Annotated in this window: 33 protein-coding genes and 2 pseudogenes; 22 read left to right on the forward strand and 13 right to left on the reverse strand. The window is 46.2% G+C overall.

Annotated elements, in window-relative coordinates:
• The first annotated feature begins 720 nt into the window (after positions 1-720).
• Positions 721-891, forward strand: coding sequence for a hypothetical protein (locus BSAG_RS25225; protein WP_008643590.1), 171 nt, complete (start codon positions 721-723; stop codon positions 889-891).
• 195 nt (positions 892-1,086) lie between these two features.
• Positions 1,087-5,052 (forward strand): hybrid sensor histidine kinase/response regulator transcription factor, encoded by a 3,966-nt coding sequence (locus tag BSAG_RS15550; protein WP_008771512.1) that lies wholly within the window; start codon positions 1,087-1,089, stop codon positions 5,050-5,052.
• A 97-nt stretch (positions 5,053-5,149) separates the two neighbouring features.
• Here BSAG_RS15550 and BSAG_RS25555 read toward each other — a convergent pair whose 3' ends face one another.
• Positions 5,150-5,323: a hypothetical protein gene (locus BSAG_RS25555; protein WP_004308133.1), complete on the reverse strand. Its 174-nt coding sequence runs from the start codon at positions 5,321-5,323 to the stop codon at positions 5,150-5,152.
• 69 nt (positions 5,324-5,392) lie between these two features.
• Here BSAG_RS25555 and BSAG_RS25560 point away from each other — a divergent pair, with 69 nt between their 5' ends.
• Positions 5,393-5,530: a hypothetical protein gene (locus BSAG_RS25560; RefSeq protein WP_158567747.1), complete on the forward strand. Its 138-nt coding sequence runs from the start codon at positions 5,393-5,395 to the stop codon at positions 5,528-5,530.
• Between the two features lie 91 nt (positions 5,531-5,621).
• Here the strand turns inward: BSAG_RS25560 and BSAG_RS15545 are convergent, their stop codons facing one another.
• Positions 5,622-6,101, reverse strand: coding sequence for a DUF1566 domain-containing protein (locus BSAG_RS15545; protein WP_224262685.1), 480 nt, complete (start codon positions 6,099-6,101; stop codon positions 5,622-5,624).
• A gap of 14 nt (positions 6,102-6,115) precedes the next feature.
• Positions 6,116-6,379, reverse strand: a complete 264-nt coding sequence (locus BSAG_RS25565) for a fimbrillin family protein (RefSeq protein WP_225483525.1) — start codon at positions 6,377-6,379, stop codon at positions 6,116-6,118.
• Positions 6,380-6,401: 22 nt separating this feature from the next.
• On the opposite strand from BSAG_RS25565, the gene BSAG_RS25570 reads away from it, so the two are divergent.
• Complete coding sequence (locus BSAG_RS25570; RefSeq protein ID WP_232286470.1) at positions 6,402-6,653, forward strand: hypothetical protein; 252 nt, start codon at positions 6,402-6,404, stop codon at positions 6,651-6,653.
• On the opposite strand, the gene BSAG_RS0222995 is transcribed toward BSAG_RS25570, so the two are convergent.
• From BSAG_RS0222995 to BSAG_RS15515, 9 genes are all read right to left on the reverse strand, one after another.
• Positions 6,650-7,930 carry a fimbrillin family protein gene (locus tag BSAG_RS0222995; protein WP_004312653.1) on the reverse strand — a complete coding sequence of 427 codons (1,281 nt, stop codon included), beginning with the start codon at positions 7,928-7,930 and terminating at the stop codon, positions 6,650-6,652. The genes BSAG_RS25570 and BSAG_RS0222995 overlap by 4 nt on opposite strands.
• Before the next feature lie 336 nt (positions 7,931-8,266).
• On the reverse strand, positions 8,267-8,557 hold the full coding sequence (locus BSAG_RS0223000; protein ID WP_008771115.1) for a helix-turn-helix domain-containing protein: 291 nt from the start codon (positions 8,555-8,557) through the stop codon (positions 8,267-8,269).
• Positions 8,558-8,677: 120 nt separating this feature from the next.
• Positions 8,678-8,875: a reverse transcriptase domain-containing protein gene (locus tag BSAG_RS0223005; RefSeq protein ID WP_008775183.1), complete on the reverse strand. Its 198-nt coding sequence runs from the start codon at positions 8,873-8,875 to the stop codon at positions 8,678-8,680.
• Positions 8,853-9,203 (reverse strand): reverse transcriptase N-terminal domain-containing protein, encoded by a 351-nt coding sequence (locus BSAG_RS0223010; protein WP_004308130.1) that lies wholly within the window; start codon positions 9,201-9,203, stop codon positions 8,853-8,855. The genes BSAG_RS0223005 and BSAG_RS0223010 overlap by 23 nt, the downstream gene beginning before the upstream one ends.
• Before the next feature lie 971 nt (positions 9,204-10,174).
• A complete protein-coding gene (locus BSAG_RS15535) occupies positions 10,175-10,936 on the reverse strand; it encodes a glycerophosphodiester phosphodiesterase family protein (protein ID WP_004308129.1) in 762 nt (253 codons plus the stop codon).
• A gap of 43 nt (positions 10,937-10,979) precedes the next feature.
• Positions 10,980-12,872: a RagB/SusD family nutrient uptake outer membrane protein gene (locus tag BSAG_RS15530; protein WP_004312654.1), complete on the reverse strand. Its 1,893-nt coding sequence runs from the start codon at positions 12,870-12,872 to the stop codon at positions 10,980-10,982.
• 18 nt (positions 12,873-12,890) lie between these two features.
• On the reverse strand, positions 12,891-16,049 hold the full coding sequence (locus tag BSAG_RS15525) for a SusC/RagA family TonB-linked outer membrane protein (protein WP_004312655.1): 3,159 nt from the start codon (positions 16,047-16,049) through the stop codon (positions 12,891-12,893).
• Positions 16,050-16,440: 391 nt separating this feature from the next.
• On the reverse strand, positions 16,441-20,409 hold the full coding sequence (locus tag BSAG_RS15520) for a two-component regulator propeller domain-containing protein (protein ID WP_008020225.1): 3,969 nt from the start codon (positions 20,407-20,409) through the stop codon (positions 16,441-16,443).
• 72 nt (positions 20,410-20,481) lie between these two features.
• Positions 20,482-22,530: a hypothetical protein gene (locus BSAG_RS15515; protein ID WP_004318649.1), complete on the reverse strand. Its 2,049-nt coding sequence runs from the start codon at positions 22,528-22,530 to the stop codon at positions 20,482-20,484.
• A gap of 230 nt (positions 22,531-22,760) precedes the next feature.
• Between BSAG_RS15515 and BSAG_RS15510 the strand changes: the two genes are divergently transcribed.
• Positions 22,761-23,003, forward strand: a complete 243-nt coding sequence (locus BSAG_RS15510; protein ID WP_004318648.1) for a transposase — start codon at positions 22,761-22,763, stop codon at positions 23,001-23,003.
• A 156-nt stretch (positions 23,004-23,159) separates the two neighbouring features.
• Here BSAG_RS15510 and BSAG_RS15505 read toward each other — a convergent pair whose 3' ends face one another.
• A complete protein-coding gene (locus tag BSAG_RS15505; RefSeq protein ID WP_004312658.1) occupies positions 23,160-24,287 on the reverse strand; it encodes an AraC family transcriptional regulator in 1,128 nt (375 codons plus the stop codon).
• Positions 24,288-24,464: 177 nt separating this feature from the next.
• On the opposite strand from BSAG_RS15505, the gene BSAG_RS15500 reads away from it, so the two are divergent.
• The 17 genes and pseudogenes from BSAG_RS15500 to BSAG_RS25925 form a co-directional block, all read left to right on the forward strand.
• On the forward strand, positions 24,465-25,751 hold the full coding sequence (locus tag BSAG_RS15500; protein WP_004312659.1) for an IS1380-like element ISBfi1 family transposase: 1,287 nt from the start codon (positions 24,465-24,467) through the stop codon (positions 25,749-25,751).
• A 770-nt stretch (positions 25,752-26,521) separates the two neighbouring features.
• Entirely contained in the window at positions 26,522-26,701 is a 180-nt protein-coding gene (locus BSAG_RS0223020; protein WP_008771119.1) for a hypothetical protein, read from the forward strand.
• Between the two features lie 181 nt (positions 26,702-26,882).
• On the forward strand, positions 26,883-27,338 hold the full coding sequence (locus tag BSAG_RS15495; RefSeq protein ID WP_005680129.1) for a ferritin-like domain-containing protein: 456 nt from the start codon (positions 26,883-26,885) through the stop codon (positions 27,336-27,338).
• An 80-nt stretch (positions 27,339-27,418) separates the two neighbouring features.
• Positions 27,419-28,066, forward strand: a complete 648-nt coding sequence (locus BSAG_RS15490) for a MarC family protein (RefSeq protein ID WP_004308119.1) — start codon at positions 27,419-27,421, stop codon at positions 28,064-28,066.
• A gap of 46 nt (positions 28,067-28,112) precedes the next feature.
• Positions 28,113-28,595 (forward strand): ferritin, encoded by a 483-nt coding sequence (locus BSAG_RS15485; protein WP_004308118.1) that lies wholly within the window; start codon positions 28,113-28,115, stop codon positions 28,593-28,595.
• A gap of 23 nt (positions 28,596-28,618) precedes the next feature.
• Positions 28,619-29,671: a class I fructose-bisphosphate aldolase gene (locus BSAG_RS15480; protein ID WP_004308117.1), complete on the forward strand. Its 1,053-nt coding sequence runs from the start codon at positions 28,619-28,621 to the stop codon at positions 29,669-29,671.
• Positions 29,672-29,683: 12 nt separating this feature from the next.
• Complete coding sequence (gpmA, locus tag BSAG_RS15475; RefSeq protein WP_004308116.1) at positions 29,684-30,433, forward strand: 2,3-diphosphoglycerate-dependent phosphoglycerate mutase; 750 nt, start codon at positions 29,684-29,686, stop codon at positions 30,431-30,433.
• 76 nt (positions 30,434-30,509) lie between these two features.
• Positions 30,510-30,938: an Hsp20/alpha crystallin family protein gene (locus tag BSAG_RS15470; RefSeq protein WP_004308115.1), complete on the forward strand. Its 429-nt coding sequence runs from the start codon at positions 30,510-30,512 to the stop codon at positions 30,936-30,938.
• Positions 30,939-31,038: 100 nt separating this feature from the next.
• Positions 31,039-31,536, forward strand: a complete 498-nt coding sequence (locus tag BSAG_RS15465; protein ID WP_004308114.1) for an RNA polymerase sigma factor — start codon at positions 31,039-31,041, stop codon at positions 31,534-31,536.
• Between the two features lie 22 nt (positions 31,537-31,558).
• Entirely contained in the window at positions 31,559-32,545 is a 987-nt protein-coding gene (pfkA, locus tag BSAG_RS15460; RefSeq protein WP_004308113.1) for a 6-phosphofructokinase, read from the forward strand.
• A 12-nt stretch (positions 32,546-32,557) separates the two neighbouring features.
• Positions 32,558-34,333, forward strand: coding sequence for a cation:proton antiporter (locus BSAG_RS15455; RefSeq protein WP_004308112.1), 1,776 nt, complete (start codon positions 32,558-32,560; stop codon positions 34,331-34,333).
• Between the two features lie 6 nt (positions 34,334-34,339).
• Positions 34,340-36,898, forward strand: coding sequence for an alpha-glucan family phosphorylase (glgP, locus tag BSAG_RS15450; RefSeq protein WP_004313433.1), 2,559 nt, complete (start codon positions 34,340-34,342; stop codon positions 36,896-36,898).
• A gap of 6 nt (positions 36,899-36,904) precedes the next feature.
• A complete protein-coding gene (locus BSAG_RS15445; RefSeq protein ID WP_004308109.1) occupies positions 36,905-37,723 on the forward strand; it encodes an arginase family protein in 819 nt (272 codons plus the stop codon).
• A gap of 54 nt (positions 37,724-37,777) precedes the next feature.
• Positions 37,778-38,314 (forward strand): annotated as a pseudogene (locus BSAG_RS0223025) (methylglyoxal synthase).
• Positions 38,315-38,548: 234 nt separating this feature from the next.
• A complete protein-coding gene (locus BSAG_RS15440) occupies positions 38,549-40,954 on the forward strand; it encodes an ATP-binding protein (RefSeq protein ID WP_008997432.1) in 2,406 nt (801 codons plus the stop codon).
• Positions 40,932-41,357 (forward strand): annotated as a pseudogene (locus tag BSAG_RS15435) (response regulator); the annotation flags it as partial. The gene BSAG_RS15440 and the pseudogene BSAG_RS15435, both read left to right, overlap by 23 nt.
• Before the next feature lie 134 nt (positions 41,358-41,491).
• Positions 41,492-41,609: ISAs1 family transposase (locus BSAG_RS25925; RefSeq protein WP_008997434.1), on the forward strand; the 118-nt coding region annotated here is incomplete at its 3' end.

The following is a 41,609-nucleotide window of genomic DNA, read 5'->3' on the forward strand; positions in this document are numbered from 1 at the left end:
TACAAGGATACTGATACTACGGGAGAACCTGTCGAGCATGTGACAGAACCGGACAAGCAAATTGCGCATTCGGCTCTCGGTGACTACGGACCATTCAGTGTGAAATACGCCACGAAGGAATTTCTCAGCTACGGGAACAAAAAGTTCCGCATATAGATTCTGATTTTGCTTGTTACAGATGGAAGCAACGGCAATATGCCAGAGGAGGCCGGGCTATACAAAAAAATAAGGGGCTGTACACATGCGTCAGCTCCTTGTTTTTAAGGGGATATTCGACTTTTAGCCCCCCAAAAGATCAATATTGTTATGTACAACCGTCCAACCTGCGGGTAAAGTGCGCAACTCGGACCTGGACAGCAAGCTGAAAAGAGGCACAAGTATGTAGGCAACCCTGTTATAGCACCGGAATCTGCTGTGTCGCATGAATCAACCGTAGTCCCCGTGAAAGGCATGGCTATACCGCCAAGGGCTGTGGATGAAGTCGCAATGCGGAAAGCCGTCCTTTCCCAGGCAGTTCTCAGGAAGTCTTAAGAAAGAGGGGATAAACATCTGATACGGACAACTCGCAATACGATACGCAACGATGAAAGTGGTGAACAAATCTGGCACTAACGGATGCGCCTCTTTTATATGATTATAATATTAACAAGAAATGCCCGCCATTGTTCTTAAATGCGAATTATAACTTCTTACTGTTGGAAGATTATCTATAAATCGGGCATGAGGGTAAGAGTGCTTACAAACAATTCGGCCCGCTTTATTGGGGGCTGCCAAACCTCGACCGGCACCTGTACCACCCGCGGATATAAATTCGGACCGGAGGTATGGATGGTATTCCGCACACCGGACCAACGTACCCTTGCGGACAGTCCCGAGCCCGGCAAGCCATAATTCCGTCGGGTCAATTGAACAACCGCCTCTCGGAATATGTTCATATCATGGGCCGGTCCCGTATGCAGCTATTTTCCGGGGTACATGACATTGAGGACATACCGCCTGATGCCGACATCCGAGGTTATGTTTAAATTTGTATATTAATTTATATTTTTATATATTTGCAACAGTTGTTGTCTAATTTACATCAGAATGACACGTGTTCGGAATATGGGAAGAATACTGTCCGCATTCCTCATGCTGGGAATTTCCTCCATGTGCGGAGCCCAGATATATAAATACTTGGGAATAGAGGACGGATTGAGTAACCGGAGGATTTACCGTATCCAAAAAGACGGGAGGGGATACATGTGGTTCCTCACCCAGGAGGGGATGGACCGTTATGACGGCAAGCGGATCAGGCATTACACTGTTCTTGACGGCAATCTGAAGGTGGCCCCGCAAGTCAATCTGAACTGGCTCTACACCGACACGGAGAACACGCTGTGGGTTGTGGGAAGGAAAGGTCGTATTTTCCATTACGACACCCTCCATGACCGTTTCCGGATGGTATACAGGATACCCGGTCTTCAGGATGACTTCGCCACGGGCATGCTCTGTTACGCCTATATGGACCGTGGGGACCGCATATGGCTCTGTCAGGGTGACCATATCATCCGCTATGACACCCGCACAGGCATTGCGCAGCGGCTGGTCTCCCGTTTAAGAGGTGATATAACCGCTATCAGCGAGACGGACGGTACAAACCTTTTCATCGGTACCGTGAACGGACTTTTTCCGGTACGGGAAAGGGACGGTGTCCTTGAGGCGCTTGCGGACACGGACAGCATCCGGACGCCGGTCAGCGAACTCTACTACCACCCCGGTTCGAAGAAACTGTTCGTGGGAACCTTCAGGAAGGGCATACTTGTATACGGAGTGTCCGCAGGCAGTACGCTGCGGAATGTGGCCGTCAACCGGATCACCCCTCTCAATGACCGGGAGCTGCTGATAGCCACGGGCGGAAGGGGGGTATACAGGATGGATGTGGACTCGCTAGTGCCCAAACCCTATATAACCGCCGACTACGCCAGCCACAACGGCATGAACGGAGACAATATCAATGACATTTATGTGGATGGCGGGGACCGTATCTGGCTTGCCAACTACCCCGCCGGAGTCACAATCCGGAATAACCGCTACCAGAGCTATGAATGGTTCCGGCACTCACCGGGCAACAGCCGGTCGCTGGTTAACGACCAGGTGCACGATGTCATCGAAGACAGCGAAGGCGACTTGTGGTTCGCCACCAGCAACGGGATCAGCCTGCTGCAGCCTGCGGTAGGACGGTGGCGCTCCTTTCTCAGCCGGTCCGATGGGATACAGGATGGCGGGAACCATATCTTCCTGACGCTCTGCGAGGTCTCGCCGGGTGTCATCTGCGCCGGCGGGTACGCTTCGGGCCTGTACAGGATCGAAAAGAAAACCGGGAGGGTGGAATACTTTCCCCCCTCCTTTGCAGCAGAGGGGCGTCCAGACCAGTATATCAATGACATCGGAAAAGATTCCGGAGGATGTATATGGACAGGGGGCTGCCACAATCTCAAACGTTTCGATCCCCATGACGGCACAGTACGCCTGTACCCGGTCCCGGGCCCCATCACCGCCATACTGGAGAAGGCTCCGGAATGGATGTGGATCGGTACCGGCATGGGGTTGTACCTGCTTGACGGGCACGGGGGGACCTGCAGACATATCGCCTTTCCAGTCGAGGCGGTTCATGTCTATGCACTGTACCAGGCACCGGACGGGCTCCTGTATATCGGCACCGGCGGGGCGGGACTTCTCGTCTATGACAGCGTGGAGGACAGGTTCGTCCGCCAATACCAGACCGAGAACTGCGCCCTGATATCCAATAACATCCATACCATTGTCCCCCGTGCGGACGGCACCCTGCTACTGGGGACCGAAAACAGCGTGGCCCTGTTCCGGCGTGAGAGCGGCACTTTCAGAAACTGGACGGCAGAACAAGGGCTGGCAAGCGTATGCCTCAATGCCGGGGTATCCACTTTCCGGCACGGGGAAAGCTTCGTGTTCGGGAGTAACACCGGAGCCGTCATGTTCCCCTCCGACATGAGGATACCCGCCCCGCATTTTTCTCGGATGCTCCTGCGGGATTTCATGATCTCCTACCGCCCCGTCTATCCCGGGGACAAGGGATCCCCCTTGAGGGAGGATATTGACAATACCGTCAGGCTGGAACTTGCATATGACCAGAATACCTTCTCCCTGGAAGCTGTCTCCATCAACTACGACTATCCCTCGAACATCCTATATTCATGGAAATTGGAGGGGCTCTACGAGGGCTGGAGCCATCCGGTCCAGAGCGGGCGGATACAGTTCACGAGCCTGCCCCCAGGCAACTACACCCTGCGTATCCGTGCCGTCTCCAATGAGGAGAAATACAAGGTGTATGAGGAAAGAAGCCTCGGTCTGAGTGTCGCCCGGCCGCTGTGGGCGGGTACATGGGCCATTGCCGGATATGCGTCATTGTGTGTGTTGGCTGGGGTGGTGTCTTTTCGCGTTGCCATGTTGCGCAGGCAGAAAAGGATATCAGACGAAAAGACGTGCTTCTTCATACATACTGCCCATGATGTCCGTACTCCGCTTACGCTGATCAAGGCTCCGCTGGAAGAGGTGGTGGAGAAAGACATGGTGAAGGCGGAGGGGATGGACAATGTACGGATGGCCCTGAAAAGCGTGGACGGACTTCTGGGATTGGTCACCAGCCTGATAGCTTTCGAGAGTACGGACAACTACACCTTGAGACTTCATGTCTCGGAATATGAGCTCAACAGTTATCTGGAGACGACCTGTGAGGCATTCCGCACATATGCCTCCATCAGGGACATCGATATCACCCGTGAGAGCGGCTTCCCTTACCTGAATGTCCGGTTTGACAAGGACAAAATGGACTCTATATTGAAGAATATACTGTCCAACGCACTGAAGTACACTCCACGGGGCGGGAGTATCCAGGTCCGTGCCTTCGCGGACCGGCATGTATGGGGTGTGGAAGTGGAAGACACGGGGATTGGCATTCCACCTGAGGAACGGAAGAAACTGTTCAGGAACCATTTCAGGGGCAGTAATGCCGTCAATCTGCAAGTGGCGGGAAACGGTGTCGGACTGATGATGGTACATAGGCTGGTAAGGCTGCACGGAGGCAGGGTCCGCGTTACCAGTACCGAGGGGAAGGGGACCATGGTATGTGTTATTTTTCCCCTGAGGAGCAGACGCCTTGACAAGGCATGCCCCGTTGCTTCGCCCAGGAAACAGGATACCGGGGAAACCCGCATGGGACCGGATTGCGGCCCCATGCGTGAGATCCTTCCAACAATGACCGGCGGGGACCGGCAGCGTATTCTTATTGTGGAGGACAATGACGATTTGCGGACCTACCTTGAGGGGCTGCTGAAAGAGGAATACCTGGTCCAAACCTGTTCCAACGGACGGGACGCGCTGCTTGTGGCGAGAGAATACAATCCGGACCTGATACTTTCGGACGTTATGATGCCTGAAATGGGAGGGGACGAACTTTGCGCGTCCGTCAAATCCGATATTGAGACATCCCATATCCCGGTCATGCTGCTGACCGCCTTGGGAGATGAGAAGGACATGCTGGAGGGGCTGGAAAACGGAGCTGACGCCTATATCACCAAACCGTTTAGCATAAACGTGCTCAGGGCGAATATCAGGAACATACTGGCAAACCGGGCACTGCTCAGACGGGCATACGCCGGTCTTGAGGACGGAGTCGGACAGGTTCCGCCGGACTGCCACAATACCCGGGACTGGAAATTCATGGCCTCCGTAAGGGAATGCGTCATGAAGAATATCGACAACCCCGGTTTCTGTGTGGACATGCTCTGTGGCATGCAGAACATGAGCCGCACCGGATTTTTCAACAAGTTGAAGGCGCTCACCGGCCATGCCCCGGCTGACTATATCCGCTCCATGCGGCTGCAATATGCGGCACAACTGCTCAGGGAAAAAGACTGTTCGATAACGGAAATCTCGGATGACTCGGGGTTCTCCGATGTCAGATATTTCAGGGAGGTGTTCAGGAAGTACTATGGAATGAGCCCGAGTGAGTACAGGAATTCGATGAGAGGATAACATCACGGGCAGACAGACTCCAGGATATGGCAGGCCTTATTGTCGGAGATGGTGTATGTTTCGCTCCGCACCGACAAGCCGGGCACGGTTAACTCGTTCACCGTAATGATGAAGGCGAACAGCCGCCCTGCCCCAGTATTGAGGCTCGTGCCTGATAGGGATAGTAGAAATAATAGTGTTCGTCCAACAGCCCGCCTGTGAGCGGTGTCGGACTTTCAGTTTTCCATACGAGACCGCCCGTGTCGGCATCCCTCTCGGCTGTCAGTTTCACGTTGGAATAGACTGTTTGAGTGCCCCGCACCACGTATAGGCCGCAGGCCCCGCCTTCGGAAAACTTGGTTTGGCAGCCATTCTCCACAGTACGGGTGGTTTTGCGAACAGCCGACGTATATCCACCATCGGTAACGGAGAAAGTAAGTTGCTGCGCCTTGTCTTGGTTGCCCGGGAGCTCTTCTTGCGTACAGGCGGCAAGCGATAGGAGCACCGCCGCCGGAATCGAATGTAGAATGCTTTGCTACAGTTTCTTTCTTTAATGTGATTAAAAAGCGCACACGGCCAGAAACCTAACTTTATAAGTACTTATCATTACTTTCCAGAGTGGCATCTGGAAAGTGTATGGCATATGCATTGTTAGGGCTATAATATGCCTCCGTAGACGACCAGTAAGAGGTGGTATAAATTGGCGTCGGACCGCCGGCAGCGACGAGGGATGGGTTGACTATATAATTCCAAATTTCGGCATTCGGAAAATCTTTCATCATAATCTTATCATCAGTAAGTCGGGCTGGGGTTAGTCTGCCTGTGGGGTCAGTGTCTTTCGGTATACAGAAGACGACACCGGCGACCGTCTTGCCCGCTACGGATTGCGGCTTCGGGTCTGCGATGACCTGAGCTTTCCCATTGGGATAGCGTTTGCGCAGTCCGCCGTCCGAAGTGCTCCTGCCCGAATAGATGTAGTCCCCAGCCTTCACTTCATCGGCAGTGTAGTGTATTGTTTTGGCTACCGCCACATTCTCCTCGCCGCCATCAATCCAGGTGTTGCCCGGCACCGTCTGCACCACGTCTATTTCATTCGTTTTTCCTCCGTGACACCTTCGCCCGCCATGAGCGTGAACTCTACTTTTGCCATGCGGTGGTTGAAACGGAGGCTGACGGCTTGGTCATAACCTCCCACTACGGTGACGTATAGAAGGCCGAAGCCGGCATACCCGCCACTTTGGTCGATATCGGCATTCGGAGTCCGTGCCGTGACACATGTCTCGGTAGTGCTCTTCCGGTAAATGGTGTTTTCAGCATCCTTTGGGACAGTATTGCCCGAGGCGTCCATTACGTACCTTTGGAGGCTGAGCATGCCATCCAGCATCACTCCTATCTCCTTGCCGCCGGCACGGGGGTGCGGTTGCGCCACCTCCGCTGTCAGTCGCAATGGGTACTTGCCATCGGGTAAACGTGTAGTAGATTCTCCCGTTTCCATCTTGCCGCAAGAGACGAGTAGCCCGCCCGCGAGCATCAACATCGGCTACCAGCCGCTGATGCGCATCCATCGTCCGGAATATCCTGTTCCTTTCACATCGTTATTTTTCTTTGTTTTATGTGGTTAGAAAGCGCACACGGCACGCACATTGAGTGCGCCGTCCTTTTCGCTGAGCTGTGCGAAGGCATTGTAGAAATACACGCTAAAAGCGCCATTCTTATTACTGGGGCTCTCCGAAGAAGACCAGAAACGTTTATGGTTATTGCGCGGTGACAATGCGTCACCGCCAACGGCGGAGATGGAGACTTCGACTATATCCCTCGTCTCTGTGTTGTCCCGTGTGTACGCAATATTATCGACATCCTTATAACATAGCATGTGCAGTTCCTTTACCGACGGCAAGAACCATCCGGTGCTGTTTGCCGGGGCTGGATTATTTGCGATAAATGTTTTCAGGACCTCAGCAGGATTGACCAAGGCATCGGTTTTGCCGTTTGTCTTGCAATATCCGTTATACGCCCACAGCACTTTCGTGTTCTGGTAACCGAGTATCCTGTTTATGTTGCCGGTCGCATCGAAACCAGTGGCAATGTTTACGTACTCATCCTTATCGACAGGATTGAAATCTGTTCCTCTTTGAAAATCCGCCACCCAGTCGTTAACGTTTTGCCACGAGACGTTGCCCGGAGCATCTTTAATCGACACGGCAAGGCCATGGGTGCAATTGGGATGTTCTTTCACCATAATCTTGTCGAAATCCAGAGACGCCGGCGTGATCCGTCCTTCAGGATTGGTCTCTGCCGGTGTCCAGAAGACGATGGGCGCCACGCTTGCCTTCTGCTCCTCGGTCAGGGTAGTACCCTTAGGCAGCAGGTTGCCGTCGGCGAGCAGGTAATCTCCCCGTTGCATCGTGTAGTCCTTTACAGTTGTCACCGCGCCGTCCACCTTGTATCTCTTGTAACTGCCGGTAGAAAGGCCGGACGGGGTTATGGTGAACTCCTTGCTTCCCTCGTCATAATGTCCTTCGATAGTCGGTGCGGGAGTCGCGTGATTCACCAAGTAGCGGTATGTACCATCGTTCACGCGCAGCGGCTGGGCAATGCCAGAGAATGTAGTGGCGGGTGACACGGCGTAATCAGGAATCCTCTCGTCGGTAAACTTGTATTTAACGGTATTCGGCATCTCGATGACGGCCAATGCCATACGATGGTTCATGGTGAAAGAGAGGTGGAGGGTGTTGTCTTCCCCTGTCGTTGCGGAGCCTTCGGCAGTCATCAAGTCGGAGGCGGTATATGCCGCATGAGTACTTTGGTCGTCCTGAGGCTGCCAAGCGGAAACCAACGGGGCGAAGAATTCCGTGTCGGTCAAGGCTGAGCCTGTGGGAGTGGCAGTCTTTCCGCTCATATCCGTTTAGTAGGGATAGTAGAGGTAGTAGTGCTCATCCGACAATCCCCCCACAAGTGTCGTGTTGTCCTTGGACTTCCACACGAGGTCGCCCGTGGCGGCATCCCTCTCTGCGGTCAGTTTCACGTTGGAATAGAGGGTTTGAATGCCGTGCGTCACGTATCGCCGTCAGGCATGTTTTTCCTGCCGCTATGAACAACGGCGGGGGTATATGGTTATCCGGATGTTGCCGATGGAAAAAATCGGCTGGAAGAAGAAATAAATTTCTCGCAACGTTTCACAACAGCTTTGACCTGATGCTTTTCAACACACGCCACACCGTCATGCCTGAGAGCTTTATTCTCTTCCTAAGCAGATAGTTGGCAATCCGTTGCGCTCCCCATCTTCTTGTCTCACGCACAGATTAAGGATAATGGTTTCAATTTCAGGTGTTATCTTCATATTGGCAAGTCTTGATGAACGTTTAGACTTATCGGACAATTCCGACTTGCCTTGTTCTTTCTCGCAATTTATCCAACGGTATAACGTGGAACGGGTAATCCCGCACCGAAGGGCAGTTTTTGTCACAGAACCCGTTTCGACGTATAGCTCAAGCCATTTTTGGCGCATCCGTATATCTTCTTTCATGCAACGAAGATACGGATTAAGATTTGCCAACGAAAAGAAAAAGTGTAGCGTATCTATTGATACTTTGCAATTAAATACTACTCCGCTTTTCAGCCATCTCCTTAATACCAGCCTGTCAATCTACACATTGTTGAGAAGCCATTCATGATTAATATGATCAAAACAACCCTTAATGTCACCTTCCAGTATCCATTGTGGTAAACAGTCTCTACTCAACCATCTATGAAGTGCGTCTATTGCATCCGCAGTACTTCTAAACTTTCTGAACCCATATGAGTTCGCATCCGCTTCACTTTCAGTTATAAGTTCTAAAGCCATAAGATATATCCTGCACGGCTCTGTCCTTCATGGTTGGTATTCCCAAAGATCTTGTCTTGCCATTTGCTTTGGCTATGTTGACCTTCCTCAGCGGGAAGGCCTTATATCCTCTCCTTTTCAATAAACATATAGCTTCTATTTTCTTGGCATCAGTGTCCCACTTCATATGGTCAACCCCTGCCGTACGTTTACCTTTATTGGAAGTTACTTTCCTTATCGCCAATGCCTTGGCTTCGTAGGAAGTGGCAAGTAGGTACCGTAAGGCCTTTACCTTGTTGTACCTCTTTTCTTTGTGGGCCTTTGCTATTCGGACCTGCAGTTTTCTCACTTTACGCTCATATTTGGAAGAATCGATATCTTTTCATGTCGTGTTTCGTACGGTTAAAGATGCACACTCGGCTTTTGCCTTGCTCATTTGCAGTTTCTTCATTTTATTAAAGTTCTACAATCGTTTCACAAAGAATTACCCTGCGGAAGTCTGCCTGATTTCGCATGGGGTGATGTTTAAACCTCTATCCTCCGCATTACACAGAATCATTCACTTTCTCCGCAATCCTTTACCCGCACCACATTCGGCTTTTCTTGCAATTGGCTTACCTGCCTGACATAGACAGGAGAAATACGGGTTTACCAAGTTCCGTACAAGTAACTGACGCCCGACTTAGAGCCCGCCCCTCCACCGCCAGTATGATGTCCGTGTAGCCTTACATTCCCAAAAGACTATCCTGACTACCCACCTTTTGGCTATAGCTTATAAATATCCGTAAGCTATTTCTTTATTACGATGGTGTAGCGATTCACATATGTTACTCATATCAGTCAGCCTAACAGCCTATACATTGGATATTTCTGTAAAGGACTGCATTGTCAAGAGGGCTTCGCACTAAACCATGACTGGTAAAGCACGCCTCTTTAGACTACTATTGACAGAACAATAGGTTCAGGCACAGTGCTGAACAATTACTTGTACGACTTCTTGTCGCACGGAATACCTAAAGATACAAAAAGGCCAACTAATTCGCAATAATTTGGCTATGAATTAGTTGGCTAATTTTATATTATTTAATAAATACCCCTATTCAGTTCGATTAATGGAGCTGAACTATAAATTTGGACGTTTGCCTTCTTATACAAGATTGACATTCATTGTTTCCGCTATTGTTTTGTTTTCAATCAGCATTCAACTGTATCAACATGAACAGTCGTTTGAAAACTTGAAACTCATTTTCCAAAAACATAAATAATCAACAGATTATTAAAGGTAATCAGTTGGACTATACATTATCTCAGAAAATATATCTATTTGACCTTCATTATATCTTTCAACAGTCCCAACGGCTCATCTGTAGTGATAAAGTCGACTTTATCCCAAAAGTATTGCATGTCCTCTTTTTTATTAACCGTCCATACATTCACTTTTAGCCCCAAGGCATGGCAACTTTCAATCCAATCGGTATAACGGTAAAATTCAGAGAAGTGATAATCCGGTCCGGCACTACCCAATTCTTTCAGTTGTTGTGGAGATAAGTCCCCTTTCAGATAATATACAGGAGTGCTTGTGGGAGCCTGACGGATCAGTTCCTTTAATGCGTGAGACGAAAAGGTGATATATATCATCCGGGGTTCGAGTCCCATCTTCTTTATCATCGAAACGATCTCTTCAACAGCTTTTATCTCCCGTTCGGGTTTACTATGAGCTTTCAACTCCAGCACCAGCTTCAAAGATGTTTTCCGCTTAGCTGTTTCCAGAAGCTCTTTTAAGGAGGGTACGCATTCTCCATTCGCTAACCATAACCCGGTTAATTCCTTCAGAGTGGACTCTTCAACCTTATGCCCTTGAATAATCCCATCATGGCTAACCACCAAACCATTATCTTTTGTCAGCCAGACATCAAACTCCGAACCATAACATCCTATAGAATCCGCTTTCAACAAAGATGTAATGCTATTCTGTGCTGATCCTTGGGTTTTCCAGAAACCACGATGGGCAATCACCCGTGTTTGTGCCGAAGTATTGGCAATCATAAACATAATTGCCAATAAACACATTACCTTTTTCATTTTGTCCTTTCCTCTAATTGTTAGTTATATAAGAGCTGATTCTCTAGTATCCCGGATTCTGCACTAGATTGGGATTTACTTCTATCTGATCTTGTGGAATAGCAAGCCAATAGTTCTTGGGAGCGGTAAAATTACGAACGCCGGTTTCTTTCATGTCCGTAAGTTTATAAAAACTATCAGCGGTTTTTCCGGATAATGTCCAGGATTTCTGATAACGCATCATTTCAGTATGGGCAATTTTCCAACGGCGCATATCATGGAAACGTCTGCCTTCCATAGCCAATTCAATGGAGCGTTCATCATGTAATATTTCGCGCAACTTCTCTCCTGAAGGAATACCACCGGCTTTTGCCCATGAATCTGCAAAGGTAGGTAATCCGCAACGTTCACGTACTTTATTCAAATAGGACAGACTGGCAGTACTCAGTGTGCCGCTATATTCGAAATCCGCTTCTGCATAACTCAGATAGAGTTCGGCCAGACGCATATAAGGAAAGCACCAACGGTTGTAGGTTATTTGATCGGTAGTCCTATTATAGGTATCATATTTAGACACCCATTTCTGACAATAATAACCGTTGTCCGTTTGATACTCATCCTTGGCATTGCCATTATTCTGCTGCATTTCACCACGTCTGCATTTGAGCACTATTGTCTTTCCCTGCACGTCATAATTTCCACGATCAAAGCCAATAGAGGCATAAAAGCGCGGATCACGATTCCTGTGAAAACGTACCGTACTATCACCTGGTGCAATGGAATACGGATCAAGCTTCTTAGTCTCGGGGTCATCTGCCCAAGGTAGACCGTTCTTGGTATAATACCTACTCACACAATCCCACGTCGGGAATAAGGACCCTCTAAAACCTTTGGTCGAATAACTTGTAAATTCAACACGAGGAGCCATATTCTTGATACAGTAGGAAATAGTTCCCTGTTCAGCAAAGCCAAACAGGACTTCATTCCAGTTAAATCCGCTACCACTGATCCCATCACCGACAAAGGCTTCATGATAGTTTTTCTTCCCTTGCTCCAAGTCATTGGTCGAATTTCCATAAAGTTTGTAACCGTTCTCTTCGCAAAGGTCTATGGCCTCTTTGGCAGCATCCATCGCTCTCTTCCACTTTTCCCGGTCATAAGTCTGGTTAATCAGAAAAGTGCCGTCGGGGTTTTTAAAGTCGGAATAAAACTCACTATTCCCATTGACTAACGGCGAGGCGGCATAAAGCAACAGCCGAGCCTTGAAAGCCAAGGCAGCAGAAGAGGTAGCCCTGTTTCTCTTACTTGAATCCCATACGCCAGGAAGTAATCTAGCTGCTTCCGAATATTTATTGGCAATGAAATCGACACATGTATCATAAGGAGAACGGGAGGTCATCATCTCGGCCGGAGAACTTTCCATTGGTATTTCCTTGTCAATAATAACTATCGGTCCATAGTACTCCAGCATGATCTGATGATAATACCCGATCAAAAACAGCACTTCACCTTTCCACCAGCTCAGGTTTTCGGGGGTAATGTCCGATACCCTATCCAGATTATTAAGCACATTATAGCAATTGCGGATACTTTCCCATACTGCTTTCTTCACAGCACCCTGCGGATAAGATTTTGCTGTATTGCTCCATAATGAGTAATAAGTCGTTGTTGGGGATTCTTCCCCATAAACCAGACTGCGGAAATGAAACCAGCGCGTTGTTCCTCCTTTGCTCGTTATGATTTCGTTTCCTCCGGTAAAATCAGGAAATTGTTGGGGATGGAAATAGTTAGGGATATTCGCGTAGCAAGACAGTACCATTCCTTCAGCCTGATATTGTGTCCGGTAGATATCATCCACGGTAGCAGTACCTTGCGGAACCACATCAAGAAAATCACATGATGCCATCATTAAACAGCCGATTGCCGACAGGCATAACTTTGTATATATATTTTTCATAACTTATTCTGTTCTTAATTAATAATGAAACTGAATCCCGATCTTGACCGTGCGCTGTAGCGGATATTTCAAACCATTCCCACTTCCCATTTCAGGATCCCAGGTACTGAACGGAGAGAATGTCAGCAAATTAGTACCTGCTGCATACACACGCAGCCACGGGAAGAAGGAATAGCCCAGTTCGGCATTCTTCAGGCGCAGGAAAGCTGCGTTACGTAGGTAATAAGTGCTGGTTTGCGCATTGTTCGTGATAAATTCGGGTGATAATCGGGGATAGGCGGCACCGGCTACATTATTGCTTTCCGACCAGTGGTCATCAACGATATACTGTGCAATGTTATATCCTTTATGGCCCGCTTCGCTGAACGGATGAATATCGCTCATCATTAAACTGACTTTGGCCACTCCCTGGAAAAACAGAGACAAATCCCACTTTTTATACTTCAACGTTCCTCCAAAACCATAGATAATCTCCGGAATTTCAGGATTGCCGATAATCGTCCTGTCATAACCATTCACCACGTTATCACCATTCAGATCTTTATATTTAATATCTCCCACCGTATAATTTCCGAACGACTGTTTGGGAGATCTGTCTATTTCCTCCTGAGAAGTAAACAATCCGTCAGACACATATCCCATAATACTGTTTATCGGGTGTCCGATTCTTGAAGAATAGGGTTCTACATTCACCGGTTCGTCTATCTCCGTAATCTCATTATGTGCATAGGTCAGACTACCGTTCAGGCGGAGCACCCAATCTTTGCCAATTACTTTGCTGTATGCTACACTCATATCCACACCCTTATTCTTTACCGAGCCAATGTTGGCATAAGGCAGCATACCTGTCACTCCCATTGTTGAAGGGACGGACGAACGTTGCATAAAAATTCCACTACGGTCTTCCTTGAAATAATCAATGGTTATATCCATAGATTCAAGAAGGGTCATATCGACACCTAAATTCAGCTTTTTCGATTTCTCCCATGTAGCGTTCGCATTACCATAAATATTTACAAGCGGCCCATTCACGCGGGTACCGCTACCAGTCCACCAATCCAAATTATTATTCATACTGACTTCTGTTACATAGGGAAAGCGAGTGGCAAGCGCATCATTTCCGGTCAATCCATAAGTAGCTCGGATTTTCAGAGTGGAAACTGTTTTTTTTAACGGTTGGAAAAACTTTTCATTAGAAATAGTCCATCCTAGGGCAATCGCAGGGAAGAATCCGAAACGATGCCCGCTTCTGAAATTCTCCGAGCCATTATAACCAAAGGTAGCCTCAAGCAGGTAACGCTGACCAAAACTGTAGGTCAGACGTCCGGCCATCCCTTGCTCACGGTAAGGAAGAAGATCTTTTTCAGCTCCGCCGTCCTTCACTTTCTTGGTTTCTTTCATGTGGTAAACAAGGGTAGCTCCCACATCATGTCCACCAAACTGGCGTGAGTAGTCCAGCGCTCCCTGTAAAGACCAGACACTCTCTGTCGGATCACGCCCGGAATTGCTCTTCAGATAAGGTTCTCCCGGCTCACCGATAGTCGAAGTCTTATAAAGGTAGTTTCCCTGATCATCCATCGTATAGTCATCAGATACTTTATAGTAGAAAGGTACAATCCAATGATCCAGCCAGTTAAAACTGTAATTATAGAAAGATGCCAGTCCGGTGAGTTTTAACCCTGGTGTGACAAACTTCAAGTCCTGTTCGAGATTGAAAGCGGTCGTCATATAGACATAATTTCGTTCCGTATAACCTTCACTCAATTTGGCGTAAGGATTCGGCTCTGATTTTCCCACATCCCACGGATCATTGCTACCGTAGCGGATGTATGTATCCCCTGGTTCAGCAGGAAGTGTAGCAGGAAAACGTACGGGATTCCCATGCATGGAATAGGCGAACAAATTCCGGGTACTTGTTTTGGGGGCATGGTGGTAGAACAACTGCGTATTCATATTTAGCCCCACTTTCGTCGTAGAGGTAACACGGGCTGTCACATTACTCTGAAACAGGTATTTCTTGTTGCGCATACCCACATCAAGCTTATCTTCCTTGGGTTGCCGGATGATACCATTTTCATAGAAGATTCCAGCATTCAGGAAGTAATCCACATTTTTGCTTCCGCCCTTGATGGAGATATTCAAATTCTGATTAACGGTGAAGTCTTTGAACAACATACTGTACCAGTCATTGTTTGGGAACAGGTAGGGATTTGCATTGGCACGTGTTTTATCTATCTTATCCCGGCTATAGAAAGGCTCATACTCTTGGTTATTGGAAATAGCCTGATTATAAACGGCTTCATTATACATATCCATGTAAGTCGGGCCATCTGCCATTTTCTGCACATAGGTAGGCATGGAGAAAGTATTATCAAAGCGGATATCTACAGACATTTTCTCGGAAAGCTGTCCTTGCTTGGTAGTAACGATGATAACTCCGTTAGCCCCCCGTGAGCCGTATAGGGACGTTGCCGTAGCATCTTTCAGCACAGAAAACGACGCGATAGATTCTGGAGGAATATTGTTCATCATCGTAGCGTTGATTTCCACACCGTCAAGTATGATCAGCGGTGAGGTATTCGAACCAAAAGTTGATATACCACGTATATAGAATTTCGCCTCATCAGAGCCTGGTTCACCCTGTGTTTGTACGGCGATGATACCTGGAACGTTCCCGGCAAATGAAGTACTAAGATTACTGGATGTCATCTTCAGGTCTTCCGGCTTCACTGCCTGCACAGCTCCCACGAGGGATTCTTTCTTTTGTTTGCCAAAACCGACCACGACCACTTCATCCAGCATCATACTCCTGTCCGGAGTCAAATTAACGGAAATGAACTTCTTATCTTTTACCACTACCGTTTTCTTCTGGTACCCAACATATGAAATGGTCAATGATGCGTTCTTTGCCAACTGTATAGTGAATATACCGTCCACATCTGTTATAACCCCGTTCTGCGTTCCACTTTCCAATACGGTAGCTCCAATAACAGGCTCTCCGTTTTCGTCTCCCACATATCCTTTCGTTTCTGCTTTTACTTCTTTTTGCTGGCTCTCGTCGATCTTTCTATTATCTGCCGCCGTTACAACGGAAACGGGAAATAATGTGAAGGCTAACCATAACAGGATGCAACAGCTTTCGCTGGTAAGGCATCCTTGTTTTACTTTACAGTTCATATATCAATAGATTTTTTGATTAGTAGTGTAGATTTTTCTCTGAAATACAGGGAGGTGTGTCGTAATGCACGATGTACCCTCTTTTTTATTCATTACTATACAACTCTGTTCATTTTCTTTTCTATTATTCATTGTGTGTGCAATTTATTTTATAATTATTTCTTTGACTTTATATAAATTACAGTACAAATTCTCAAACTAAGAATCGTTTATATATACGATAGGAAAACAACTCTCTCTTCCGCCCGAAGGCTGGCTGGCAAAAAAAAGTAAATACCTTGTCATACATCAAATTTAGTTGTTAATATATTTGCAAAATTACCCGGAACAACTCGGATAAAATATCAGAAAATGACCTGATATTATAAAATTTAAAGCAAAATACATATTACTAGTGCGATATGAAATCTTTAGGCAGTACTCCGAACTGTTTTTTAAAACAGCTTGAAAAATAGGAGGGGGTACTGAACCCTACCATGTAAGAGACTTCCACCACTCCATAGGTTCCTTCTTTCAGTATGGAAGCTGCCTGCTTCAAACGGAAAAGGCGGAGATATTCGTTCGGACTCATATTTAGGATTCCTTTCAATTTCCGGTAAAAGTTGGAACGTCCCATATTCATTGCATCCGCTATATCATCAATTTGCAGGTCCGTATTATCAAGATGGCGTAATACATACTCATTTAACTTGCTAATAAACATCTCATCGGCCTTTGTCTGCGCCATTGCATCTGCTTTGATAAAAGGAAATTCAATAAAGTGACGGCGTAATCTTTCCCGATTACTCAACAGATTTGCTACATTGGCACGAAGATACTCCATAGAAAACGGCTTTTCAATATACGCATCCGCCCCTTCTTCAAGTCCTTCGATTCTTGATTCCAGATTAGTTTTAGCTGTCAATAATATTACAGGAATATGACTATAGTCCAGATTTTGTTTCAGATGCTTGCATAATTCAACCCCGTCCATCAGAGGCATCATAATGTCACTTATTATCAGATCCACAGATTTCTGTTCAAGAACGTCCAACGCCTCGACCCCATTTTCCGCAATCAGTACATGATACAATGAAGACAATTGCCTGAACACAAAAGCAAGCATATCCTTATTATCTTCTACAACCAATATGGAAGCAACCTCTCTTTTATCTTTATCAGAAACTTCACGATCTTCATCATCATACCCAGGTTTCTTATGTTGTTCTTCCGAATCATCCGGAAGTGTCTGGTGTAATATTGGAATGGAAAGAATGAAACGGTTACAATCTAGCTCCCGGTCCATCACCAGCATACCTTGATGCAACTCTGCCAAGTAACGAGCCATAGCTAATCCGATGCCTGTGCCCGAGACAATATCTTTCCCGTCCCGGTATTGGACAAAGGCTTTAAAAATATTTTCACGCATTTCGATAGGGACTATATTCCCATCATTACTCATAGAGATAGTGAACACCTCATTCTTCTCATCAACAGACAAATGGAGATAAACGTATGTCCGGGCATATTTCAATGCATTAGCAAACAGATTACTGAGAATTTTGGTCAAAGCCTCTTTGTCAACAGAAGCCAACAATTCTTCCTCTGGAACTTCTACTTCAAGTTTAATTCCCCTTTGCTTTGCCAAAGTGGTGAAATACTTATAAACAGAGTGGACGATAGTACCGATATTATATTCTTTCGGATTCAATTTAAAACCTTTATTTTCCGCTTTACGGAAATCAAGTAATTGGTTTATCAGGTTCAGTAACCTCTCCACGTTCTGATCCATAATTTCCAATTCCATCCTTACATTTTCGGAGAGTTCCCTATCAGCAAGTACATTCTCCAATGGGCACTTTATCAGTGTTAAAGGAGTACGGATTTCGTGTGCCACATTTGTAAAGAAATCTATCTTAGTGGTGTAGAGTTCCTGCTCCTTTTCCTGTTCGAACTTCTCCATCTCTTTACGCTGCTTTTCAATAGTACGCTTCCTTAAATAAAAGAAGAGGGCGAAAAATGTACCGAGTATCAATAGGATATAAATCAGGTATGCCCATACGGATAAATAAAACGGGGGCAATATCCTGATCCCCAATGTGCGTACATCTGGATTCCATACACCATCACTATTCGCACCTTTCACGCGTAACATGTATGTCCCATAAGGTAAATTGGAATACGTAATAGGGCCCTTACCCGCTGTATGCCATTCGGAATCATACCCTTCCAGTCTATATAGCAGTGTATTCATGCTCGGTGACTGATAACTTATCGCAGCTATCCTGAAGGAGAACGAATTCTGATTTGACTGAAGTTCGATATGGTTTGACAAAGTGATACTTTGTTTCAATGGAGAGCCTTTTTCTCCGACTACCACCTTTTTATTAAAGAGCATAAAATCGGTAATCAAAACAGAGGGTAAAAAATCATTATCAATAAAGGAGGAGGGGGCAAAGGAGATGAAACCGTTAATACAGCCAAAATAAATCCGTCCATTCTTATCCTTATAGCTGGACTGGTAATTAAACTGGTTACTCAGCAACCCATTAGCAACTGTATACACTTTAAAACTGGAATTCTTCGGGTTAAAATGCACCAGCCCTTTATTGGTTGAAACCCAGAACAATCCCTTTTCATCTTCTTCAATCCGATAAATGACGTTGCTTGGCAGACCGATACCGTCATAACGGACAAAGGTGTTGGCGGAAGGCACAAAGCGGCAGAAGCCACCTCCTTGTGTGGTAAACCATAGCTGATTTTGACTGTCTTCAAAAATACTCAGCACCTTATTGGATGGAAGGGTGGACGAGTCTGCTTCCTCATGTACGAAATGTTCCCAACCACCTGTACGGACATTCTTTTTATAGACGCCATCGGCATAAGTTGCCAGCCATAAATTCCCCTGCTTATCCTCCTTTATATAATAAACAAACGTCCACCCAAGTTCGGGGACGCGTTTAAAACGTTCCGTATCTGGGTTGTACCGAAACAATCCTATTGTTGTTCCAAGATACAGATCGCCCGCAGTTATCCGGCAGATAGAAAAGATATCACTTGCAATATTATCATAGTGCTTTACAGCGTATGTCCTCAAATCAATACGCTTCAATCCTTTTGCAAAATTCCCAACCCACAGATAATCTCCGTCCAAATACAATCCGTGAACATTATGATAAATATCCGGATGAATGAACGGTTCGATTTTTCCAGTACTAGGATAATAATGGAAAAGCCCCTTATCTTCTGTACCTATCCAGAGTGTGCCGTCATGGGCGGCACAAAACTCCCGCACCCTTTTTCCCATTTTGTTTGATTCTTTCTGGGGATAGACTTTATCAAAGTAGGTATATTGCCGGGGGTAATAATTCACACCCCCAAAATAAGTCCCTATCCACATTCCGCCTTCACGGTCTTTGAGAATCGAATAGATGGCATTGTCAGAGATTGAATAGGGATCACCGTTGACGTTCTGCAAGTGGATGATTTTTGCCGTGTGCAGATTATAGATATAAAGTCCCGATTCGGTTCCTATCCATAATTCGTCATCTGAATAAAATGCAAGTTCCCTGATATAAATATCACCTCCCAATTCATCCTTGGAAAGAAGGGTACGGATAGTCTTATTAGTTAGGTTCACTTCTTTCAGTCCGAATACAGTTCCCACATACATGCAATTATAGGGTCCGGGGAGCAATTTATAGATGTATTCATCTCTGAAAGACACTTTTGAATCTTCTGGAAAAATCGGAGTTAAAGTTTTAAGCTTGTCTTTTGAATAATACAGATTTCCATCACGTATGTCCAACCAGCAGACATCGTCCGAATCAAAATAGAGTTGGCCGGAAGTTTTAAGGTTCAGAGTACCGGACCCGTCCGACTGATAATTAACCAACTGGCTATCCTGGGGATTGTAATAGAAGATTCCCCGCGTCTGAGTTACAACCCAGATACCTCCTTTCTGGTCCCCAGTTATCAGATTGACCGTACAGTCTATATCTATGTTTGGATTACTTATCAGAGTAAAATGCCTGACCTTTTCCATTTGTGGGCAATAGACATATAGGCCTACGTCTGTCCCAATCCATATTTGCCCAAGATTGTCTTCATACAAAGAAGTGATGAAATTATTGCCCAAGGTTCCGGATTCTTTCATGAAAGTCCGAAAAGAGATACCATCATACCGGTCAAGACCATCCTTCGTCCCAAACCACATAAATCCTTGTTTATCCTGAAGGATGGCATGGACCGTATTCTGGGATAATCCATTATTGATATCAAGTGAACGGAATGCATATTGTCCTTCATTCAGAACGGCAAGGGAATAAAGAGGCATCAAAGAAAGAAGTGTTAATATAACTAAAATACGTAGTCTCTGCATTGTCTTAATTGTTAGTTTCATTAATTAACATACAACAGGATATAAGAATATCCTGAAAAGTGGATATCAGAGCTATTTCAACAGTATATTCTCAGTACGTCCCGGTGTCAGCAATTCCCAAAGGGATGCTACCGTCCAACCGGGAGCAAACATGTCATTATAATATCCTTTTCCATTCCTTCCATAATCCCAGTTGGTGTGCTGGATCACTTCCGGATAATAACCAACTTTTATCACTCCACACATATGTCCTTTATAAGGAAGTAACTGGCACATGGAAGTAGAAATGACTTCAGCAAAATCAGAGAAACGAGGTTCATTATACTCTTTGGAAAGCCAACGGAGCACATCGGCAAATTCAAAAATAAATACATCAATATGATTATTCTCCACCGAGACATTTCCCCAGCCGCGAGTTTTCAGACCGATATCACCCAACATCTGCCCGGGAGCAAACGGAACGTCCCAGACGTAATACCAGGACAAGGCAAAATAAGCCGCTTTTCGTGTCAGAGAGGCATAGTGGTTATGTTCCGTACCATTTGTTATCAATGATAAATAGTAAGTTGCCGTAGCGGTATAGAGGGAAGCTTCCTTATCCTCACAGTTTGCATCCAGCGTAGAGGAGAAATAGTCAGCCTTTGATATAAGCTCTTTTTCCAGATATTCCGCAGTACGCCGGGCAGCGGACAGATAGCGTTTGTCCTTAAAATATTTATATCCCATAACCAGAGGTAATGTAGCGGATGGAGTACTTCCTCCACTTCCGTCAACAACTGTAAAGTCATCATGGAATTTACGTGGAAAACTTCCATCTGGATTTTGCAGTTGCAAGAACATATCGAGCATTTTCTTTAAGCGTTGTTCCCAATCAGGATGGTGACGTTTATACTTCTGTTCATAATTCAGATAATGAAACATGGCATAAATTCCTTCCGACTGACGACGTATGCTATGCACTGGGCGTTCTTCTTTCACATCACTATCATTTTCCAGATTTACCCATTCACGCAAATAACCGGTTTCCGTAAAGCCATTTTCTAAGTAACTATCAAATATCTTTTTACTGCTAGCTGCAAGGTCATCACGTCCATTCTCATTGCCAAACTCCCATGCATTGAAAGCGTTTAGAAGTACGCGACCGACAAAACCTATCTCTGCTACATTCATGTTGGCACAGGCTGCCACTTTCATTTCAGGGCTGGAGTAATAGGCAAGAGCTTTGTCCCCAACAAAACTTTCCACAAAATAATTGCTCAGCACTCCTTTTATCTCTTCTGGAGAAAAAGGTATTTTCACAGGTTGGGGACGGTATGTATCATAACAATATTCCCAAGTATGGCAAATAAAATCTGAGTAGTCTGTAGCCTGCCCCTCGATAAATTCCCAGGTCAGGAGTACTGTTTCTCCTTTTTTTAGATATTGGAAAGATGTAACCTCCGGAGCCAGCGTCAACTTACGAATATAGGTTTTAGGAGCTTCTCGGTAAGGAAATCCAAAAGATAGTGTTGATGTTCCGTCATGGCTCTCAAAGCCGGTGAACCCTAGGGACGTTTTGCCCGAGAGGATGATTTCGCCTGTTTGGTGGGTAGCAAGGGCATCCCATTGAAAATCGTCCTTGCGTGCCACAGTCATATAACGTCCATCTTTCTGATTGAAGATACCGGTAAGGGGTGAGCTCAGACGATCCTCACGTACCAGCCAACTCTCTGATATATGAAATGAAGGAGCACCTTTAGGAGAACGTAAATTGCGACTATACCAGAATCCTGGTAGATAAAACATACAGTCATTATGTCGGAAGCCTGTTTTCAACTGTTGTTGATAATTAAAGTACACGTCTTCCAATGCCGTAATACTTACTACCATTACACATTTAACATTGTCACGTTCTATTCTCTCTGTAATGATTAATGGTATTTTTTCTTCAGACTCTAACAGATAGATTCCCTTATCATCAACGGCTCCTTGAAAAGCAAGGGAATAGTTTCGTGATTGATTACCGGGAACCTTCAAGGAGACTTGTGCAGATATTCTTTTATATATATCATTAACAGTCCTAGCATCAATAGTAATAGTACAGATCATCAGGCAACAAAGCATACATCTTAATTTTGTCATATAAATCAGATAATTTAGTTTATTAATATTCTTTTAATTTGCGTTCCAAAATTAGGATATTACGTATACAAAGAATGTGATTTTTTGAGCAATTATTATAAGATTTCAGTAGAATTCATAAGAAACAGCCCATTAAGTATTTATTTTTTAATCCTCTATTAAGATCCCATTACAATATACACTTATATTTTTATTGGGATATTTAATACTACAAATGTAAATGTGTCAGAATGCGGGCACAACCTCAGGTCCCTAGCCTTTGTATTGACGAGACTTCTTTAAGCTGCGGAGAATTATATACTGTTGTCACTAATCGTGCGGGACGTGGTGGCAGAGGTACACTTGTGACCATGATACGTGGCACGAAGTCTGAAGACGTCATAAAGGTGCTTGAAATGATTCATGTCTCCAAGCGCAAGACAGCCAAAGAGGTCACTTTAGATCTTTTGCCGACCATGATGCGGATCGTCTGAACGGCTTTTCCCAATGCCACTATGACAGGTTATCGGTTTCATGTACCTTAATTCCGCAATACTATTGTAAATTAAATCTTTTAAGTAGAGGTTGTGTCAAAACGCTGACACACCTCTTTTAAATGCTATTTAATGCGAAATTACAAAAATACGCATTTAGATGGAGGCAAACTGTTTGCGCCATTGGCTAGGTGACATGCCCGTTTTTTGTTTGAATATACGATAAATCCATGTGTGGGATGAGAAACCGCACTCTGTGGAAATAGCGTCAATGCTATATTCGGGGTTGGCTTTCATCATGCGAACAGCCTCATTAAAACGAATGTCGCTAAGCCAGGTTCTAAAATTGGTGTATTCTGACTGATTGAAGTATTCTGTCAGTTCGTTTTTCTTGTATCCCAACTTGGTAGCTAGCGAATAGATGTTAACTTCATAGTCCTTATAAAATCCCTCTTCACACCATTTCTTGAGGGCTAATTCTATTTCCATCTTTCTATTAGCTGTCAAGATATTTGTGCCATGAGTGTTCTTGCCGTCTTTCATGTCTTCTGCTTCCGTGACTTTTGCTTCTGCGTCATTTTCCTCAGGAATGACTTCTTTGGGTGTGATGTAATAGCCCATAGCAATGAAAGTGTGGACGAAAAAGATGACAGAGAGTAATATCAAGGGACCTATTATATATAATAAGGTATTGAAGAGGATTGCTACAGGAAGGAGTCCAGCAGCAAAGTATAGCAAAATGATGCTGGCTTGCGAATAGCGCACGTATGGAATCAAGTCGATTCCGAAATTCTCCATGAGCTTCTGCTTTCGGGCTTTTGTTTCTTTGCGAATGATAAGAATAAAATATGCCATGCTAGCCACAAAAAGACCGAGCATCACATAGAGCATATTGCCAATGTGTAAACTTTGACTTTTGAACATGCCAATGACGAAAACTATGGCGATGAGTATGTATGCCATCATACCACGTAAACAATACCGTCGCACTTTGTTGCCTGTGCTCTCTATGTTGATTATGGAGAGAGTGATGGCAAATGCCACTGGAGTATAGAACAATATGTTGAATGCTGCGCCCACATCGGTACCTTGTGCACGGAGTCCATGAATCATCTGTAAGAGGTAGTGGACGGAGAAGAATAGCATGGATGCAACGAGAATCCATCTTGATATTTCGTAGCGCCACACCTTCCATCTCACCTGCAAACTTGCCATGGCTAATTGCAATGCTAGCATGGCTGTAATGACGCAACATACAAGTTGTAATATGAATAACGATTTCATAGTATTGTTATTACCTTAATTCCGCAACACTATAAATTTTAACTTTTATAATATCCTGAACAACAAAAAGTTCTTGGACAAGCCAAGCGGCAAAGCCGAGCGGCTCAGGATTTTGTCATGTCAAAGGATTCACTTAACTTAGTGTTGCAAAAATAGTCAAACAAAACCTCATCAAGCATGGTAAAAGTACAAATAAAATCCGAGAAACTCACATCTTTTGGTGGTATATTTCCAATTATGGAGAAATTCGACAGGATGTTGTCTTGTACAATAGACTCTACTTTAGGTTTGCGTAGCAAAGTGTATGGCTATCAATATAGCGAGATAATACGTTCTCTGATGTGCGTATATTTCTGTGGAGGGTCATGTGTCGAAGACGTGACCTCACACCTTATGGAAGCACTTTGCTTGCATCCACCCCTCCGTACATGCAGCGCAGACACAATACTTAGGGCCATTCGTGAATTGACCACACCGAATCTGACCTACAGGTCTGATTCGGGCAAAAGCTACGACTTCAACGTGGCTTCCGACCTTAACAATCTGCTTGTCAATGCATTGCTGGCAACTGGACAGTTGCTGCCAGACAATGAATATGACTTTGATTTTGACCACCAGTTCATTGAGACGGAGAAATTTGACGCAAAAATAACCTACAAGAAGTTTACCGGTTACAGTCCAGGAATAGCAACGGTCGGCGATGTCATCGTCGGGATAGAGAACCGCGACGGCAATACCAATGTCCGTTTCCATCAGGAAGACACTCTAAAACGTATTTTTGAGCGTTTGGAGAATGCCAGAATACATATAAACCGTGCGAGGATGGATTGTGGCTCATGCTCTGAGGCTATGGTGGAAATGGTGGAGAAGCACAGTCGGCATTTTTATATCCGCGCAAACAGGTGTGTATCGTTGTATGACGATATCTTTGCCTTGCGCGGATGGAAGACCGAATACATAAACGGTCACGAGTTTGAGATATGCTCCATCATTGCAGAGAAATGGGTCGGCAAAGCGTACCGCCTTGTCATACAGCGGCAAAGAAGCATCAACAAGGAACTCGACCTGTGGGAAGGGGAATATACATACAGATGCATACTGACAAATGACTATACTTCGACAGACCGTGACATCGTGGAGTATTACAACAAGCGTGGCGGTGCTGAGCGTGTATTGGACGACATGAACAACGGCTTTGGCTGGAAACGGCTGCCAAAATCGTTCATGGCGGAAAACACGGTGTTCCTGCTTCTGACCGCTTTAATACGAAACTTTTACAGACACCTCATATCTGACGCAAACATGAAGAGCTTTGGACTTAAACGCACAAGCAGAATCAAAACTTTTGTATTCAAGTATGTTTCTGTCCCTGCAAAATGGATTAAGACTGCAAGACAGCACATACTGAACATATACACAAGCAATGATGCATACATGATGGCCTTCAAATTTGATTTTGGGTAGCCTCAAATCTTCGTGGCCTTTTGCGTATTGCCTCAAGTCGCATCATGGGGTAAGGGGATTTTGTCTCTTGCGACTGCACCATTAGGGTTCTTTACGAAAACGAGTCGTTTTAGAGAGGTATCTGCAACCCCAGATATCAAAAATATTACAGGTTGCGGATTTTAGGATGTACAAAAGCTCTTTTATGAGGCAATTGATGAACTCAGGATTACTTATCGCTGAAGGGCACGGGATTTGGAGAGCGGAGAGCGATGAAATTCAGTGGCGCAGAGAGTAAAATAATAAAAAAGTTGGATTTTTATTGACGCGAATCAATTCTTTTAGTATTTTTGCCTTGTCTTTTACCAAAAAAGATTAATAACAGTAAGCGTTAGGCATTATCCATGTTCAGGAAATCCCCAATTTCAAGACAACAATTGGATAATACATCAGGTGTCCCTATGCACTATTATATCTTGTTAGCATATATAGGCGTGGGGCTTTGTGTATTATATGTTGTTGAGTATGGGGATACTTCTGAACGGTAATACCAAAGTTCCCACGCTTAACTTTATATAAACACAACTTCAGGGAACAGAGTTGTCATATAATCGCATTATGAAAGCAATTTGTTTCAAAACCGGACAGGTCCTGCCTTCCGTTTTCATTCCTCTGTCTGTTACTGTCTTTAGTGGAATTCTCTGCCTTTTTGTTTCCATTCCTGCCCCTTTTCGGGACTTGCGGCTATTATTACACAAATTACATGCCAAACAGTTTCTCTGAATCCATTTATGGCATTCAATAATCCCCCTGGACATACAGAAGAGGAACTTTGGCAACAAATACTCTCCCTGTCAAGGGAATTGCAGGAATGCAGGGCCTGCCTGCACTATCATAATACGCTGGATTACATATACGACAAGATCAACATGATAGAGAAAGAACTGGATATCTTGTTGAGAATGTTGTAGGGATCTTGTGACAAAAAGGCATGATAATTATACATTTTTATGACTATTTGTCTCGCAAGCATTAAAATTCATTTTACAACTCCATAAGAGTCCGATTTACAGATGCTATCACATAAATTCATGATTATTGCAGGATATGAATTACGATTTATTTTGTCTAATTTCAAATATCAGAACAGCCATGGATAAACGAATTGAATATGCGATGAACACATTGATCAATACAGAAATCTGGTCAACTAACCTGTACCTGTCATTGCAGGTCTATTTTGAGGGGCAGCAACTTCCGATATTGGCCTCATGGCTAAGTGCACAGGCACAGGACAATATGGGCAAGGTCTATCAGATGATGAACCGCATCTATCATGAAGGAGGTGCTGTAACCATCCATGAAATCAGGCGCGACATCCGGCAATGGCCGACACCGCTGGCTGCCTTGAACACCCTGCTTGAACATGAACAATATATATCCCGTCAGATATCCGAACTTCACGTACTATGCCAGAATACGGATTCATCCATCCATTCTTTCATCAAGGGGCTGTACACAAAACGGATATATGTAAGTACGGCGTTTATGGAATTGTTGCGTATCCTGGCCATGGAATATGAACGCAGGCTGCCCTGCTTCATATGATGTGTCAAATCGTGTAACCTGACCGGAGTTTATTGTTCACAGAGAAAATAATGGTCTAAAAATAAAACAAGTATCATCCTATGGATATATTCGCATACTCAATGTTGTGTTTCACTTCGTTGTTCACATTGATGGACCCCCTCGGAGTGATGCCGGTTTTCCTGCAGATGACCGAGGGCATGAGTGCCGGAGAACGCCGGAGCATCGCCTTAAAATCCTGCGCCCTCACGTTCGTCATACTGGTACTTTTCACCTTGTGCGGCAGGTTCCTGTTCCATTTTTTCGGGATCTCGACCAATGGTTTCCGGATTGCGGGAGGTATCATCATCTTTAAAATCGGATATGACATGCTGCAGGCACACTTCACCCATGTGAAACTGAACGAGAACGAGAAAAAAGAATATTCCAGGAACATCACCGTCACGCCTCTTGCCGTTCCGATGCTGTGCGGTCCGGGTGTAATTTCAAGCGGCATAACACTGATGGAAGATGCCCCTGAGCATATTTTCAAAATTGCACTGGTTTGCGTGATCGCCCTAGTCTGTCTCCTCTCTTTCATTATCCTTTGCGTGTCAACGCGGCTTTTGAAAATTCTTGGAGAAACCGGAAATAATGTGATGATGAGACTGATGGGGCTTATTCTGATGGTCATCGCCGTGGAATGTTTCATAAACGGGATGCAACCTGTCCTGACAGATATTTTGAGACAAGCACACGCTTGCCCCTGAATATGAAAAATAAAAAATAGTACCAACATTAAAAATTAGATTCATTATGACCGAGAATTTACAAAAGGCCCTGAACGGGCAGATTACTGCGGAATTATGGTCCGCCAACCTGTATCTTTCAATGTCCTTCTATCTGGAAAAGGAAGGTTTTTCCGGCATGGCCCGCTGGATGCGCAAGCAATCGGCGGAAGAGACAGGACACGCATGTGCCATCGCCGAATATATGGCCAAACGTGAGGCGGAGGCAAAAGTGGACAAGGTCGATGTGGTTCCACAGGGTTGGGGCAGTCCCACCGAAGTCTTTGAACATGCCTTGGAACACGAGAGACATGTTTCCAGATTGATTGACGAACTGGTACATCTGGCTTCCGAGGAGAAAGACAATGCCACCCGTGATTTTCTTTGGGGATTTGTCAGGGAGCAGGTGGAGGAAGAGGCGAATTTCCTGAACATCGTAAACCTGATGAAGAAAGCCGGAGAGAGCGGCATCCTTTTCATGGATGCAAAACTGGGGGAACGCCAGTCCTGATTTGGAATAAAAAAACGACTGACATGAGCACGATTATTGATTTGTTGGGAACGCAGGCAGGATACTACCTGGACCATGTATGCAAGACAATAGACAAGAAACTCATCCATATCCCCGAGCCGAATATGATAGACAAGGCATGGGTGGATTCCGACAGGAATATACGCACCTTGGAGAGCCTGCAAGCCCTGTACGGGCACGGGCGTCTGGCCAATACCGGGTATGTCTCCATCCTGCCGGTGGATCAGGGGATAGAACATTCTGCCGGAGCATCCTTTGCACCCAATCCTCTTTACTTCGATCCCGGGAACATTGTGAAACTCGCTATCGAGGGAGGATGCAACGCCGTGGCATCCACATTCGGAGTTCTGGGAGCTGTGGCACGTAAGTACGCCCATAAGATTCCTTTCATCGTGAAGTTGAACCATAACGAGCTGCTGACTTATCCGAACAGTTATGACCAGGTCATGTTCGGTACAGTGAAGGAGGCATGGAACATGGGTGCCGTTGCCGTGGGGGCAACTATCTATTTCGGTTCGGAACAAAGCCGCCGCCAGATTGTGGAGGTCTCACAGGCGTTTGAATATGCCCATGAGTTGGGGATGGCCACGGTATTGTGGTGTTATCTGAGAAACAGCAGTTTTAAGAAAGACGGGATTGACTATCATGCGGCAGCAGATCTGACAGGGCAGGCCAACCATATCGGGGTCACCATCAAGGCTGATATCGTGAAGCAGAAGCTGCCGTCCAACAATGGAGGTTTTAAAGCCATCGGATTCGGTAAGACCGACGGGCGTATGTATACGGAACTGGTCTCCGACCATCCGATAGACCTCTGCCGCTACCAGGTGGCCAACGGGTATATGGGAAGGGTTGGCCTGATCAATTCGGGGGGCGAGTCCCATGGGACATCTGACCTGCATGATGCCGTCGTAACCGCAGTGGTGAACAAACGTGCCGGAGGTATGGGACTTATCTGTGGGAGAAAAGCCTTCCAGAAGACGATGAAAGACGGGGTCTCGCTTCTGAACACCATTCAGGATGTCTATCTGGATCCTTCGATAACCGTTGCATAAAAACTATATGGCATGAAAAGGATCGTATTGTTGAGACATGGCGAGAGCCTATGGAACAAGGAAAACCGCTTTACCGGTTGGACCGATGTAGACCTGAGTGATAAGGGGATCGCAGAAGCCTGTAAAGCCGGTGATATGCTGAAAGAAGCGGGATTCTCTTTTGAGGCGGCTTACACATCCTATCTGAAACGGGCTGTGAAAACGTTGAATTGTGTTCTGGACCGTCTCAATGAAGACTGGATCCCGGTGGAGAAAAGCTGGAGGTTGAACGAGAAACACTACGGCATACTTCAGGGACTTAACAAAAGGGAGACAGCAGACAAATATGGCGAGGAACAAGTCCATATCTGGCGGAGAAGTTACGGCGTGTCGCCCGAGCCGGTGAAGGAAGACGATCCCCGCTATCCGGGGAACGACACCCGTTACGCCGGTGTTCCCGAAATGGAACTGCCACGGACTGAATCCCTGAAGGATGCCGTCATGCGTGTCATGCCCTATTGGGAATGTGTCATCCTACCCACATTGATGCATAGGGACAACCTGCTTGTCGTTGCCCATGGAAACAGTCTGCGCGGGATAGTCAAGCATCTCAAGAATATTTCCGATACGGACATATCCCTCTTGAACCTGCCCACGGCAGTACCTTATGTATTCGAATTTGATGAACGGCCGGTGCTTGTCAGGGACTATTTCCTCGGAGACCAGGAGGAGATACGGAGACGGACGGAGGCTGTAGCCGAACAAGGTATGATCAGACGATAAGAGTCAGTCAATCAGACTGATTTGTATTGTCTTTTTGAATATTTTATTTATTAACAATTTAAAAAAGGAGGTAAAAATGGTACCTGTAAAAACAAATTCAAACTGGTTGCCGAGTATTTTTAACGATTTCTTCGAGAATGAGTGGCTGGCAAAAACGGGAGTTACGGCTCCTGCCATCAATGTCATTGAGAATGACAAGGACTACAAGGTTGAAATGGCGGCTCCCGGAATGACGAAGGATGATTTCAAGGTGAATGTTGACGAAAACAACAACCTGACAATCTGCATGGAAAAGAAAGAAGAGAAGAAGGAGGAGAAGAAAGACAAGAAGTATCTCCGCCGCGAATTCTCTTATTCCAAGTTCCAGCAGACCATCCTGCTACCTGAAAACGTGGAGAAGGATAAGATTTCCGCAAAAGTCGAACACGGGATCCTGTCCATTGAAATCCCGAAAGTGAAGGAGGAAGAAAAACAAAAAACTTCCAAGGCTATCGAGGTTAAATAATTCCATATCTGGAATGGTGTAAGGCCGGACAGGCTTTTCCTGTCCGGAGAGCCGTCCGGCCTTTAACAGGCACTTCCGGAACAGGGAACCGGCACAACCGATGAAGGAATTCAATTTTGAAAAAGAGCTGCTTAGCGTACAGGACGAACTGTTCCGTTTCGCGTACAAACTGACAGCGGACAGGGAGAAGGCGGAAGATCTGCTGCAGGATACCCTGCTCAAGGCAATGCTTCACAAAGAAAGTTACAACAAGAACACAAATTTCAAAGGGTGGCTGTTTATCATCATGCGTAACACGTTTATCAACGGTTACCGGGCGGAGGTCGGTCATACCCGTCTGTACATATCCTCCGATCCTGCATATTATTCGCGGATCATGGACGAGTCCCGTACAGAGGAGGTGGACAGGAACTATGACCTGGAAAAGATACGTAATGCCATCAAAAGTATACCGGAGTCGCATTTCATACCTTTTGAGATGTACCTGTCAGGGTTCAAATACCGTGAGATAGCGGAAAGAACCGGTGTGAGTTTGGGAACCATAAAGAGCCGTATTTTTCACTGCCGGAAAAAACTGAAAGCTATATTGGCAGAATGAAACAAAACAAGAACTGAGATAGATGAAAAAAGATGAATATATAGGAATCCTTACTTCCGGAGGGGACGCTTCCGGAATGAATGCGGCAATCCGTGCCGTGACCCGTACCGCCATTTTCAACGGCTTCAAAGTCAAAGGAATTTACAGAGGGTACGAAGGCCTGATAGCGGGCGAGTCCAGGGAACTTACGACCGAGGATGTGAGCAGCATCATCCAGCGTGGGGGAACCATCCTGAAAACGGCACGTTCCGAAGCGTTCACCACCCCGGAAGGACGCAGAGAGGCATACGATACCATGAGGAAAGAAAAAATCGGGGCGCTGGTAGTCATCGGGGGCGACGGCTCACTGACTGGAGCCCGCATATTTGCCGAGGAATACCCTGTCACGTGCATAGGACTGCCCGGTACCATCGACAATGACCTGTACGGTACCGATTTTACAATCGGATATGATACGGCCCTGAACACCATTGTGGAGTGTGTGGACAAAATCCGGGATACAGCCACCTCGCACGACCGAATTTTCTTTGTCGAGGTGATGGGACGCGACGCCGGTTTCCTCGCCCAGAACAGCGCAATAGCCTCGGGAGCCGAGGCCGCCATTATTCCGGAAGACCGGACGGATGCGGATCAGCTGGAGACTTTTATCGGACGCGGATTCCGGAAGACCAAGAACAGCAGCATCGTCATCGTGACGGAAAGCCCGGGCAATAAGAATGGCGGAGCCATGCACTATGCCGACCGGGTAAAAAGGGAATACCCCGGATATGATGTCAGGGTCTCTATCCTAGGACATCTACAACGGGGAGGAGCGCCAAGTGCCAACGACCGCATATTGGCCAGCCGGCTGGGTGAGGCCGCCATACAGGCCCTGATGGAGGACCAGCACAATATCATGGTAGGCATACATAACAATGAGATTGTCTATGTTCCTTTTGACCAGGCTATCAAGAACGACAAGCCCATTGACAAAAACCTGATCCGTGTCCTTAACGAGTTGTCCATATAAAATGTTACTCCTATGTCGGAAGTTGCCCCTTTAATATCAGACCTTGCCACTATCTTGATTATAGCCGGTATCATAACCGTCATTTTCAAATGGCTGGGACAGCCGGTCATAGTGGGATATATTGTGGCCGGTATTATGGCAGGTCCTTCCATTTCCCTATTCCCGACTGTTTCCGACCAGGCCAATATCAAGATATGGGCGGATATCGGTGTTATTTTCCTCCTGTTCGCCATAGGACTGGATTTCTCGTTCAGAAAGCTGATAAGTGTGGGAGCCTCGGCCATATTCTCCACTGTTATCATCGTCTGCGGCATGATGTTCCTGGGATATACGGCAGGCAATGCGATGGGCTTCTCACACACGAGCTGTATCTTTCTGGGCGGAATGCTGTCCATGTCCTCCACCGCCATCGTATTCAAAGCATTCAGTGACATGGGGCTTCTCGATCAGAAATTTACCGGTATTGTCCTGGGGATACTAATCATTGAGGACGTGGTGGCGGTAATCATGATGGTGGTCCTCTCCACATTGGCTGTAGGCAAGCATTTTGAAGGCTTCGAAATGCTGGAGAGCATATTGAAACTTGCGGCCTTTCTTATTTTCTGGTCAGCATTGGGAATCTATCTGATTCCTACCCTTCTGAAAAGATTGAACCGCTTTATTAGCAATGAAATACTGTTGACAACCTCCCTGGGACTATGCCTGGGAATGGTGATGATAGCGACAAAGGCGGGATTCTCCGCCGCGCTGGGTGCGTTCGTCATGGGATCCCTGCTGGCAGAAACAGATAAAGCGGAAGAAATCGCACATATCGTGCAACCGGTAAAGGACCTGTTCGCCTCCGTTTTCTTCGTATCAGTGGGAATGATGATCGACCCTGCCATGATATGGGAATATGCCGTTCCTGTTTTTATCCTGACGGCACTGGTCCTATGCGGGCAGGTCCTGTTCGGGAGTTTCGGCGTGTTGCTTTCCGGACAACCGCTAAAGATTGCGATACAAGCCGGCTTTTCCCTGGCACAAGTGGGTGAGTTTGCGTTCATCATCGCTTCGTTAGGAATCAGTCTGAATGTAATGGACAAATACCTTTATCCGGTCATAGTGGCAGTATCGGTCATCACCACTTTCCTTACTCCTTATATGATAAGACTGTCGGATCCCGTCTACTGTTTTGCAGACAGGCACTTGCCACAATTCCTGAAAGATTACCTGACGCATTATTCTTCTGGAACAATGACCACAAGACATCAAGGCTCCTGGCACAAGCTCATCAGGTCCATGTTGGTATCCGTCACCCTTTATCTGGTGGTATGCCTGTTTTTCATAGCGCTGTTCTTCTCCTATGCGTATCCTCTGGTAATGGGACGTATTCCGGGGATGAAAGGAAGCCTGCTGAGCTTCGTTCTTGTCCTCCTTATCATATCCCCGTTTTTGTGCGCCATCATCATGAAGAAAAACAATTCCGTCGAATTCCGCAAACTTTGGGCGGACAACAGGTTCAACAGGGGGCTGCTGGTATCAATGATAGTGATCAAGGTGTTGATCTGTATCATTATCGTAATGGGTATCATCATCCGTCTTTTCAATGTCGCTTTGGGGTCAGGACTGATATTATCTTTCCTGATCATTGTCGTTATCTATTTTTCCAAGCGGATACGGAAACGATCGCTAAGTATGGAAAAACAGTTCCTCGAGAATTTCCAGGGTACAGCCGGGACATTTCCACAGGAAGAACCGGAAACAGGAGAAACCTCCACAGAAAAAAATCATGAACTATCAAATAAGTAAAATGTTATGGAATATTCAAGTTATCATGTAAACGTCCCACAATGGAGGGAGATTACAGTCGGTTCACACCTTCCGGCAGAATTGCGGAGATTTGCGGAGATGGCACATAATCTTTGGTGGACCTGGAACGAGGATGCGAAGAGTTTATATAGTGGTTTGAACCCGGAACTATGGGAAGAGGCGGAACAGAATCCGGTACTGTTTCTGGAACGGATGGATTATGAAGAGCTGGAGGCACTGACACATGACGGAAACTTCATGCGTAAGATGGAAAACGTATATTCCACTTTTAAGGCGTATCTTGATGTGGAGCCGGACCACAGCCGTCCGTCAGTTGCCTATTTCAGCATGGAATATGGTCTGGACAGGGTTCTTAAAATCTATTCCGGCGGTCTGGGCATATTGGCAGGTGACTATCTGAAGGAAGCTTCGGACAGTAACGTAGACCTCTGCGCTGTAGGGCTTTTATATCGTTATGGCTATTTTGACCAGGCTCTGGCGATGGACGGGCAGCAACAGGTTCATTATGACCCACAGAATTTCGGGCAGCTTCCGATAGAGAAAGTGATGCAGCCTGACGGGCGACAACTGGTAATCCATGTTCCCTATGCCGACAGTTTCACGGTCCATGCCAATGTATGGAAGGCCAATGTGGGACGTGTTTCCCTCTACCTGCTGGATACGGACAATGAACTGAACAGCGAGTTCGACCGTCCGATTACCCATCACCTGTATGGCGGTGACTGGGAAAACCGGCTCAAGCAGGAAATACTGCTCGGCATCGGAGGAATGATGACATTAAAAGTATTGGGCATCGAGAAAGATGTATATCACTGCAACGAGGGGCATGCCGCACTGATCAATATCCAGCGGTTATGCGACTATATATCCGAAGGCCTGGACTTCGGACAAGCCATGGAACTGGTTAGGGCTTCCTCGCTTTACACTGTGCATACACCTGTGCCTGCCGGCCATGACTATTTCGATGAGGGGCTTTTCAATAAATATATGAAAGGATATCCTGATAAGCTGGGCATTACGTGGGACGAGTTGATGAACCTCGGACGGCAAACTCCGGGCAACAAGGGAGAACGTTTCTGCATGTCGGTATTCGCCTGCAAAACCAGCCAGGCGGTAAACGGTGTCAGCAAGCTGCACAAGTCCGTTTCACAGCAGATGTTCGCGCCTCTCTGGAAAGGCTATTTCCCGGAAGAGAACCATGTGGGCTATGTGACGAATGGCGTACACTTTCCCACTTGGTGTACGGCGGAGTGGAAAAAGCTGTTTAAGGACAATTTCGATGAGAATTTCATGAACGACCAGTCCAATCAGGAAATATGGAAAGGCGTTTATAATATACCCGATGAAGAGATATGGAACATGCGGAAAAGGTTGAAAACCAAACTGATATCCTACATCAAGTGGAAATGCGGCCGGGACTGGCTCAAAAGCCAGGTTGACCCGGCATTGGGTGTCTCCATTTTCGAGAAGTTTAATCCGAATGCTCTTCTTGTCGGCTTCGGAAGGCGCTTTGCAACTTACAAAAGAGCTCATCTTTTGTTTACCGATTTGGATCGTCTGGCGCGGATTGTGAACAATCAGGAACATCCCATACAGTTTGTCTTTGCAGGAAAAGCCCATCCAAACGACACTGCCGGGCAAGGGCTCATCAAGCAGATTGTGGAGATATCCCGCCGTCCTGAATTCTTGGGTAAAATCATCTTCCTTGAGAATTATGACATGGACCTGGCACGGCATCTTATTTCTGGGGTTGACATCTGGATGAATACTCCCACCCGTCTTGCGGAGGCTTCCGGAACTTCCGGTGAGAAGGCTCTGATGAACGGCGTACTCAACTTCTCCGTGCTGGACGGTTGGTGGTACGAAGGCTACCGCAAGGAGGCGGGATGGGCCATCACCGACAAGGCCACCTATCAGGATGAACAGTACCAGAACCAACTGGATGCGGAAACAATTTATTTCCTGCTGGAACATAATATCCTGCCGTTATATTATGAACGGAAAGAAAAAGACTATCCGGAAACCTGGGTCAAGTACATCAAGAACTCGGTTGCGCAAATAGCTCCCCGCTTCACGATGAAAAGACAGCTGGATGACTACTATGACGGATTTTACAACAAGTTGTCGGAACACTTTCATGTTTTGGCGGCGGACAATTATGCAAAGGCGAAAACGCTTGCCGGCTGGAAGGCAGCTGTCGACAGCAGATGGAATGCCGTGGAAATCGTTTCCGTGAATGCGGGAAAAGGATTGGACGCCACGGTGGAGGCTGGTAAGGAATACGAGATGACGGTCGTCATTGACGAGAAAGGGCTGGACAACGCGATCGGATTGGAATCGGTCATTATACGGCATGAGGAGAATGAGGATCGCATCCATGAGGTCATTCCTTTTTCTTTGACATCCAAAGACGGAAACCTATACACTTTCAAGGCAATAACCAGAATGTTCAGCGCTGGAAGCTTCAAACAGGCATTCAGAATGTATCCCAACCATCCCCTGTTACCTCACCGGCAAGATTTTTGTTATGTACGATGGTTCTGAACGGACATGAATAAGCAAGAGTTACTGACAAATGGACGGTGTAAGAAGAAGGCGGACCGAGAAACCGTCTGGCCGGTTGTCATCATGAACTTCACCGGTGTGTATGCCCATGAGGTATTTGCACGGAACAATCAGTTCATTTGGCTAGACTGCCGTCACCTTTCTGGAACGAGAGGTTACTGTGACAAGGAGGGGATACGAAAATTGAAGCGGGTGATTGCCGGTTATCCAGCGGAAGGTATCCATTTCATTGATTCGGGCAATTATCATTACCTGACCAAATTATGGACAGACAAACTTCGAGTTCCGTTCTCTCTGATTGTATTCGACCATCACCCCGACATGCAGCCTCCCTTGTTCAAGGGCATGCTTTCTTGTGGGAGCTGGGTAAAAGACATGTTAGACTGGAATATGCTTTGCAAGAAAGTGGTGATAGTCGGTGCATCGGACAAACTGATACGCACCGTACCGGAAGAATACGGACAACGAGTCAGTTTTTATAGCGAAGCGACGTTAGCTCACGAGAAGGGCTGGCGCAATTTCTCCTCTGCGTATATTGAAGGACCGGTTTACTTGTCCATAGACAAGGATGTCCTGAACCCGGCATCCGCAGTAACAGACTGGGATCAAGGGTCTTTCAGCCTGCAGGAACTGGAGGAATTACTGGCAATTGTCCTTCGAAAGGAACGTGTAGTCGGCATTGATATCTGCGGGGAATGCTCCGCAACGCTTACTTTGTTTGAGGAGAGGCGGGAAGCCACCGTGGACAGCCGGGCGAACAAGGAGCTGCTCAAACTCATACAGTCATTCTCCTGTTTTTTATAAAGCTGTTGGATATTGTTAATTATATTATCACATAAACCATATTTTATTATTATGATGAAAACAATTGTTCGTAAAATCGGTCTGGTTGCACACGATGCAATGAAAAAGGACATGATAGAATGGGTTCTTTGGAACTCGGAACGTCTGATAGGGCATAAGTTCTATTGTACGGGAACCACCGGTACACTCATTAAAAAAGCGCTCGAAGAGAAACATCCTGAAACAGAATGGGATATCACGATTCTGAAATCCGGTCCTTTAGGTGGTGACCAGTAAATGGGCTCACGTATTGTGGAAGGAGAGATTGATTATTTGTTCTTTTTCACGGATCCGATGACATTGCAGCCACATGACACGGATGTAAAGGCACTGACCCGGCTGGCGGGAGTTGAAAATATAGTTTTCTGTTGTAACCGTTCGACAGCGGACCATATTATTTCCAGTCCTTTGTTTCTTGACCCGACCTACAAACGGATTCATCCAGACTATACCAATTATACACAACGCTTTGAAAACAAAGAAATTGTATCGGAAGCAGTAGAACGGGTGAAGAAACGGATGAGCCGAAATGAAAACAATATGATCGAATGAGAATGTAATGTCCAATAAAGGGGATGTGATATGTTTCAGTCATAAAAAGCAGGTTCCTATCCTTTCTGTGAGTATAAAAAAAGATTAAAAGATCAACTGTGTGATAGCAAACTTGCGAGGTATCCTCAAATGGTTTGAAACAGTAATAAACTTTTATCATAAGTTTCTATTATTCCCTTTTATATGAGCGAACACGCCTTTTTGTAGGATTCCAATATAAGAATGAAGACTTCCATGTGGTTGAAACTTAAAATCCTTTTAGGATATGTCATACTGCTTCTCCTGCTCGTCCTGACCATTCATATCTTCCGCAAGGAACAGACGAGGCGGAACAGCCTGCGACAGGATGAGCATGAACTGGCCTGTATCCGGCATCTGGCCGGAGAAACATACGCGGGCTTGCTGGGACTGGCCACTTACGGTGAAACAGCCAGCGTCTGGGATGAAAGCGACCTTGGACTCTACCACACAAAAAAAGACAGTGTCTGTAACATGTTGCAGACACTGAAAAGGTATGTGAAGTCTCCCGAACAACAGTCGCGCATAGATTCGTTATGCCTGCTGCTGGAAAGAAAGGAACTGTTGTTAGACACGGTCATGGACACGTTCGGGCGTCTGCGCAAGACCGGCGAGATCGTGAACAGCAAGATTCCGGCAATCGTGTCCCATATCCAGCAGGCGGATGTCCTTCCTGCCGAGAAAAAGAAGGAGGAGGAAACTCCGAAGAAGGGTTTCTGGTCATTCATCAGGCCCGGGAGGAAAAAATCGGCCTATCTGCAGCAGAAGGAACAGCTGGAACGCCAGCGACAGTCCATTGGTAAACATCAGGGTACCACATCTGTCACGAGCATGCTGCACTCCCTTGACAGGGAGGTGACCGACATGCAGAAAGCCGAACGGGAAAGGCTGCTGGAACAGATGGACCTCCTGTACAGTAACAACACGGACCTGAACCACAGGCTACACCGGATTGTCAGGGACTTTGAGGCGGATGCTGGAATACGGCTTGATGAGCGTTACAGGCAATTCATTTCCACACGCGACCGCTCGTTCCATACGGTCTCTCTGCTGGCTGTCCTCATCTCGTTGCTGACCGTCCTCCTGTATCTTATCATCCACCGGGATCTGAACAGGATAAACCAGTATCAGCGTCAGCTGGAAGCCTCCAATCGTGAGAACACGGAGCTCCTACAATCCAGAAAACGCATGATGCTCACCATCGCTCATGACCTTCGTGCGCCACTGGCTACTATCAAAGGATGCGCCGAACTGCTCCCCGGGGAAGAAAAGAAGAGCCGCAAGGACGAGTATGCGGAAAATATACTCCATTCTTCCGATTACATGATCGGGCTGGTCAATACGCTGATCGGATTCTACCTGCTGGATACCGGCAGGAACAAACCCATCCTTTCGATTTTCCGGCTGGGGACCCTTTTCAGCGAAACAGCCCGGAACTACGGTTCGCTGGCCAAAAAGAAAAAGCTGCGGCTGACAACCGCCTTTTCCGGTCTGGATGTGGTAGTAAGCGGTGACCGTTCCCAGCTCCAGCAAATCCTGAACAATCTGCTTTCCAACGCCATTAAATTCACCCGGCAAGGTGAAATCCGCCTGCAAGCGGAATACCGGAATAAAGAATTGCATTTCTCGGTACAGGACACCGGTACCGGGATGACGGAGGAAGAAACAACCCGGATATTCACAGCTTTTGAACGGTTGGACAATGCCCGTAATGTTCCCGGTTTCGGATTGGGGCTGGCCATTGCAAGCAGGCTGGTCTCCGGGATGCAGGGAAGCCTTACCGTAAAAAGCAAACCGGGTGAAGGCAGCACGTTTACCGCATTCCTGCCACTCCTTGAGGCGGATGAATCCACCCAGATGGATGAGACACGCATCGCTACTGATTATCATCTGGATGGAATCAACGTACTGGTCATTGATGACGACCGGATGCAACTGAACATTACCAAAGAGATGTTTAACCGTAACGGAGTGCGGTGCGACTGCTGCCAGACCAGCCGTGAACTGGTTACCCGGCTACGGTCACAAAGATATGACCTGCTGCTGACGGATATACAGATGCCTGAAACGGACGGCTACGGAATACTTGAACTGCTCCGGGCATCCAATATGGAGAACGCAAAGACAATCCCCGTCATAGCGGTAACGGCACGGGTGGATGATGACAACGAGTATCTGTCGGGCGGCTTTTCGGGCTGCATCCATAAACCATTCTCTATGGAAGAACTGATAAATACAGTGGCACAAGTGATAGGAGAAAAAGACAGAAAGGAGTATGCTCCCGATTTCTCACTCATCCTTTCAGGAGAGGACAACAGGGAGGAAATGCTCGCCCTGTTTATCGAAGAGAGCCGGAAAGACCTTGCCGCATTAACCGCTGCCTTAGACCGACAAGACAAGGAGGCCGCCGCCTCCATCCTGCATAAGAACCTGCCCCTATGGGAAACCGTCCGTCTGGATTTCCCCTTGTCTCATTTACGGGAACTGGTGACAGAACCTGCGACAGAGTGGACCAATAGACAATCCATGGAAATGCGGGACATCATCCGGGCAGTGGAAAAACTGATAGTATACGCTGAAAAATACGGGAGGAAAGCCTATGAAAACAATCCTGATTATTGAAGATGATATTGTGTTCAGCCGTAGCATCAGCAACTGGCTGGTGAAAAAAGGGATGAAAACCGAATGCGTGGCAACCCTTGCGAATGCCCGTAAAGCCATCGGGCAAAAGGAGTTCGACCTAATACTGGCAGACCTGCGCCTGCCGGACGGAAATAGCACCTCGCTCCTGAAATGGATGAATGAGAAGTACTACTCTATCCCTTTTCTGATCATGACCAACTATGGACAGGTGGAGAATGCGGTGACAACCATGCAACTGGGAGCCATCAACTACCTGTGTAAGCCTGTGCAGCCAGACAATCTCCTGGCTCTGATAACGGAGATACTGGATAAAAACGATAACGAACAGGAGTTCTACCGAGGTGAAAGCCCCAAAGCCCATGAGATGTACCGTCTGATACAGGGTCGACGCATTATATTTTTTACTATCTTACAACTTGTATTTTATTTTTATATTATTGACTATTAGTGTATTATCTATTGTATATGTCGATTATTTTCCTTATCTTTATAAGATATTATAAAACATAAACTAACATGAAAATTGGCATAATTGACCTTTGTAAACAAATAGAAGATCCTAGGATGAACCGCAAAAAAGTACATAAAATGGAAACTATTATCTATATATCCATTGCTGCTGTAATCTGTGGCG

Origin of the sequence: Bacteroides sp. D1 (genome assembly GCF_000157095.2) — a bacterium.
Taxonomy (GTDB): Bacteria; Bacteroidota; Bacteroidia; order Bacteroidales; family Bacteroidaceae; genus Bacteroides; species Bacteroides xylanisolvens.

Excerpts from the sequence above, each read along its gene's own strand:
- BSAG_RS25225 (WP_008643590.1), top strand. The coding sequence starts at position 721 with ATGAGGGTAAGAGTGCTTACAAACAATTCGGCCCGCTTTATTGGGGGC.
- BSAG_RS15550 (WP_008771512.1), top strand. The coding sequence starts at position 1,087 with ATGACACGTGTTCGGAATATGGGAAGAATACTGTCCGCATTCCTCATG.
- BSAG_RS25565 (WP_225483525.1), bottom strand. The coding sequence starts at position 6,379 with ATGGACGCCTCGGGCAATACTGTCCCAAAGGATGCTGAAAACACCATT.
- BSAG_RS25570 (WP_232286470.1), top strand. The coding sequence starts at position 6,402 with ATGCCATCCAGCATCACTCCTATCTCCTTGCCGCCGGCACGGGGGTGC.
- BSAG_RS0222995 (WP_004312653.1), bottom strand. The coding sequence starts at position 7,930 with ATGAGCGGAAAGACTGCCACTCCCACAGGCTCAGCCTTGACCGACACG.
- BSAG_RS0223000 (WP_008771115.1), bottom strand. The coding sequence starts at position 8,557 with ATGAAAGAAGATATACGGATGCGCCAAAAATGGCTTGAGCTATACGTC.
- BSAG_RS0223005 (WP_008775183.1), bottom strand. The coding sequence starts at position 8,875 with ATGGCTTTAGAACTTATAACTGAAAGTGAAGCGGATGCGAACTCATAT.
- BSAG_RS15535 (WP_004308129.1), bottom strand. The coding sequence starts at position 10,936 with ATGAAAAAGGTAATGTGTTTATTGGCAATTATGTTTATGATTGCCAAT.
- BSAG_RS15530 (WP_004312654.1), bottom strand. The coding sequence starts at position 12,872 with ATGAAAAATATATATACAAAGTTATGCCTGTCGGCAATCGGCTGTTTA.
- BSAG_RS15525 (WP_004312655.1), bottom strand. The coding sequence starts at position 16,049 with ATGAACTGTAAAGTAAAACAAGGATGCCTTACCAGCGAAAGCTGTTGC.
- BSAG_RS15520 (WP_008020225.1), bottom strand. The coding sequence starts at position 20,409 with ATGCAGAGACTACGTATTTTAGTTATATTAACACTTCTTTCTTTGATG.
- BSAG_RS15515 (WP_004318649.1), bottom strand. The coding sequence starts at position 22,530 with ATGACAAAATTAAGATGTATGCTTTGTTGCCTGATGATCTGTACTATT.
- BSAG_RS15510 (WP_004318648.1), top strand. The coding sequence starts at position 22,761 with ATGCGGGCACAACCTCAGGTCCCTAGCCTTTGTATTGACGAGACTTCT.
- BSAG_RS15505 (WP_004312658.1), bottom strand. The coding sequence starts at position 24,287 with ATGAAATCGTTATTCATATTACAACTTGTATGTTGCGTCATTACAGCC.
- BSAG_RS15500 (WP_004312659.1), top strand. The coding sequence starts at position 24,465 with ATGGTAAAAGTACAAATAAAATCCGAGAAACTCACATCTTTTGGTGGT.
- BSAG_RS0223020 (WP_008771119.1), top strand. The coding sequence starts at position 26,522 with ATGGCATTCAATAATCCCCCTGGACATACAGAAGAGGAACTTTGGCAA.
- BSAG_RS15495 (WP_005680129.1), top strand. The coding sequence starts at position 26,883 with ATGGATAAACGAATTGAATATGCGATGAACACATTGATCAATACAGAA.
- BSAG_RS15490 (WP_004308119.1), top strand. The coding sequence starts at position 27,419 with ATGGATATATTCGCATACTCAATGTTGTGTTTCACTTCGTTGTTCACA.
- BSAG_RS15485 (WP_004308118.1), top strand. The coding sequence starts at position 28,113 with ATGACCGAGAATTTACAAAAGGCCCTGAACGGGCAGATTACTGCGGAA.
- BSAG_RS15480 (WP_004308117.1), top strand. The coding sequence starts at position 28,619 with ATGAGCACGATTATTGATTTGTTGGGAACGCAGGCAGGATACTACCTG.
- gpmA (WP_004308116.1), top strand. The coding sequence starts at position 29,684 with ATGAAAAGGATCGTATTGTTGAGACATGGCGAGAGCCTATGGAACAAG.
- BSAG_RS15470 (WP_004308115.1), top strand. The coding sequence starts at position 30,510 with ATGGTACCTGTAAAAACAAATTCAAACTGGTTGCCGAGTATTTTTAAC.
- BSAG_RS15465 (WP_004308114.1), top strand. The coding sequence starts at position 31,039 with ATGAAGGAATTCAATTTTGAAAAAGAGCTGCTTAGCGTACAGGACGAA.
- pfkA (WP_004308113.1), top strand. The coding sequence starts at position 31,559 with ATGAAAAAAGATGAATATATAGGAATCCTTACTTCCGGAGGGGACGCT.
- BSAG_RS15455 (WP_004308112.1), top strand. The coding sequence starts at position 32,558 with ATGTCGGAAGTTGCCCCTTTAATATCAGACCTTGCCACTATCTTGATT.
- glgP (WP_004313433.1), top strand. The coding sequence starts at position 34,340 with ATGGAATATTCAAGTTATCATGTAAACGTCCCACAATGGAGGGAGATT.
- BSAG_RS15445 (WP_004308109.1), top strand. The coding sequence starts at position 36,905 with ATGAATAAGCAAGAGTTACTGACAAATGGACGGTGTAAGAAGAAGGCG.
- BSAG_RS15440 (WP_008997432.1), top strand. The coding sequence starts at position 38,549 with ATGTGGTTGAAACTTAAAATCCTTTTAGGATATGTCATACTGCTTCTC.